The sequence below is a fragment of the Streptomyces sp. NPDC087270 genome (assembly GCF_044744625.1).
Lineage (GTDB): Bacteria > Actinomycetota > Actinomycetes > Streptomycetales > Streptomycetaceae > Actinacidiphila.
In genome coordinates this window covers 1-55739 of the sequence record NZ_JBIUYR010000003.1, presented here as the reverse complement: position 1 = coordinate 55739, position 55739 = coordinate 1, and the positions used below count along the sequence as shown (strand labels likewise).

55 protein-coding genes and 2 pseudogenes (1 of these 57 running past the window's edge) are annotated in these 55739 nt (G+C 71.6%); 29 read left to right on the top strand and 28 right to left on the bottom strand.

Annotated features, from left to right (window positions below; translation table 11 throughout):
• On the bottom strand, positions 1–225 hold the beginning of the coding sequence (locus tag ACIPAE_RS07005; RefSeq protein ID WP_329373475.1) for a 2-phosphosulfolactate phosphatase. 483 nt of this gene lie to the left of the window's left edge; only the first 225 of its 708 coding nucleotides appear in the window; it begins with the start codon at positions 223–225; its stop codon lies beyond the left edge, outside the window.
• 338 nt (positions 226–563) lie between these two features.
• Between ACIPAE_RS07005 and ACIPAE_RS07000 the strand changes: the two genes are divergently transcribed.
• On the top strand, positions 564–917 hold the full coding sequence (locus tag ACIPAE_RS07000) for a hypothetical protein (protein WP_402443414.1): 354 nt from the start codon (positions 564–566) through the stop codon (positions 915–917).
• A 168-nt stretch (positions 918–1085) separates the two neighbouring features.
• On the opposite strand, the gene ACIPAE_RS06995 is transcribed toward ACIPAE_RS07000, so the two are convergent.
• Positions 1086–2114: an aminoglycoside phosphotransferase family protein gene (locus ACIPAE_RS06995; protein ID WP_402443412.1), complete on the bottom strand. Its 1029-nt coding sequence runs from the start codon at positions 2112–2114 to the stop codon at positions 1086–1088.
• Positions 2115–2398: 284 nt separating this feature from the next.
• Positions 2399–2809: pseudogene (locus ACIPAE_RS06990) on the bottom strand (transposase family protein); the annotation flags it as partial.
• Positions 2810–2940: 131 nt separating this feature from the next.
• On the opposite strand from ACIPAE_RS06990, the gene ACIPAE_RS06985 reads away from it, so the two are divergent.
• Complete coding sequence (locus ACIPAE_RS06985) at positions 2941–3375, top strand: MATE family efflux transporter (RefSeq protein ID WP_402443410.1); 435 nt, start codon at positions 2941–2943, stop codon at positions 3373–3375.
• On the opposite strand, the gene ACIPAE_RS06980 is transcribed toward ACIPAE_RS06985, so the two are convergent.
• A complete protein-coding gene (locus tag ACIPAE_RS06980; protein ID WP_402443408.1) occupies positions 3357–3920 on the bottom strand; it encodes a dihydrofolate reductase family protein in 564 nt (187 codons plus the stop codon). The genes ACIPAE_RS06985 and ACIPAE_RS06980 overlap by 19 nt on opposite strands.
• Positions 3921–4055: 135 nt before the next feature.
• Between ACIPAE_RS06980 and ACIPAE_RS06975 the strand changes: the two genes are divergently transcribed.
• Entirely contained in the window at positions 4056–5510 is a 1455-nt protein-coding gene (locus ACIPAE_RS06975; RefSeq protein WP_402443406.1) for an FG-GAP and VCBS repeat-containing protein, read from the top strand.
• A gap of 130 nt (positions 5511–5640) precedes the next feature.
• Here ACIPAE_RS06975 and ACIPAE_RS06970 read toward each other — a convergent pair whose 3' ends face one another.
• Positions 5641–6393 (bottom strand): hypothetical protein, encoded by a 753-nt coding sequence (locus tag ACIPAE_RS06970; protein ID WP_402443404.1) that lies wholly within the window; start codon positions 6391–6393, stop codon positions 5641–5643.
• Between the two features lie 332 nt (positions 6394–6725).
• Between ACIPAE_RS06970 and ACIPAE_RS06965 the strand changes: the two genes are divergently transcribed.
• The gene (locus ACIPAE_RS06965; protein WP_402443403.1) at positions 6726–7727 is read left to right on the top strand and encodes a LysR family transcriptional regulator; all 1002 of its coding nucleotides are present in this window, start codon (positions 6726–6728) and stop codon (positions 7725–7727) included.
• Here ACIPAE_RS06965 and ACIPAE_RS06960 read toward each other — a convergent pair.
• Entirely contained in the window at positions 7711–8130 is a 420-nt protein-coding gene (locus tag ACIPAE_RS06960; RefSeq protein ID WP_329373488.1) for a VOC family protein, read from the bottom strand. The genes ACIPAE_RS06965 and ACIPAE_RS06960 overlap by 17 nt on opposite strands.
• A 58-nt stretch (positions 8131–8188) precedes the next feature.
• Between ACIPAE_RS06960 and ACIPAE_RS06955 the strand changes: the two genes are divergently transcribed.
• On the top strand, positions 8189–8788 hold the full coding sequence (locus ACIPAE_RS06955; protein WP_402443400.1) for a TetR/AcrR family transcriptional regulator: 600 nt from the start codon (positions 8189–8191) through the stop codon (positions 8786–8788).
• 129 nt (positions 8789–8917) lie between these two features.
• On the opposite strand, the gene ACIPAE_RS06950 is transcribed toward ACIPAE_RS06955, so the two are convergent.
• Both ACIPAE_RS06950 and ACIPAE_RS06945 read right to left on the bottom strand, forming a co-directional pair.
• The gene (locus tag ACIPAE_RS06950) at positions 8918–10066 is read right to left on the bottom strand and encodes an aminoglycoside phosphotransferase (RefSeq protein WP_402443399.1); all 1149 of its coding nucleotides are present in this window, start codon (positions 10064–10066) and stop codon (positions 8918–8920) included.
• Between the two features lie 278 nt (positions 10067–10344).
• Positions 10345–11160 (bottom strand): N-acetylglucosamine-6-phosphate deacetylase, encoded by an 816-nt coding sequence (locus ACIPAE_RS06945; protein WP_402443397.1) that lies wholly within the window; start codon positions 11158–11160, stop codon positions 10345–10347.
• A 65-nt stretch (positions 11161–11225) separates the two neighbouring features.
• On the opposite strand from ACIPAE_RS06945, the gene ACIPAE_RS06940 reads away from it, so the two are divergent.
• The gene (locus ACIPAE_RS06940) at positions 11226–12125 is read left to right on the top strand and encodes a hypothetical protein (protein WP_402443396.1); all 900 of its coding nucleotides are present in this window, start codon (positions 11226–11228) and stop codon (positions 12123–12125) included.
• Here ACIPAE_RS06940 and ACIPAE_RS06935 read toward each other — a convergent pair.
• Positions 12109–12633, bottom strand: a complete 525-nt coding sequence (locus ACIPAE_RS06935) for a hypothetical protein (RefSeq protein WP_402443394.1) — start codon at positions 12631–12633, stop codon at positions 12109–12111. The two genes, ACIPAE_RS06940 and ACIPAE_RS06935, sit on opposite strands and share 17 nt — an antisense overlap.
• A gap of 264 nt (positions 12634–12897) precedes the next feature.
• On the opposite strand from ACIPAE_RS06935, the gene ACIPAE_RS06930 reads away from it, so the two are divergent.
• Entirely contained in the window at positions 12898–13338 is a 441-nt protein-coding gene (locus tag ACIPAE_RS06930; protein WP_402443392.1) for a hypothetical protein, read from the top strand.
• Between the two features lie 61 nt (positions 13339–13399).
• Here the strand turns inward: ACIPAE_RS06930 and ACIPAE_RS06925 are convergent, their stop codons facing one another.
• Entirely contained in the window at positions 13400–14857 is a 1458-nt protein-coding gene (locus tag ACIPAE_RS06925; protein ID WP_329373518.1) for a short-chain fatty acyl-CoA regulator family protein, read from the bottom strand.
• 309 nt (positions 14858–15166) lie between these two features.
• On the opposite strand from ACIPAE_RS06925, the gene ACIPAE_RS06920 reads away from it, so the two are divergent.
• The 5 genes from ACIPAE_RS06920 to ACIPAE_RS06900 all read left to right on the top strand — a co-directional run bounded on the left by ACIPAE_RS06920 (position 15167) and on the right by ACIPAE_RS06900 (position 22457).
• Positions 15167–16777: an MmgE/PrpD family protein gene (locus ACIPAE_RS06920; RefSeq protein ID WP_402443390.1), complete on the top strand. Its 1611-nt coding sequence runs from the start codon at positions 15167–15169 to the stop codon at positions 16775–16777.
• Positions 16777–17682 (top strand): methylisocitrate lyase, encoded by a 906-nt coding sequence (prpB, locus tag ACIPAE_RS06915; protein WP_402443388.1) that lies wholly within the window; start codon positions 16777–16779, stop codon positions 17680–17682. Before ACIPAE_RS06920 ends, prpB begins: the two co-directional genes overlap by 1 nt.
• Before the next feature lie 33 nt (positions 17683–17715).
• Entirely contained in the window at positions 17716–18900 is a 1185-nt protein-coding gene (locus tag ACIPAE_RS06910; protein WP_402443386.1) for a bifunctional 2-methylcitrate synthase/citrate synthase, read from the top strand.
• 411 nt (positions 18901–19311) lie between these two features.
• A complete protein-coding gene (locus ACIPAE_RS06905) occupies positions 19312–21888 on the top strand; it encodes a DNA/RNA non-specific endonuclease (RefSeq protein ID WP_402443384.1) in 2577 nt (858 codons plus the stop codon).
• Positions 21889–21902: 14 nt separating this feature from the next.
• Positions 21903–22457 carry a hypothetical protein gene (locus ACIPAE_RS06900; protein ID WP_402443382.1) on the top strand — a complete coding sequence of 185 codons (555 nt, stop codon included), beginning with the start codon at positions 21903–21905 and terminating at the stop codon, positions 22455–22457.
• A gap of 41 nt (positions 22458–22498) precedes the next feature.
• On the opposite strand, the gene ACIPAE_RS06895 is transcribed toward ACIPAE_RS06900, so the two are convergent.
• On the bottom strand, positions 22499–22828 hold the full coding sequence (locus ACIPAE_RS06895; protein WP_402443381.1) for a peptidase inhibitor family I36 protein: 330 nt from the start codon (positions 22826–22828) through the stop codon (positions 22499–22501).
• A gap of 290 nt (positions 22829–23118) precedes the next feature.
• Between ACIPAE_RS06895 and ACIPAE_RS06890 the strand changes: the two genes are divergently transcribed.
• Positions 23119–23400, top strand: a complete 282-nt coding sequence (locus tag ACIPAE_RS06890; protein WP_329373530.1) for a DUF2087 domain-containing protein — start codon at positions 23119–23121, stop codon at positions 23398–23400.
• Positions 23401–23646: 246 nt separating this feature from the next.
• Here ACIPAE_RS06890 and ACIPAE_RS06885 read toward each other — a convergent pair whose 3' ends face one another.
• The 5 genes from ACIPAE_RS06885 to ACIPAE_RS06865 form a co-directional block, all read right to left on the bottom strand.
• Positions 23647–24399 carry a hypothetical protein gene (locus ACIPAE_RS06885; protein WP_402443379.1) on the bottom strand — a complete coding sequence of 251 codons (753 nt, stop codon included), beginning with the start codon at positions 24397–24399 and terminating at the stop codon, positions 23647–23649.
• Between the two features lie 152 nt (positions 24400–24551).
• Complete coding sequence (locus tag ACIPAE_RS06880; protein WP_329373531.1) at positions 24552–24827, bottom strand: hypothetical protein; 276 nt, start codon at positions 24825–24827, stop codon at positions 24552–24554.
• 287 nt (positions 24828–25114) lie between these two features.
• Entirely contained in the window at positions 25115–26038 is a 924-nt protein-coding gene (locus tag ACIPAE_RS06875; protein WP_402443377.1) for a CDP-diacylglycerol diphosphatase, read from the bottom strand.
• 297 nt (positions 26039–26335) lie between these two features.
• A complete protein-coding gene (locus ACIPAE_RS06870; RefSeq protein WP_402443375.1) occupies positions 26336–26542 on the bottom strand; it encodes a hypothetical protein in 207 nt (68 codons plus the stop codon).
• A 268-nt stretch (positions 26543–26810) separates the two neighbouring features.
• Positions 26811–27509, bottom strand: a complete 699-nt coding sequence (locus ACIPAE_RS06865) for an HAD family hydrolase (RefSeq protein ID WP_402443373.1) — start codon at positions 27507–27509, stop codon at positions 26811–26813.
• Between the two features lie 557 nt (positions 27510–28066).
• Here ACIPAE_RS06865 and ACIPAE_RS06860 point away from each other — a divergent pair.
• Positions 28067–28267, top strand: a complete 201-nt coding sequence (locus tag ACIPAE_RS06860; RefSeq protein ID WP_402443937.1) for a hypothetical protein — start codon at positions 28067–28069, stop codon at positions 28265–28267.
• A 784-nt stretch (positions 28268–29051) separates the two neighbouring features.
• Positions 29052–29234, top strand: coding sequence for a hypothetical protein (locus tag ACIPAE_RS06855; protein WP_329373537.1), 183 nt, complete (start codon positions 29052–29054; stop codon positions 29232–29234).
• 24 nt (positions 29235–29258) lie between these two features.
• On the opposite strand, the gene ACIPAE_RS06850 is transcribed toward ACIPAE_RS06855, so the two are convergent.
• The 5 genes from ACIPAE_RS06850 to ACIPAE_RS06830 all read right to left on the bottom strand — a co-directional run bounded on the left by ACIPAE_RS06850 (position 29259) and on the right by ACIPAE_RS06830 (position 33746).
• Positions 29259–29702 carry a prolyl oligopeptidase family serine peptidase gene (locus tag ACIPAE_RS06850; RefSeq protein WP_402443371.1) on the bottom strand — a complete coding sequence of 148 codons (444 nt, stop codon included), beginning with the start codon at positions 29700–29702 and terminating at the stop codon, positions 29259–29261.
• Between the two features lie 127 nt (positions 29703–29829).
• On the bottom strand, positions 29830–30564 hold the full coding sequence (locus ACIPAE_RS06845) for a Type 1 glutamine amidotransferase-like domain-containing protein (protein ID WP_402443369.1): 735 nt from the start codon (positions 30562–30564) through the stop codon (positions 29830–29832).
• Between the two features lie 496 nt (positions 30565–31060).
• The gene (locus ACIPAE_RS06840) at positions 31061–31921 is read right to left on the bottom strand and encodes an RNA polymerase sigma-70 factor (RefSeq protein WP_402443367.1); all 861 of its coding nucleotides are present in this window, start codon (positions 31919–31921) and stop codon (positions 31061–31063) included.
• Entirely contained in the window at positions 31918–32499 is a 582-nt protein-coding gene (locus ACIPAE_RS06835) for a carboxymuconolactone decarboxylase family protein (RefSeq protein ID WP_402443365.1), read from the bottom strand. The genes ACIPAE_RS06840 and ACIPAE_RS06835 overlap by 4 nt, the downstream gene beginning before the upstream one ends.
• Positions 32500–32888: 389 nt before the next feature.
• Complete coding sequence (locus ACIPAE_RS06830; protein ID WP_402443363.1) at positions 32889–33746, bottom strand: LysR family substrate-binding domain-containing protein; 858 nt, start codon at positions 33744–33746, stop codon at positions 32889–32891.
• Positions 33747–33805: 59 nt separating this feature from the next.
• Between ACIPAE_RS06830 and ACIPAE_RS06825 the strand changes: the two genes are divergently transcribed.
• Complete coding sequence (locus ACIPAE_RS06825; protein ID WP_329373551.1) at positions 33806–34198, top strand: DUF5997 family protein; 393 nt, start codon at positions 33806–33808, stop codon at positions 34196–34198.
• A 550-nt stretch (positions 34199–34748) separates the two neighbouring features.
• On the opposite strand, the gene ACIPAE_RS06820 is transcribed toward ACIPAE_RS06825, so the two are convergent.
• Positions 34749–35720 (bottom strand): LacI family DNA-binding transcriptional regulator, encoded by a 972-nt coding sequence (locus tag ACIPAE_RS06820; protein WP_328459384.1) that lies wholly within the window; start codon positions 35718–35720, stop codon positions 34749–34751.
• Positions 35721–35779: 59 nt separating this feature from the next.
• On the opposite strand from ACIPAE_RS06820, the gene ACIPAE_RS06815 reads away from it, so the two are divergent.
• The 5 genes from ACIPAE_RS06815 to ACIPAE_RS06795 all read left to right on the top strand — a co-directional run bounded on the left by ACIPAE_RS06815 (position 35780) and on the right by ACIPAE_RS06795 (position 43103).
• A complete protein-coding gene (locus ACIPAE_RS06815) occupies positions 35780–36805 on the top strand; it encodes a PfkB family carbohydrate kinase (protein ID WP_402443360.1) in 1026 nt (341 codons plus the stop codon).
• 41 nt (positions 36806–36846) lie between these two features.
• Positions 36847–38430 (top strand): purine-cytosine permease family protein, encoded by a 1584-nt coding sequence (locus ACIPAE_RS06810; RefSeq protein ID WP_402443359.1) that lies wholly within the window; start codon positions 36847–36849, stop codon positions 38428–38430.
• A gap of 57 nt (positions 38431–38487) precedes the next feature.
• Positions 38488–41235, top strand: coding sequence for a hypothetical protein (locus ACIPAE_RS06805; RefSeq protein ID WP_402443357.1), 2748 nt, complete (start codon positions 38488–38490; stop codon positions 41233–41235).
• A gap of 47 nt (positions 41236–41282) precedes the next feature.
• Entirely contained in the window at positions 41283–41726 is a 444-nt protein-coding gene (locus tag ACIPAE_RS06800; RefSeq protein ID WP_328459378.1) for an RbsD/FucU domain-containing protein, read from the top strand.
• 891 nt (positions 41727–42617) lie between these two features.
• Positions 42618–43103, top strand: a complete 486-nt coding sequence (locus tag ACIPAE_RS06795) for a DoxX family protein (protein WP_402443355.1) — start codon at positions 42618–42620, stop codon at positions 43101–43103.
• Between the two features lie 187 nt (positions 43104–43290).
• Here the strand turns inward: ACIPAE_RS06795 and ACIPAE_RS06790 are convergent, their stop codons facing one another.
• The 4 genes from ACIPAE_RS06790 to ACIPAE_RS06775 all read right to left on the bottom strand — a co-directional run bounded on the left by ACIPAE_RS06790 (position 43291) and on the right by ACIPAE_RS06775 (position 45707).
• Positions 43291–43671 (bottom strand): hypothetical protein, encoded by a 381-nt coding sequence (locus tag ACIPAE_RS06790; RefSeq protein ID WP_329373562.1) that lies wholly within the window; start codon positions 43669–43671, stop codon positions 43291–43293.
• 143 nt (positions 43672–43814) lie between these two features.
• On the bottom strand, positions 43815–44204 hold the full coding sequence (locus tag ACIPAE_RS06785) for a hypothetical protein (protein ID WP_329373564.1): 390 nt from the start codon (positions 44202–44204) through the stop codon (positions 43815–43817).
• A 501-nt stretch (positions 44205–44705) separates the two neighbouring features.
• Entirely contained in the window at positions 44706–45167 is a 462-nt protein-coding gene (locus ACIPAE_RS06780) for a Ku protein (RefSeq protein WP_402443352.1), read from the bottom strand.
• 36 nt (positions 45168–45203) lie between these two features.
• Entirely contained in the window at positions 45204–45707 is a 504-nt protein-coding gene (locus ACIPAE_RS06775; protein ID WP_329373568.1) for an N-acetyltransferase, read from the bottom strand.
• A 225-nt stretch (positions 45708–45932) separates the two neighbouring features.
• On the opposite strand from ACIPAE_RS06775, the pseudogene ACIPAE_RS06770 reads away from it, so the two are divergent.
• The 5 genes and pseudogenes from ACIPAE_RS06770 to ACIPAE_RS06750 all read left to right on the top strand — a co-directional run.
• Positions 45933–46082: pseudogene (locus tag ACIPAE_RS06770) on the top strand (IS3 family transposase); the annotation flags it as partial.
• Entirely contained in the window at positions 46062–46253 is a 192-nt protein-coding gene (locus ACIPAE_RS06765; protein WP_402443935.1) for a copper homeostasis protein CutC, read from the top strand. The pseudogene ACIPAE_RS06770 and the gene ACIPAE_RS06765, both read left to right, overlap by 21 nt.
• A 52-nt stretch (positions 46254–46305) precedes the next feature.
• Positions 46306–47067, top strand: a complete 762-nt coding sequence (locus ACIPAE_RS06760; protein WP_402443351.1) for a maleylpyruvate isomerase family mycothiol-dependent enzyme — start codon at positions 46306–46308, stop codon at positions 47065–47067.
• Positions 47068–47389: 322 nt separating this feature from the next.
• Complete coding sequence (locus tag ACIPAE_RS06755; protein ID WP_402443349.1) at positions 47390–47779, top strand: hypothetical protein; 390 nt, start codon at positions 47390–47392, stop codon at positions 47777–47779.
• Positions 47780–48027: 248 nt separating this feature from the next.
• A complete protein-coding gene (locus tag ACIPAE_RS06750) occupies positions 48028–49020 on the top strand; it encodes an aldo/keto reductase (protein WP_402443347.1) in 993 nt (330 codons plus the stop codon).
• Positions 49021–49085: 65 nt separating this feature from the next.
• Here ACIPAE_RS06750 and ACIPAE_RS06745 read toward each other — a convergent pair whose 3' ends face one another.
• On the bottom strand, positions 49086–49232 hold the full coding sequence (locus ACIPAE_RS06745) for a hypothetical protein (RefSeq protein WP_366413951.1): 147 nt from the start codon (positions 49230–49232) through the stop codon (positions 49086–49088).
• A gap of 247 nt (positions 49233–49479) precedes the next feature.
• On the opposite strand from ACIPAE_RS06745, the gene ACIPAE_RS06740 reads away from it, so the two are divergent.
• Positions 49480–50547 carry a hypothetical protein gene (locus ACIPAE_RS06740; RefSeq protein ID WP_366413965.1) on the top strand — a complete coding sequence of 356 codons (1068 nt, stop codon included), beginning with the start codon at positions 49480–49482 and terminating at the stop codon, positions 50545–50547.
• A 432-nt stretch (positions 50548–50979) separates the two neighbouring features.
• On the opposite strand, the gene ACIPAE_RS06735 is transcribed toward ACIPAE_RS06740, so the two are convergent.
• On the bottom strand, positions 50980–52932 hold the full coding sequence (locus ACIPAE_RS06735; RefSeq protein ID WP_402443345.1) for a heavy metal translocating P-type ATPase: 1953 nt from the start codon (positions 52930–52932) through the stop codon (positions 50980–50982).
• A 98-nt stretch (positions 52933–53030) separates the two neighbouring features.
• Between ACIPAE_RS06735 and ACIPAE_RS06730 the strand changes: the two genes are divergently transcribed.
• A complete protein-coding gene (locus ACIPAE_RS06730; protein ID WP_402443344.1) occupies positions 53031–53435 on the top strand; it encodes an ArsR/SmtB family transcription factor in 405 nt (134 codons plus the stop codon).
• A 560-nt stretch (positions 53436–53995) separates the two neighbouring features.
• Entirely contained in the window at positions 53996–55330 is a 1335-nt protein-coding gene (locus ACIPAE_RS06725; RefSeq protein ID WP_402443342.1) for a cytochrome P450, read from the top strand.
• Positions 55331–55739 lie beyond the last annotated feature (409 nt).

The window sequence follows — 55739 nt, the reverse complement described above, 5'->3', positions numbered from 1 at the left end:
GACCAGGTCGAAGCCGGGCGCGGGCGGACCGTCCTTGAGCGCCGCCCAGTCCGGGTGGCGGGCCTTGAGCGCCCGGGCCTCGTCCAGCGACCCGGCGAGAACGATCTTCTCCGCCCCCCGGGCGAAGGCCCACGCGGCCACCGTGAACGCGCGCATGACGTCGACCACGACCGCCACGGACGGGACTTCGACCAGATCGGGGATACCGAGGAAACTCGCCTTCATCCGGTCATGATCGCGCATGCCCGACCCGAAGCACCCGCACGGTGCCGCACGTCACATCGACGGCCTCGGCTTCGGCTTCGGCCCCGGCCCCGCGCCAGGGCAGGGCGGCCACGTCGGGCGGCCCCGTATACGTATCCTGAGGGCTGGTTCTCGCTCGGCGCCGTATCGGCGATCGCAACGGGGGAAGGGCGCGGATGATGCGTACGACCGAGGGGTGGCGTCGACATGCGTTCACCCTTGGCGCCGCGGGAGTGGCCCTGGCTTCGGTGTCGGGCTGCGGCGGTTCGGGTTCCTCCTCCGACGGCGGGTCACCGCATCCGGCAACGGCGCCGCGCACCGTGGCCGCCACGACGCGACCTGCCGCCACGCCGGTGGTGCTGCACGGCTGCGGCGGGCAACCGGTCACCTCGCCCACGACGTTCACCCTCGCGTGCGGCGACGGCAAGATCAGCCTGGGCAGCCTGGTCTGGTCGGACTGGGGTCGGCCGACCGCCAGCGCCACGGGGAAGTACCTGGCCGTGGGCTGCGTACCGGACTGCGCGAGCGGCACCGAAGTCCCCTACGCGGCCACGGTGACCGTCAGCGGCCTGCTCGACGGCGGCTACACGGTGATGCACATCAGCGCGCCCCACGCCCCGAGCCGCACCGCCGACTACCGGCTCGACTACCAGGGACCGGTCGAGGCCCGCTGACCCGGGAGCACGGCCGTTGACGCGCTGCGGGCAAGGTGCCACCGGACAAGGGGCCACCGGGCAAGGTGCCGGGTGACGCGTCAGGCGAGACATCGAGCGACGCCCGTCCGCGCTGCCGCGTGTGTCGAACCCTTTGCGGCTGACTGCCGCCGGCTACGGGCCCGGTTCCTACGGGCGGCGGGTCGGGATCGGAGCGAGGGCGGGCCAGCGGGCGAGCATGCGGCGGCGCATCTCCGTGCTGAGCCTGCTCAGCCTGCTGAGGTCGGCGCGCTCGGCGGTCAGCGCGCCGACGACACCGAGCCGGTGGACGAGCCGTTGCCGGGCGGTCGCGGTGCCCCACGTCCAGTCCTGGTCCGGGATCAGGGCCAGGTGGTCGGCGGCGCCGCGGCGGGCCCGCTCGACCAGCGCGTCGCCCCGTAGCAGCCAGCCGGCGCACGCGTCGGTGAGGTCGCCGTCCGGTTCCGTGCCGGTCGCGGTGCGCCACGCCGTACGGTAGGCGAGCTCGGCCCGCTCCAGCAGCTCGGCGGACGCCGCGGTGACACACCAGCACGTCGGGAAGCCGATGCGCAGGTAGGCGAGTTCCACCACTCCGCTGCCCGTCGACGCCTGTTCGAAGTCGACGAACCTGATCCCGTCGGCGGTGTGCAGGTCGTTGCCGGGACACGGGTCCCCGTGGAGGAGGGCGTGCCCCGAGGCCCGGCCGAGCCGCCGCACGAGGTCGTCGAGCTCGCCGGACAGCCCCGGCGGGACGGCCGCTTCCAGCGCCTCGGCCAGCCCGAGGAAGGAGGCGACGTCGGCCGCGCCCGGGCCCGACCAGCGGGGGAGCACCCCGGCGTCCTCGGGGCCGGCGGCGGCGTGCAGCCGGGCCAGGGCCGCCGCGTAGCCGACGATCCAGTCGCCGGACGGGTGCCGGTGGTCCAGATGTTCCAGAACCAGCACCCGCTTGCCGGGATCGATGCCCAGCAGCGCGGGCACCACGGGCGGCTCGGCCCGGGCGGCGAGCCGCAGCGCGGCCACCTCGCGGGCGTACCGCTCCTCGGCGTCGGCACCGCCGACGATCTGCTTCACCACCGCGGTCGCCCCGGGCAGCTCCACCCGCCACACACGCGAGCGTGGACTGCTGCCCAGCCGCCGTACTCTCCCGGGCGAGCCCAGCGAAGCCCGCAACTCGTCCCCGAACGGCATCCGCGACCTCATGACCCGCCATCCTTCCACCCGAGCGGGCGACTCCCCGGCCGCTGCCGACAACTGGCGGCCGTTCACGTCACGGTCGCCGGCGGACGCGGTGACGGCCACCCCTCTTCGGCGCGCGGTCCGGCAACAACGGCTCGATCCGCGCCCACCGCGTATCGGGCAACGGCACACCCGGACCAACGACCCGGTCGCCGGGGGGAAAACGGACCTGCCGCCCACGACGCGAGGCCAAGCCGGGAAGCACCACCGTGATCTGCCTCGGCGCGGGCCACTTCGGCGTCGTACTCGTCGGCGTCGATGACCACCCGGTGCTTGGTTGAGCAGCGGTGATGCTTCGACTGTTCCGCTGCCTGATGGTCGCGGGCCGGCACCGGCGTCCCGTCCACGATGGGCACAGTGCCGTGACGGGCCGCTGGTTCGGTGCCAGGAGCGGCCCCGTGTGGTCCACGATCCGATCCGCCGGCGACTTCAACACCCCGAACAGCGGGGCGAGTTGTCGCAGAGTCCGGTGGGTGCGCCAGTATGCGGCGACGAGCAGCACCCGGCCCTCCAGCGGCCGGGACCAGGGCCTGTCCGGTCGTGCCGCGTCGGGCCCCCTCGCGTCCCAGCTCGGCGAGCAGCTTCCCGAAAGCTCGCGGGCTCAGCCCGGTGAACGGGGCTGACCAGGACGGCTCCGGCGCCGAGATCCCCCGAGGCACTGCAAGATCATGGCCCCCACCATCAGCAGCTCTGGACGTTCACCGCCACGGCGTTCCTGGACCTGTGGTCCGCACCGACGACGTTCGTCGCGCAACCGGGCCGCGGGCCTGCACGCCCGGGTGCGCGAGGGTTGCGCTGCTCGCTGCTCGCTGCTCGCTGCTCGCTGCTCGCCGCGCTGGGCGCCACCTTCGCGCTCCCGCTCGCGGTGGTCGCCGCCGCCGGCCCGATCGCCGAGGCGTTCACCCAGGACCCGGCCACCCGGGAGGTCATCACCCGGTACGTCCATCTCACCTGTCCCTTCTTCCTCCTCTACACGGTCATGGTCGTTCTGCACGGATGTCCCACCGGCCGTGGACGCACCGTGATGCCGATCAGGTGGCTGGCCGGTGCCGTCCACTCCGGCGTCATCACCTGGCTCCACGCAGGCCCGGACAGCCGTACGGGGCCGGTACTCCGCCGGCCAGGACGACAACGGCAGCCGCGCCCGGACACGGGGGAGCCGCGCCTGGACACGGGGGAGCCGCGCCCGGACACGCGGCAGCGCCCTCAGCGCGGAACGCGGTAGCGGAAGCAGACGACGCGCGAGCCGAACGTGCGGGTCTCCAGGAGTTCGAGGTCCACCCGGTGCTCGTGCCGGGAGAAGTAGGGAGTGCCGCCGCCGATCAGCACCGGGTGCACCCGGGGCCGGTACTCGTCGATCAGACCCGCCGCGGCCGCCTGCGCCGCGAGGGCCGCACCGCCGATCGCGATCTCGCCTTCCCCCGGCTCGGCCCGCAGCCTCGCGATCTCCTCGGCCACGCTTCCGGAGGCCAGGCGGGCGTTGCCCTGCACCTCCGACAGCGTGGTGGAGAACACCACCTTCGGGAGCGGCTTCCAGAGCCGGGCCCACTCCAGCATGGAGTCGTCGAGCGACGGGTCCTGGTCGGCGGTCTCCCAGTACAGCATCGTCTCGTACAGCCGCCGCCCCATCAGGTGGACGCCGATACCCCGCAACTCGTCGGTGACGAAGCGGAAGAGCTCCCCGTCGGGCGCCCCCCAGTCGAGGTCGCCGTCCTGCCCCACGATGTAGCCGTCGAGCGAGACGCCCATCGAATAGGTCACCTTGCGCATCGGGGTTCCTCCTAGGTAGCGGGTTCGACAGTACGACTGCCGCACGCCGCGGAACTCATCGCGACGCGCGGGTAGCGACCAGGCTGATCCGGGCCGCCCGCACAACCCTTCGGGGCCGGCCCGGGTCCAACCCGCATGCGGAAGCGACTTCTCGCCGTCCTGGCCCTGACCGCGGCAGCGGCCTGCGGCGCTCCCGGTGGCGGGCCCGGCTCCGCCGCCCCACCCAGCGAGTCCCCGACCGACACGGCCACCACGGCCACCACGGCCGTTACGGCCCCGCCCTCCGCCACGGCCACGGCCACCACCGGACTCCACCCCGACTTCGACGGCGACGGCCACGCCGACCTCGTCCTCACCGACACCGCCGCCACGGTCAACGGCAAGTACGCCGCCGGCTACGTGGCCGTGGTGTACGGCTCGGCGGCCGGCCCCGACGTCCGGCGCCACCAGGTGATCACGCAGGACAGCCTCGGCCTGGGCAAGGCGGGCACCGGCGGCGGGTTCGGCAGAGACACGGTCACGGCCGACCTCGACGGCGACGGCCGCAGCGACCTCATCACGCAGGCCGGCGGCAGTACGGTCTTCGTGGTCTGGGGCGGAAGGAAGGAACTCTCCGGAGCGGTCGAGCTGACCGGCGCCGCACCGCTCGTCGGCGACTTCGACGGCGACGGCCACGCGGACCTCGTCACGACCGGTGGCACCACCGGCGGCACGGACCGCCAGGTGACGATCCGCTTCGGCCCGTTCACCCGCGCGGGCAAACCCGCCCGCACCACGACACTCGACCTCACCCCCGACAACCCGTCGTACTACACCGCCCGGCCCACCGCGATCGGCGACGTGAACGGCGACGGCAAGGACGATGTGGTGGTCACCTGGTCGCACGTGTTCGCGGACGAGGCCCCGACCCCCCGCGCCACCGTCGTGTACCTAGGGGCGGCCGACGGCGTGTTGAAGAAGGGCCCGCGCCTCAAGGACGCGAACGGCAAGGACCTGTACGGCGCGTCCACCCTCACGTCCGACGTGAACCACGACGGCTACGCCGATGTGATCGTCGGCCTCACCTGCGAGAGCATCGGCGAGGAGACCACGCCTGAGGGCGGCAGCCGGCTGATGGTCGCGTACGGCGGACAGAGCGGACAGAGCACCGGCCTGAAGCCCACCGTGATCAGCGCGAAGACACCAGGGCTGCCCGGTGCACCGGACCCCTCAGGCTGCGACTTCGGGTACGCGCCGGCGACGGGTGACGTGAACGGCGACGGCTACGCCGACGTCGCGCTCGCCGTCCCGGCCAAGGACGGCACGATGGTGGCACTGGTGCTGCGCGGCGGACCGAAGGGTCTGACCGTCGAGAACGCGATGAGCGTGCCCGGCCTCTCGACGCGGCCCACGCTGGCGATCCAGGACCTGAACGGCGACGGCGCGGCCGAACTCGCGATCGGCACGTCGTACGCGAGCGCGGCCGACGACGCGGTGCGGGTGCTGCGCGGCGGCCCCGCCGGCCTCAGCACCGCAGCGCCGACGCGCATCGGGCCCGCGGATCTGGGACTGAAGCCGGCGCCGGGGGACAGCCTCGCCTTCGGCCACTGACACAGACGGACACGGGTAGCCACGGACACGGGTGGCCACGGACACGGGCGGCCCCTGACAACTGGCGGGCGCCGATTGGTCGTCGGCGGCACTCCTGGCCGGCCGGCTCGATCACCGCGCACCCGCCGGGTCAGGGCCGGGGTTTCTCCACGGCCGCGCGGATGGCGCGCATGACGGGGGCGACGTCGGCCGCGGTGAAGCCGATCTTGGTGTTGGTGCCGTCCCCCTTGATGACGAGGGTGACGGCGGCGGCCGTGGTCGGGGTGAACCAGGAGCACGTGGTGGCCGCGGTGGCGAGCATCGCGTTCTCGATCATGTAGGTGTTGCAGATCGCGCGCCCGCCGTGCGGTCCGGGGTCGGCGTCGGCGGCGCTGGTGGTGACCCGGTCGCCCGCGCCGTCCTCCTTGACGGCCGGGGGCCGGTCGAGGGCGTCGTGGAGATGGCCGGGGTCGAAGCCGGTGCCGTTGACGCCGCTGTAGAAGATCCACGCGCCGTCCGCGCGGTCGTCGTAGTAAGCGTGGACCGCCGTGCCGGACACGTCGAGTTGCTTGGCGGACTGCTGGAGGTCGCTGTTCACCCGCTTGATGACGTCGGCCGACGGTTGCCCCTGCGGGTAGCCGGCCGCGGTCCGCGGGGCGGTGAGCACGTACGAGGTGCCGCCGGCGCTGGTGTCGGCGCCGGGCTTGCTACCGGCGCTGCCACCGCCTGAGCCGTCCGCGCCGGTCGAGCCCCCCGCGCTGGCGGCGGCGCTGGGCCGGGCCGTGGAGCCGGCGGGGGCGGCGGCCGCGTGGTGGGCCGGGCCGCAGGCCGACAACGGCGCGCACGCCACGGCCAGTACGACAGCGGCCGATGTCCGTCGGCGCGGCGGAAAGGTACGTGCCATGTGCGGCCTCCTCAGGGCGGGACCCGTTTCCGGGCGGGCGGAACCAGGGCGGTTGCCGGCCGGAGCCCTGGGGTCGCCGGCAAGTCTGGCACCGGTACGCCCGCGGGGCAGCTCCCTCGTACAGCGACGCTTTCCACCCCCCGCCAGCGGAACTGGTGCCGGGCGCGACCCCATGGCACGATGTCGCCGGAGTTGGAGCCGGACTCGGGCTCGGGCTTGGGCCCGGACCCGGACCCGGACCCGGACCCGGGCTTGGAGCTGGAGCTGGAGTTGGAGCTGGAGTTGGAGCCGGGTCGGAGGAACGCGACCGGGCCGGAGGAGGGCGCACGCGGATGGACCTCGATCCGAGGCGCCTGCTGGTCCTGCACGCGATCGCGCACCACGGCGGGCTCGCCCCCGCGGCGCGGGCCCTCGGGCACACCCGGTCGGCCGTCTCGCAGCAACTGGCCAGCCTGGAACGGGAGGTCGGCCTCGCCCTGGTGGATCGCTCCGGCCCGCGGCTGGAACTCACCGCGGCCGGACGGCTGCTGGCCGCGGCCGGTGAGCGCATCGCCCACGAACTCACCTCCGCCGCACAGCAGTTGGGTACGGCGAACCGCGGGCTCGTGCAGGGCCCGGTGGAGATCGGCGCCCCCTCGGGAGTGCTCGCCCGGATCGCGGTGCCCGCGCTGCGGCTGCTCGAACGGTGGTTCCCGCAGGTCGAGCCGAGGTTCACCGAGACCTCCCCGCCGGAGGGCCTGCGGCGGCTGCGGCTGGGCGAGTTGGACGTCCTGGTCGTCGTGGACGACCGGGACACGGCGCTGCCCCTGCCGCCGGCGGTGCGCGCGCAGGTACTGAGCGAGGACGAGTACCGGGTGGTCGTCCCGGCCGCCTGGGGCATGCCCACCGCCGCCGAGCTCTCCGGCCGCCCCTGGATCAGCGCCCCGGCCCACTCCGCGCGCGGCCGCGCCTTCGCCCGCTTCGCCGCCGCCCACGCGGTCACACCCTCGGTCGAGCATCTCGCCGACCACGTGATCGCCGTCAAGGCGTTGCTGGCGGGGCAGGTCGGAGCGGCGGTGCTGCCCGCGTATCTCGCCGCGCGGCTCGACCAGGTCACGGTGACCGGACTGCCCGTCACCGGCAGCCAGATCACGCGGACGCTCTACCGCACCGGCCACGGCGACGGCGCCACCGCGGCCAAAGCGGCGGTCGACGCGCTCCAGCAGGCGGCCCGCGACCACGCCGAGGCCCTCACCCTGGCCGACCAGGGCAGCGGCGACATCATCATCCGCCCCCTGCGCGACCCGGCCGACCCGCCCCCGACGGCCCCGCGCGGCCTTACCGGACCTCGATGAGTTCGAGCAGGTTGTCCTCCGGGTCGTGGACGTAGGCGTAGCGCATGCCCGCGGTGGCGCCCGGCGCCGGGGGAGAGACGGTCCGCGCCCCGCAGTCCCCGGTGAGGTGGGCGAACGCCGCGTCGAGGTCGGGGACTTGGAGCGCGAGATGGCCGAAGGTCCGATCGGCCGCGGCGGCCATCGGATCGGGGTGGGACACCGGCCGGGACCCGCTGCGCTCGATCAGTTCCACGCGCAGGCCGCGGCCGTCGGACAGGACGGCGGTACGCACCCCGGCGGAGGGCAGGTCGACGCGCTCCTCGACCTGGTCGAGGCCGAACGCGGCGCCGTACCAGCGCTCCTGGGCGGGCAGGTCGGCCACCGAGAGGCTGACGTGATGGAAGCGGGCGGCGGGGGACGGCATGGCGGGCACCTCCGAGGTTAATCCTCTTTACCTGGTGAATGCTGTTAACCTTACCGCCATGGCTCCCCCTGGCAAGCGGCCCACCGGCCGGCACCACGGTGACCTTCGGCGCGCTCTGGAAGAGGCCGCGCTGGTCCTGGTCGCCGAGCGCGGTCCCCACGGCTTCACTCTGGCCGAGGCCAGCCGCCGCGCCGGGGTCAGCGCCGCCGCCCCCTACAAGCACTTCGCCGACCGCGACGCCCTGCTCGCCGTGCTGGCGGAGCGCGGCTACCGCGAACAGCGCGAGCGCTTCACCCGGGTGATGGCCCGCACCGACGACCCGGTCGAGCAGATGGCGGCCTTCGCGGCCGCCTACGTCCGCTTCGCGGCGGAGGACCGCGCCCTGTTCGACGTCACCTTCTCCACCGGGCTGGACAAGGCGGAGCACCCGGAACTCGCCGCCGCGGGGGAGGACCTGCTGGCCGCGCTGATGCCGGCCGCCGCACGACTCGCCCCCGATGACGACGCGGCCTACGACCTGCTGCTGCGCGTCGCCGCCGCGGCCCACGGCATCGCGGTCTTCCTGCGCCAGGGGTTGTTCGGCGTCTCGGCGGAGGCCCTGGACCTGACCGCGCAGCGCGCGGCCCGCACCGCGCGGGACATCTGCGCACCCGACTGACGAGGGCGGACGAACGCCGGCCGGGTGCCGTCGGGTCGGCCGGTCATCGCGCCCGGAGCGTCGTGGCGGGCGCCGAAGCGGCCCGCGGCGGGCCGTGCACGGCGGAGGGGCGGGGGAGCGAGCGGGGCCTCAACTGCCCGCAGTCTCCGCCCACTCGGCGATCAGGGTGAGCAGCGGCGTCAGGCGCGCGGCCGACTCCGCGGCCGACCCGTCGCTGTTGTAGGAGGACGTGCCGAGGTCGTCGCGGACGGCCCGGCCGAGTACGGCGGGGCCGAGCCAGCTGTACTTCGCCGCGCCGCACGCCGCGACGGCGCCGCGCAGATCGGCGTCCGAACCCGACCAGCCGCCGTCGCGCAGCCCTTCGAGGTAGCCGTCGGTGGCGGTCTGCGCGACCTCGGGCAGCAGGCCGATGTCCATCAGCCCGTCGCTGAAGGAGTCCACGACCAGGTTCGCCAGGTCCTCACCGACCGCGCCCTCCCCGGTGAACGACCAGTCCAGCAGAGTCGATCGGCCGGCGTCGTCGATGAGGTTGGCCGGCCACAGGTCGAGGTGGCACAGGGTGCGCGGCGCCGACCGCGCCGCCGCGAGCACCCGCTCCCGCCCGGTCCACAACCGCCGTAGCCCCGCCCGCAGCCGATCCGGCCACACCCGCACGCTCGGGTGGTCCCAGTCGGCGTCCCGCACGTCCACGGACAGCGCCGGGCCCTCGGCCAGGTACTGCGCCAGGAATCCCCGCGACAGCCAGGCGGTCTCGGGGACCCGGCCGGCCCACCGGGCCTGGCCCGCGCCCAACTCACGGGCGAAGCGCGCGATCCGGGGCACCGACCACGCGAAACCCTCGCTGCCCTCGACGTTCGCGAGCCACACCTCGACGAGGCCGTCCGCACGGGCGTGGATCTTCAGCGGCTCCGGTGCCACGATGCCGGCGTCGCGGTAGGCCGTGGCGGCCAGGCCCGACTCGTAGGCCGACACCTCGCGCCGCCAGTAGTTCCAGTGCGCGGGGTCGCCGCTGGTGGGCCAGTACCTGCTCGTCTCGACGCCGGGCGGGCGGGCGACCTTGACCACCGCCGATCGTCGCGGACCGCGCACCCGCCAGATGCCGAAGACGGCGGCGTTCACCTTGTTGTGCCGCAGCGACTCCACGCTCACGGGGCCGTCGCCGAGGACGGAGGGCGGGGGCGAGGTGACCACGGTCCTGCCGTCACCGGCGTCCAGGACCGCTCCCGCGCCCTCCTCGCCCGATGCGGGATCGGTCCTGCGGTGGTCGGCGCTGTGCACGATGCCCCTCTTCCCAGGTGTGCGGAGGTCGTCAGGCGTGCTGCGGCCCTGCGCCCCGCGGTGGCCATCCTGCCAGGTGCGCGGCGCCGGATGTCGCTGATCGCGCCGCCGAACGCGGAGGGACAGCAGGGCAGTTGGGCGTCGGGAGCCGGAACGCGGCACGCGGCAGCGGGCGGTGACCCCGGCGAGCGGCCCGGCGGCGGTGACGTGCGGCCGGCGATGGTGGCGTGGCGCGCCGGGCGGCGCGGCCGGTGCCGCGGAGATGCACGCGGCGGACCTCAGGCGGCCGAGTAGCGCACGACGCCGCCGGCGACGGTGGTGCGGACCGCGCCGGGCCGGCCGTCGCCGTCGCGCTCGAACTGGACGAGGTCGGCGCGCGCACCGACCGCCAGGCGGCCCCGGTCGGCCAGGCCGAGCAGGTCCGCCGGGTGCCGGGTGGCCATGGCGACGGCATCGGCGGTCGGCAGGCCCGCGCCGACGCAGGCCCACCTGACGCACTGGGCCAACGAGGCGCCGCTGCCGGCGAGGTAGGGCGTTCCCCGCAGCGAGACCCGGCCGCTGTCCTCGACCGTGACGTTCCCGCCGACCGCGGTCCGGTAGTCGCCGGGCGGGCAGCCGGCGACCGTGACGGCGTCGCTGACCAGGACGCTGCGACCGGGCCCCTTCGCGCGCAGGAGCGCGGTGAGCACCGGAGCCGGCAGGTGGTGGCCGTCGGCGATGAAGGTCGCCCACAGTCCGGACGCCGCCAACTGCGGCCAGAGCACGTTGTCGTGGCGCTCGACGGTCGCCGGGAGCCCGTTCCCGAGATGGGTCGAGAGCCGGCCGCCGGCCCGGCAGAAGGACTCGACGTCCGCCGCGGAGGCGGCCGAGTGCCCGATGGACGCGGTCACCCCGCGCCGCGTCACGTACCGGGTGAACTCCTCGGCCCCCGCGCGTTCGGGAGCCAGGGTGACGATCCTGATCAGGCCGTCCGCGGCCCGCTGCCAGTCCGTGAACTCGGCGATGTCCGGGTCTCGCAGGACATCGGGGTCGTGGGCGCCCCGGTAGCCGTCGTGCGCGGAGAGGTAAGGACCCTCCAGGTGGATGCCGGGCACGCAGGCGGCGAAGTCGGCGTCGGCCGCACGTGCCTCGGTGACGCGGGAGGGCCACGCTGCGCGGCTTGGTCGCGGAGTTCGTCGACCTGCTGCCTGCCGCCGAGGCGGCCGGGTTGCAGGCCTGGATCGCCGCCCAGGTCCGGTTCCCCAGCGGCGTCGTGGACCGGATCGTGCCGGCCACGACCGAGGCCGACCGGGAGCGGGTGGCCGCGCTGCTGGGGGTGGAGGACGCCGGTGTCGTGGTCACCGAACCGTTCCGCCAATGGGTGATCGAGGACGACTTCGCCGGCCCGCGCCCGGCTTGGGAGGCGGTCGGCGCGCAACTGACCGCGGACGTCCACCCCTACGAGCAGGTCAAGCTCCGCATGCTCAACGGCGCCCACTCGGCGCTGGCCTATCTGGGTGCGCTGGCCGGCGACACGAGTGTCGCGGCGGCCGTGGCCGACGGCGGCTTCGCCGGCCTGGTCGAGCGGATGCTGGCCGAGGAGGTGATCCCGACCCTCGACGCGCCGGCCGGTATGGACCTGCGGGAGTACGCGGACGGGGTGCTGCGGCGCTTCGCCAACCCCGCGCTGCGGCACCGCACGGCGCAGGTGGCGATGGACGGTTCGCAGAAGCTCCCGCAGCGGCTGCTCGCCACGATCCGTGCCTGCCGGGCCGCCGGTGTCGAGCCGCGCCGCACCGCGTTCGCCGTGGCGGCCTGGATGCGCTGGGTGTGGACCGACCGCACCGACACCGGCGCCCCGCGCGACCTGGACGACCCGCTCGCCCCCGAGCTGCGCACCGCCGTCCAGGGCTGCACCTCGGCCGGCCAGGTCGTCGGCCGGCTCCTCGCGGTCACCGAGGTCTTCGGCCCGGACCTGATCGCCGATCCGGTGGTCGTGGCCCTGCTGACCGAGGCACTGACCCTGCTGACCGCGGACGGCGCCCGAGCCGCTGCCCGCGGCGTCAGTGCTCGGTGGTGACGTGCCGGGCGGCGGGGCTTCGGGTGTTGAGCCGGCACAGCGGGTCGCCGTGGGCGGACAGGTGGAGCCAGTGCGCGGTGAACCGCTGTCCGCCGCTGCCGTACGTCCCGTGCTCCGTGCGCTCCTCGATGCGGAGGTCCGGCCAGGCGCACAGGGCGTGGTGGCCGGACCTGGTGACCACGAGGCCGTGGTCGAAGATGTGCAGCCGTGTGTCGCGGTGGTGGAGCCGGCCTTCGGCCCGGATGCCGATGACGGGGATCGCCACCGCGCAGACGAGCAGCACGGCCGCGATCGTACGGGCCGTCGTGGGGTAGGGGCCGAGGAGCAAGCCGATACCCACCACCGTCAGGGGGACCGCCAGAGCCGTCGAGGCGCATCCGAGTCCACCGGCACGACTGCCGAGTTGCTCCGTCAGGACGTGGCCGCCCAGGCGGTGCTCTTCGGCCGCCCGCCGTGCGCGCGCCAGTGCCTCGCGGTCGGCCTCGTCCGCACGCGTTCCCCGAGTCATCGTCTCCCCTTCCCCCGGCACGCCGGCGCTGCCGTGCGTACGAGACCAGTGTCCCCCTCCACGGCCTGTCAGGGTTGATTCCTGGGCATGCGGACACGGCCCCGGGTGAGACGCGCGGGCTACGCTGGTACGCAGTGGTGTCGACTCGCCGGAGGGGGAGGGGCCATGAGGATGCCGAGGTGGTTGCGGCCTCGCGCGCAGCAGGCGGTACCGGATGACCCCGTGGTGCAGCAGCCGCGGTATCGGCCCGCGCAACACGTCGTGGTGCGCGTCGTGTTGGCGCTGGAGACACCCGCGTCGGCCGACGCGATCGCGGCGGCGATCGACGTCGAGCGGGGCCTGGCCGCGGACGCCCCGGCTGCCGGGAGGACATCCGCCGACGCCGTCCGCGAGGTGCTGCGACGGATGGCCTCGGACGGACGCGTCACCGCGATGCGCCCGTTCCAGTGGCACGACCATCGCGTCCGCGTGCCGGGGCGTTGGGACAACACCGACTGGTGGTGGCCGACACACAAGTGGGACGAGCTGCGCAATGCCCGCAGCCGGCGCCGGAGTTCGGGGCCGACGTTCGGGGCGCCGGCGAGCGACCGGCGTCGGCAGCCCCCGGAGAAGAGCGACGTGGCCAAGGCCGTCGACCGGGTCATCGCCGCGAACGACGCTCACTACCAGGCCCACAAGAGCGACTTCGGCTCCAGCGGTTACTGAGGGCTCCCCACCCGGGACGTATCGCCGAGGACCGCGAAGCGGAGATCGTCCCCCTGCGGTGTCAGGTGGCGCTGTCGGAGCTTTCCACGGGGTAGGGGACGTAGGTGCGGCGGTCGGGGTCGACCGCGAGCCGGCCGCCGGCCGGCGGCCTGGCGCGTTGGGCGCAGTCGCGGCGTTCGCAGATCCGGCAGCCGAGTCCGATGGGGGTCGCGGCACGCGGATCGTCCAGCGCGATGCCTTCGGCGTAGACCAGCCGGTGGGCGTGGCGTAGCTCGCATCCCAGGGCGACGGCGAATTCGGCGCGGGGCGCGTGGTGTCCCGCGCCGCCTCGGGAGACGGTGCGGGCGACCCAGAAGTAGCGTTTGCCGTCAGGCATTTCGGCGACCTGGGTGAGGATGCGGCCGGGGGAGGAGAACGCCGCGTAGACCGTCCACAGCGGGCAGGTGCCGCCGAAGCGGGAGAAGTGGAAGTCGGTGGCGGACTGGCGTTTGGAGACGTTCCCGGCCCGGTCGACGCGGAGGAAGGAGAACGGCACTCCGCGGGCGCGGTTTCCTGAGCGTTGCAGGGTGCTGAGCCGGTGGCAGACGGTCTCGAAGCCGACGCCGAAGCGTGCCTGGAGCAGTTCGATGTCGTACCGCACCTCCTCGGCGGCCGCGCGGAACGCCGTGTACGGCATCAGCAGCGCACCGGCGAAGTAGTTGGCCAGTCCGATCAGGGCCAGGTCCTCGGATTGAGGGGAGGTGAGGTCGGCGGAGTCGATGAGGGTGTCGAGCAGCGGGCGGTGTTCGAGCAGCGCGATCTGCGTGGCGAGTTGGAACGCCTGCCTGCCGTCGGTCAGCCACGGCGAGAGGATCAGCAGGCCGCGGGCCGCGTCGAAGTGCCGCACGTCCGCCGACCGCCGGCGGGTCGCCTGCACGACCGTGACGTGATGGCGCTCGGCCAGACGCCGGCGCAGGACGTCCGCCGCCGTACGCGCCGAGTCCAGCCCCCAGGATCGGGCGGCGCGTTCGGCCGCACTGTCGAGTTGCCCGAAGTGGTTGTGGTGCGCGTAGAAGAAGTCCCGGACCTCGTCGTGGGGTTCGGCCGGCGGCAGGGTGCTGATCCATGAGGCGGGGGCGTCGGCGGAGGCGAGGGCGGCGACCTGTTCCGCGGCGTCCCGGTAGCGGCGGTGCAGGGCCACCAGGGCGCGGGCCACCTCCGGATGGTCGCGCACGACCTCGGCGACCTCCTCGGCGGGGACGGACACATCGGTGGCCTCGTCGCCGAGCGCGGTCCGCAGGTCGGTGCCGAGCCGCTCCTCGGCGGCTTCGGAGAAGAACTCCGGCTCCACGCCCAGGACTTCGGCGATCCGCAGCAGCACAGGGGCGGTCAGGGGCCGCTGGCTGTGCTCGATCTGGTTGAGGTAGCTGGTCGAGATGCCCAGCGCGCGGGCCAGTTCGACCTGGTTCATGCCGCGCTCGGCACGCAGCCGCCGCAGCTTGGCGTGCGCGTAGATCTTCCGTCCGGCCGTTCGCGCCATGTGCCCTCCGCCCGCTTCTCCGCCGCGGCGGACGCGTGCCGGGTGCCGCTGCGCCGTCCCTGTCGTCCCCGTCGTCCCCGTCGTCCCCGTCGTCCCCGTCGTCCCCGTCGTCCTTGTGAAGATACCATCCGCACATTTCGCAGAATTCGCAGATCCGCAAGGTGCGGCTGTACGGATTCAGCAATGTGGAGCGCTCGCCCGGACCGCGGGCCGGGTGAATGCTCGGCGGTGGAGGCCGACGGGACCGCGCCGGACGAGCGAGTTCCCGGGCGTCGCCGGTCCCGTCCGACGAACACCGTGAGGAGTCCCGTGATCGACCATCAGGTACGTGTCCATCCCAGCGCCGACCGGTTGCCGCGCGAGGAGCAGCTCGCCTGGAAGCTGGCCTCCGTCGCGACCGGCACCCAGGAGACCGCCGACCTGGACCCGGCAGCCGCGGCCATGGCCGTCAACCGGGTGATCGACAACGCGTCGGTCGCGGTCGCGTCCCTGCGCCGCCGCCCGGTTGCGGTGGCCAGGTCCCAGGCGGCCGCGCACCCAGTGGCCGGAACGGGGGCGGCAGCGGGTGCGGCGGCCGGAACCGGGGTGGCGGCGCGTTCGGTGGCCGGAACGGGGGCGGCAGCGCGTTCGGCGGCGCCCGGCGCCTGCGTCTTCGGCACCGACCCGGGCCGGCGGGTGTCACCCGAGTGGGCGGCGTGGGCGAACAGCACCGCGGTGCGCGAGCTGGACTTCCACGACACCTACCTCGCCGCCGAGTACTCCCACCCCGGCGACAACATCCCGCCGCTGCTCGCGGTCGCCCAGCACACCGGACGCTCCGGCGCCGACCTGCTGCGCGGGATCATCGTCGCCTACGAGATCCACGTCGCCCTGGTGAAGGGCATCTGCCTGCACGCCCACCGCATCGACCACGTGGCGCACCTCAGCGCCGCCACCGCCTGCGGCCTCGGCGCGATGCTGCGGCTGCCGACCGGCGTCGTGTCCCAGGCGGTCGGGCAGGCGGTGCACACCACGACCGCGACCCGGCAGTCCCGCAAGGGCGAGATCTCCAGCTGGAAGGCGTTCGCGCCGGCCTTCGCCGGCAAGGCCGCGATCGAGGCGGTGGACCGGGCGATGCGCGGCGAGGGCGCCCCTTCCCCGATCTACGAGGGCGAGGACGGCTTCCTCGCCTGGATGCTCGACGGGCCCAAGGCGTCGTACACGGTGTCCCTGCCGGAGCCCGGCGAGGCGCGCCGGGCGATCCTCGACACCTACACCAAGGAGCACTCGGCCGAGTACCAGGCCCAGGCGGTCATCGACCTCGCCCGCCGGCTGCGGGAGCGGATCGGCTCGACGAGGGACGTGGCCCGCGTCGTGCTGCACACCAGCCACCACACCCACCAGGTGATCGGCTCCGGTTCCGGCGACCCGCAGAAGTACGACCCGCACGCCAGCCGCGAGACCCTCGACCACTCCGTGCCGTACATCTTCGCGGTCGCCCTGGAGGACGGCACCTGGCACCACGAGCGCTCGTACGCGCCCGAGCGCGCCCGGCGGCCGGAGACGGTCGAGCTGTGGCAGAAGGTCTCCACGGTGGAGGACCCGGCCTGGACCCGCCGCTACCACGACCCCGACCCGCAGCGCCGGGCGTTCGGCGGGCGGGTGGTGATCACGCTCACCGACGGCACGGTGATCGAGGACGAACTCGCCGTCGCCGACGCCCACCCCGCCGGCGCCCGCCCCTTCGACCGGGCCGGCTACACGGGCAAGTTCCGCGCCCTCACCGAGGGCGTGGCCACGCCGGGCGCGCAGGAGGCGTTCCTGGACGCCGCCGGCCGGCTCGCAGATCTGGACAGCGCCGGGCTGACCGGCCTGTTCCCGGCGGTCGACACGGACGCGGTCGCCGCCTACGACGCGCAGCTCCCGAAGGGCCTGTTCTGATGCTGCACACCCGCACCACACCCGCCCAGCGCCGCCGCGCGCTGCGGCAGCACCTCGCCTCCGGCCGGCTGCTGCGGATGCCGGGCGCGATCAACCCCTACTCGGCGAAGCTGATCGAGGAACACGGCTTCGAAGCGGTCTACCTCTCCGGCGCTGTGCTGGCCGCCGAACTGTGCCTGCCCGACATCGGCCTGACCGCCTCGACCGAAGTCGCCGCCCGCGCCCAGCAGGTCACCCGCGTCACCGACCTGCCGGTGCTGATCGACGCCGACACCGGATTCGGCGCGCCGGTCAACGCCGCCCGCACCATCCAGCTCTTCGAGGACGCGGGCCTGGCCGGAATGCACCTGGAGGACCAGATCAGCGTCAAGCGCTGCGGCCACCTCGACGGCAAGACACTGGTGACGCGCGAGGAGATGGTGCAGCGGGTACGGGCCGCCGCCGACGCCCGGCGGGACGGCGACTTCCTGCTGATGGCCCGTACCGACGCCCGTGGCGTCGAGGGCCTCCAGGCGGCGATCGACCGGGCGAAGGCGTACGTCGACGCCGGCGCCGACGCGATCTTCCCCGAAGCCCTCGCCGGCGAGGCGGAGTTCGCCGCGTTCCGCGAAGCCCTCGACGTGCCGCTGCTCGCCAACATGACCGAGTTCGGCAAGGGCCCGCTGCTGACCGCGGCCACTTTGGAGAACCTCGGCTACAACATCGCCCTCTACCCGGTCACCCTCTTCCGCCTCGCGAGCGGCGCCATCGAGGACGGCCTGCGCACGCTGGCCGCCGAGGGCACCCAGGAGTCCCTGCTGCCCCGCATGCAGACCCGCTCCCGGCTCTACGAAGTCCTCGGCTACGAGGACTACACGGCCTTCGACTCGGCCGTCTTCGACTTCACCCTCCCGCCCGGCACCTGAACCCCGCCCGGCCGCACCCTCGTTGGAGGCCCCATGCCCCGCACCGCACCGCCCGCGACACCGCCCGCGACACCGCCCGCGACCTCGTCCGCGGTCCCGGACATCCACCGCGGTCTCGCCGGTGTCGTCGTCGACACCACCGAGATCTCCACGGTCATCCAGGAGACGAACTCCCTGACCTACCGCGGCTATCCGGTCCAGGACCTTGCCGCGAACCGCTCCTTCGAAGAGGTCGCCCACCTGCTCTGGTACGGCGATCTGCCCGACAGCGCGCAACTGCGCGAGTTCCGGGCCCGCGAGCGTGCCCTGCGCCCGCTGGACCGCACCACCGCCGAACTCCTGCTCCGGCTGCCCGAGACCTGCCATCCCATGGACGTCCTGCGCACCGCCGTCAGCTTCTTCGGTGCCGAGGACCCCACCGAGGACGACGGCAGCCCGGCCGCCAACCGCGCCAAGTCCCTGGCCCTGCTGGCGAAACTGCCGACCGTGGTCGCCGCCGACCACCGCAGGCGCCGCGGCCTCGACCCGATCCAGCCCGACCCGGCTCTCGACTACGCCGAGAACTTCTTCCACATGTGCTTCGGCCGGGTACCGGAGCCGGAAGTGGTCCGATGCTTCGAGATCTCCCTCATCCTCTACGCCGAACACAGCTTCAACGCCTCGACGTTCACCGCCCGCGTCGTCACCTCCACGCTCTCCGACCTCTACAGCGCGGTCACCGCGGCCATCGGCGCCCTCAAGGGGCCGCTGCACGGCGGCGCCAACGAAGCGGTGATGCACATGCTCAACGAGATCGGCGACCCGCAGCGCGCGGGGGCCTGGCTCGACGACGCCCTGGCATCGAAGCGCAAGATCATGGGCTTCGGCCACCGCGTCTACAAGCGCGGCGACTCGCGCGTCCCGATCATGCAGGAGGCCACCGACCGCCTCGTCGCCCGCACCACCGACCCCGAAGCCGCGCGCCTGGCCGCCCTGCACGCCGCGCTGCGGCAGGCCATGGCCGACCGCAAGGGCATCCACCCCAACCTGGACTACCCGGCCGGACTCGCCTACCACCTCATGGACTTCGACATCCCGGCCTTCACCCCGATCTTCGTGATGAGCCGCATCACCGGCTGGACCGCCCACATCACCGAACAGCTCGCCCACAACGCCCTGATCCGCCCCCTCGCCTCCTACGACGGCCGCCCCCAGCGCCCCGTCCCGAGCGCCTCCTGACCCGGCACGACGACGGGGGCAGCCCCCGCCGGATCGGCACGCGAGTCGTCACTCAAGTCGTCAACTGAAACATAAGGAAGTTCATCCCCAGGGGTGCTTCCGTCGGTAACGTGGAGTACCCGGATTCCAGGGTCGGCGGAAGCAACTGGGGGTGTCGCTGTGACGGATGACCATGGGCAGCAGCCGGAGTCCGGTGCGCGGGACGAGACCGGTGCGCCGCCCCCACCTCCGCCGCCCTTTCCCTCCCAGCCGCCCGCCGCTGCTCCGCCGCCACCCCGGCCGCCCCACCCGCCGCAGCCGCCGTCGGCCACCACGCCGCCCTGGCCGTCGCTTCCGCCGCAGCCACCCGCGATACCTCCACCGCCGGCCCGACCGCCCACGGCGGGCGCGCCGACCGGGCCCCCGCGCGCGGTGGCCGGGTGGTTACGGCAGTCGCGCGCCCGGTCCCTCACGGCCACGGGCGTCGCGCTGGCCGTACTGGCGAGCCTGCTCTACGTGCTGTGGCCGAGCGGGTCCAACGGATCGGGCGGGTCCGGGGACGCCAAGCACGAGGCATCGGCTCCCCACGTGTCACCGGCCCGGCAGGGCGCGTCTGCGGCACGGGAGTTGAGCGCCCTGCCCGCGGTGAACCTGTCGATGGTCTACGCCCCGGCCGAGCACCGGTCCATGACCCGGGCGAACCTCACGGTCAACAGCACAGGACAGGCGTCGGGAACCCTCAGCGAACCGGTTGCCGGGAAATCCACCCTCGCGTGGTCCGGCGACCAGCTCTACCTGAAGGGCGACTCGGCGTTCTGGGCACAGCAGGAACCCCTGTTCGGCACGGACCTGACCAGCACCGGCCACTGGGTGGCACCGCAGAAGCGCTCCGGCTACTACATGCTCGACGGCTTCGGGGTGGACGCCGGCTCGCTGACGCCGGCCTCGCTCGCCGCGCTGGTCCGCCAGGTCACCTCCGACCCCGAGGCGGTGCGGGAGGACGGCGCGACGTTCGAGGGCCGCAACGCGGTCTCGTACACCTCCCAGGGCTGGACGGTCGTCCTCGCCAGTGCGGCCCCCTACTCCGTCCTCGCCATCGGCGGCGACCCCGGCGGCGACAGCCCCGTCAAGTCCGCCACCTGGCACTCCGCCCGGCGCACCGGGGACGCGGCGGTGCCGGCGGGCCCCCGTACGGACGCCGTGCCGGCCGACGACAGCGACTACAGCAGCTACCTCCTGCTGGAGCCGAAGCCGGCCACCACCGAGCAGGCCGGCTCGGTCCCCGCCACCACCGCCTCGGCCGTGGCGACCGCCGTCCCGCCCGCCACGTCGGCCGAGGCGACGTCCAAGACGATGGGGCCCGACTTCACGATCACCAGCAACTCGCCGTCCCTGTGCACGACCGACCCGTGCGCGTACTCCTTCACGGTCACCAACAGCGGTGACCAGGCGGGCGCGGCCACGCTCTACCTGACCCTTCCGCAGGTGCCCGACCAGCCCCACCCGCTGGGCACCTTGCAGCCCAAGCAGTCCAAGACGGTCAGCGGCTCCCGCCCCAACATCGCCCCGCCCGGCAAGACGGTGACCCACACCGACTACGCCTGGGTGTACTCGGCCGCCGAGTACGGCTCCGACCCGAAGGTCGGCAGCCGGCTGCACGCACGCAACCTCCAGCCGGACGACGTCTCGGTCGGCACGCCCCTGAAGCCCACCGTGGCGAAACTGCTGGACCAGATGACGAAGGACCGGCCGACGAGCGACACCGAGGCGGGCAGCAAGTCGATCGACGCGCTCGAAGGGGCCGACGACCAGGGCGAGTTGCCCGACCTGGGGGAGATCGTCGACTCCGGCCGGCTGGACAACCCGCAGGACCTGCGGACGATCCTCCCCACCACCGACAAGGTCGAGAACCAGCGCGTGCTGGAGCAGATCGCGGCTCTGCTCCTGGCCGACCCGCAGGCACACGTCACCTGGAGCGTGCCGTCCACGACCGCAGGAGCGGCACCCCCGGCGGACTACCTCTACACGACCACCGAGCAGGGCCGGCCGGCCAAACGCGCCGTGAAGACGGAAACGGTCCGCAGCCCGGCCGAACTCGGATCGCAGGCACGCATCGGCGCCGCGCAACTCAACGGCGAGCAGCCGGACTCCTCGGCCGGCGGGGGCCAGCGGGTACGGTCCGGATACGAACGGGTGCTGCGCCTCGACCTCGAACCGTTCGTGGGCCCGCTGCTGGACCTGGCCACCACACAGGACCTGGAGCATCTCCTGTCGACAGGACAGCAGTTCCAGCAGCTGCGGGACAGCCTCTGCGAGGCGAACGGCGGCGGCCCCCGCGTCGACCGCCTCGTCATCGTCAACGGCGCCGGCACCCACCAGTGGACCGACCCGAGCCAGGTCGGCGCCCGCTGCGGCTCCGGCGGGACCTCGCCGTCGCCCTCCCCGTCGACCAGCACCACGCCGGACAGCAAGCCGACCTGCCTGACGCAGCGTCCGCCGGCCGGCGTCGCCGAGTCCAGCGGGGCGGGCTGGATCTACTACGCCCCCACCGGATCGCACCAGCGGGCCACCGCGGCCACCGCGTGCCTGAAGAATCCGCTGGGCACGGGCACCGCCTCCAACTCCAACAGCCCCGGCATGACCACGGCCCGCAACCGCGCGAAGGCACTGCTCCCGGGAGTGCCGGGGGTCCTGGTCAACAGCTGCCACCTGATACCCAAGGAGTTCGGCGGCCGCGGCATCCAACGCAACCTCACGCCGTGCTGGGCCACGCCCGTGAACGTCGGTGAGATGACGGACATCCAGACGGCGGTCCGCGCCTTCCTCAACAAGCGGGGAACCGTGCGGATGACGGTGACCGCCCAGTACAAGGACACCGCGGCGGTGATCCCGTACGCGTTCACCTTCCAGATCACCGCCTGGGACTCCCGCGGGAATCCGTACCCGCTCGCGGTGCCCGGCGGCGGCACGGTCCAGAATGTGAAGGGCGGAAAGAACCTCAGTCCCTGACAGGTGGTGGTCCGGTGGTGCGGGACGACATCGCCGCGTTCGCGCGGATCACCGGGGCCGCGCCCGGGACGGCCGGGCCGGCGCTGCCCTGGGCCGACACCCGGGCCGCGTACGGCCTCGACCTGCCCGCCGACTACCGGGCGTTCGTCGACGCCTACGGGCCCGGGACGGTGGGCAGCCGGCTCACCCCCCTGATCCCGCTGCCCCCGTGCGGCACCGGGACCGGGATCGCCGCCCTGGGACCCGTGCTGGACGCGGCCGCCGAGATCGGCGCCCTGCTGCGCGGCCTACGGGAGAGGTACCCGGACGCGTTCCCGTACCCCTTCCACCCCGAGCCCGGCGGCCTGCTCGCCTGGGGCGGCGGCGTCGGCGGCGAGCAGTGCTTCTGGCTGACCCAGCCCGCGGACCCGGACACCTGGCCGGTCGTGGTCTGGGACAAGGCGGACTGGCACCGCTACGACATGGGCATGGTCGCCCTGCTGAACCGCGCCCTCAGCGGGCATGACGCGTTCCTCGACGAACTGGTCGGCCCCAGGCCCGGTCACCCCCTGTGGAACCCCGACCCCTGATCCGCCCCGGGTCCCCCCTCCGGGAACCGTTCGGCAACCGGTCAGCAGTTCCACTTCGATGAGCCGGGGCTGTAGTTGTCGGCGAGGTAGACAACCTTCCCCCGGGGAACGCAACTCCCGATGCGACTGCTGTAGTTGTGGTTCCGATACAGGGTGACACCCGCGCCCGAGGTGCCGTTGTTGAAGACGGCGTACGTGAACTTCCCGTCCTGCACCCAGGAGCAGTTGTCCCAGTCGGGGGCGTCGTCCTCCCACTTGCACGGATGGGTGTCACCACTGGATTGATAGGCGCAGAAGTACTTGCTGGGACAGGCGCCCGTGCTGATGCCGGACGGCGCGGCCGAAGCCGGAGCGACGGTCGCGGCGGTCACTGCCCCGACGGTGACAGCGGCAGCCGCGGCACACCGCGCCGCGCGTGATCGAATGCGCATTTCTTTCCTTCCGATCGACTCACCAGCCGATTCTGAGCGCCCCCACCTCAATCCTCATTCGCCGACAGCGCACACCTCTTGGCCCCCAGCGCAACGAGCGTGCGGCTACCGACCCCGAGCTCTGCCCATGCGGCTGCGGCGGATGAGCGGCGTGTGTGCGTTCGGACGCGGTTCGTGAGCCGGCTCGGAAATGCGTTGCCGACGGCGGCGGGTGGCAGCAGGGTGGCCTGGTGAGTACCGACGACGAAGTCCGCCAAGCGGCCCACGGCGTGGCCGACCTGTTCGCGCACGGGCGGCTGACCGCCATCCCGCGTCGCCCCGTCCGACGCGAGCAACTGCTCGACTACCTCACCGCCCGCCTGTTCACGGCCGGCCGTGACTACACCGAGCAAGAGGTGAACGAGGCCATCGCCACCGTGCACGACGACACCTCCGCGCTGCGCCGCTACCTGATCGAGGCGGGCTTCCTCGGGCGCACCAAAGACGGCGCGGTCTACCATCGCCTGCGCTGAGCAAACCCCGCCGGCAGCAGCCGGCCGCCGCAGCAGTAGCCGGAGGGCCCTCCTTGGTGGGACAGGCGGCGCTGCCGGAGCGCGGGAGACCTGCGGGAACCGGCCTGCCGGCTGCACGTGCCCCTCCCGGTTGTCGATCCGCAGTGGAAGGAGCCGGCGGAAATCCAGGGTGGCCGTGCTGGCACCAGTAGTGATTCCGTGTTGTGGGCGTTGGCGGGAGCGCTGGGGACGCGGTGTGACGGGCGCTCATTCCCCGGGAGCACTGCTGCCGGTAGGCGCGTCGTCTGAGGCGGCCGTGGTGGTTGGGCGCGGCATGCGCGTCTCGGATGCGATTCCCGTCATGAAGCGGCCCAGCAAAACCCACACCGCGGCGCAACTCTCGACGTACTCCATGGCGGAGATCCCCGAGATGTCGACCGAGTGGGCAGCGCGATTCCTGAGCGTGACGAGGTCGTGGATCAGATCGGCGACGTCGGTGTCCAATCCGCAGGCGACAAGGCTCTCAGTCCAACGGCGGGGAGTGATCGGGAAGACGCGGGAGCCGTGTTCCGGTGCGGGATGATGCCCACCCACAAGGCTTTGCGCTTCCACCAGTTGCAACTCCACAAGTCGCCAAGCCGCCAGAATCGCCGCCTCCGCAGCCGTCTCAGCCACGTCTCGCAGCGCCTCGAACGCGCCGAGGCTGGTGCTCTCGGAGGGAGCCACGGACGGGCTGTCAGGTCCGCTGCGCCGGCGGACGATCACGTCGTTGGCCGCGGCTTCGACGGCGGCGCTGTGGAGTTGATTGACGTCGGCGGCGAACTCCAAACCCCCTGCTGGGGTGCTGATCGTCTGTATCCGTTCCACGAGGCCGCCGAGGTGGTCGCGAAGCAAGAAGATCAGGACAAGGGCCACGGCGGGCCATGCCAGTGCCTTGAGGTACTCCAGCACGATCGCGGCAACCGTCACGCCCCCATGCTGTACAACCTCGGAGATCACTACACCCGTCGTGACGTACATCGATGTGACGGTGGGGCGGGCTCAGCTACCGTTCCGCCAGGGTGTGGCGACGGCACCTTCAGGAGGCCGTGGCCGTCAACGCCGCGCCGTCGGTTGTCTTTGACATTGGCCGGTGACGAGGGCTTCCTGGTGGGGGCGTTGCGGGTGTGGGCTCACCAAGCGTCGGCTGTCTTGCCGGAATGTATCGCTTCAGTGCGGTTTTGTAGTTCTGGTAGGAACTGGGTGATGGCGGTGGTGTCGGGGTGCCCTGAGGTGCGGTCCATGAGCTCGGTCCGGCTGATGATCGCGCCGTAGTGGGTTCCTTCGCAGGGGCATACCGCGATGTGTTCGGTGCCGTCGTCGTCGGTGACGATGTAGAGGCCGGGGTCTTCGCCGGGGTCGGCCCGTATGAGGCGCTGTACGTCGTCCGCGGTGATGTGCAGGGCCATGCGCGCACGGTAGGCGACCCTGGTTTCCCTTGTCGAGATGATCGGCGTGCTGGGGCACCTGCGTTTGCGTGCGCGCGTCCGTACGTGGGGAAGCTGTCGGTCCTGCCGTGAGCGTCGAACCGTACAACTCGTAGGGCCGCGGGCGGGTCGGCCGAGCGTACGGTGGACCGACCGACGCCGACCCGCCCGCCTCACCACCGCGACATACGCGTCATCGTCACACGTCCGTACGGACCCGAGAGCCACGGCCCGGCGCTGCCCGGCCGCAGGCCGTTGCCGAAGCGGCGTCAGCGGTACACGAGCAGGTGGTCGCACGTGGTCGTGCCGTCGTGGAGCGAGTCGTCGCTGCTGAGGACGTAGAAGGACCCGGCGAACCCGGCGGCGGTCATCTTCGGCACCACGATCAGTGTCTGCCTCGCCATGTCCAGCCCAGCCGGGTTCACCACGTACCGGTACAGCAGCGTGAAGAGGTTCTGCCCGAGGTCGGGCAGTTTGAGCACCCGGTACGTGCGGTCTCCGGAGCCCTCGGCCCCGGTGATGGCAGCTTGGTACTGCGGGGAACCCCAGTGTGAGGGTTGAGTGGCGATACGGGACATCTTTTCCAGGTCCTGCAGCCGCGCCTGCGTACTCGGCCGGATGCCGGCCATGTGGATGTGCAACTGCTGGAGTTGGCGGGAGAGCGCCGAATTGATCCCCAATCCGATATTCGGGTACTGCACCGGAACGCTCCCGCCGCTCCGGGCGTTCTGCCACGCGTCGTCCCAGTAGTTCGCCGCGCCGGAGGTCTCGAGAAACGGGCATTCGATACCGGTGATCCGGCACGTGGGGACCAGGAGATAGTTGTGCCGGGTTTCGGGAATGCCGTGCAGGATGATGTAATCCGCGCTCATCTTCAGGCAGTTGGGCTTGAGTTGCGGCGGGGGCGGAACGGTCCCGTGCACGCAGAACTGCACGTCGTTCCACAGCGGGTCCTTGTCGGTGGGCTTACCGCAGAGGGGCTGGAACTGGACCGGAGGGCAGGGGCTCGGACCTGCCCCGGGAGGGGAAGTGGGGCAGGAGTCGGCCGGCGACTCCGCGTGCGCCGGGTCGGCCGCCGAGGCGGCGCCCCCGAGCGGCCCCGCACCGGCCAGGAAAGCCGCCGCACCGACGGCCCCGGAGAGCGCGACGAATTGACGGCGCGGCACCTCGCGCGCGTTGCCGGAGTCGTTCATGCGCGATCTCCCTTGGTGGTGGCCGATGATTTCGGTCGTGGCGGTAAGCGAAACGGAACAGCCGGCCGGAACCTGCCCTGCACTGATTCGCTCACAGGATATGCGGCCGGGAGAAATCTGCCCATCGACTGAATGGGTGGGCTTCACGTGACGCGATCGAACTGTCGGCCCGTCAGGGCGGCCGACACGCTGGGCGGTTCGCCGAGAGAAACTCTTTCGGACCGAGTTCGGGAGCCGTGATCGACGTGGAAGCAGCGCCGTACGTTCTCGTGCTTCTTGGGATTGGAAGCCAGGTAGTCAGTGACGGTTTCTCAGCGACGATCGGGCGTGGAACGGCTCGACGTCGGAGACCCACAGCGGGGTGCCGTCCGGAGCGGCCAGGAACCGCACGTTGTCACCGAATGCCTCGTGCTTCTGGCTGGACCACAGGTCATTGCCGTGGTCGCGGACCCCAGCGAGGCGGTCTGACTCGATCAGGGTGCCGTCGAGGACCACGTGGGCCATGCCCTGGCGTCGGCAGCGCTCCAGGACTGCCGCGCGGAGTGCCGATTCGCCGCCGGTTCGCTGCCAGCAGGCGGGACAGGTACTCCACGACGTGGCGCGGAACGTCGAGCGTGGCACCATAGTTGACCAACGCGAAGCCTCTGGTGATTGCGGACATGATCTTGTGGTGAGACCTGCCCTACCAGGGGCTTCACGCCTGATCGCAACCGGACCCGCGGCAGCCGATCCGCGATGGGTCGCTCGATGCCATGCCACGGGCAACGCCCCGTCAACGCACGGGAAGGCCGCAGGCTGCGAGGACGAGGTGCAGCCGCTCCTCGGTGACGTGCGTCAAGGGCGGGACCAGGAGCGTCGCGATTCCGGCTTCGACGGCCGCGCCGTCATGGCTGGAGCGATCGCCGACCATCAGTGCCTCGTCGGGTCGCACCCCAAGCTGGTCAAGGGCTACTCGGAAGACAGCGGGGTCGGGTTTGCACACGCCTTGCTCGAAGGAGAGGACGAAACTGTCGACGTACTCCTCCAGGCCGGCCTTCATGAAGCCGGGGCGGATGTCGAAGTGGATGTCGCTGACAATCGCCACCTTCAGTCCGGCCGCCTTCAGCGCCGCGAGGGTCGGCTCGGCATCGACCGCAAAGGGGTTGTCGGTGGCGTCGGACAGCGCCGCGTACATCTGGTCGGCCAGGTCCGAGTCGATACCCGCGGCGTCCACCCACCGCAGGTAGCTCTCGCAGTGTGCCGCGGCTGAAAGGTCCGCTCCGGCCCAGCCTAGCTCGACCTCCGACAGCTGGCCCGCCACACTCAGGGCTTCGCTGATCCGCTGCACCTCCGACTCGGATACATCGCGCTGAAGGTGCCGCAATGACCGCTCGATCCACTGGGCGCCCCTGGGCCGTATCTGGCCCGGACCCCACTTCGGGACGATGAGAGTTCCGACCCAGTCGAGGAGGACGGCTTTGAAGCAGGGCATGGTCTCCCCCTGACCAGACGGTTTGCGATCGCTGGCAGGCTGCCACCCGCACCCCAACGAGTCAATCCCGGGACGTCTCCCGACGCGCTCATCCTCAACGGCCGGCGGACGTGATCTCCGTTGAGAAAACCTCAGTGAGCCCAGTGGCCCACGCCGCCGGCCGCAGAGCCTTTATCAGCGTCGCCTATCCAGGGTGAGAACGGCTTCGGCGACGACGACGGCCGAAGCCTGCTGCGGACGACGCTTCTTGGCCGGCGGGGGACCGGCCGGACAGCGAGGACGCGACGGTCGGACGGTCGAGTCCTTTCGGTACGCCGTGGTCGGCCACGGCCCCAACCGGGGGCGAGCCCGCCCGACGCGGGAGAACGTGAACTTCCACGAGCAGGTGAACGAACTCCACAACCTCGCTCACCCGCTCCGGACCTGCTCGGCGGAACGGCTGGGATCGGATAGGGCCCGCTCCGCGCGATCGACCCGAACGGCGTGTCAGCCAGTCTCCTGGCCGGTCTGAGACGATGGACGGGACCATGCGGATGACCGCAACAGAGGGGGAGATCGTGGTCGGTCTGGTGCTGCTCGGAGTTCTGGTGCTTGCCGTTGGCGGGTGCGTATGTGTGGTGTGGGCGGAGCGCGGTGGGCCCCGCTGGGTCCGCGGTGTGGCGACCGTGACGCTTGCTGCGGGCGATCTGGTGCGTCGTTCGGATTCGGAGAGGAAGCGGCGCCGGAGCCTGAAGGGGACCACTGGCGGCGGTGACTAGGAACGGGAAGCGCTCTGAACCGGGCGGAAGGCCGGGCAGCGGACGTGCAGAGCCCCGAGACCAGGACGCGGTCTACCCGCCCGGCCGCAGCCGCACGCTGTCGGCGACGAGCCCGCGAGGATCGGGTACCGCGGGCTGTTCCGTCGATCTGACGCGACGAAGCTCGTGGAAGAGAGATCGGCACGTGTCCGCCAACGGCTTCCCGTCCGCAGGTCGTTGGCGGTGATAGAGGGCGACGACAAGCGCGCGCTCGATGATGTCCGTCTCGTCCCAGGCAAGGAGGACGTCGCCCGGGAGTGGAACGACGGTCACATTTCCCGAATCCGCTGCCGCCACCACGCTGCCGCATGCCATGAACTCAGGGATGCGGCCCTTGGATCGGGCAGTGTGCGACGCAGGAACTCCGCATCGAGTCGGGCGACGATACCGCCCAGCCCTCCCCGCGCTGCGGGCGGGAGCCGACGGAGCGCTTCTTCGAGGGTGTCCCGAGCGTCCAACGGGTCGCAACAAGGGCAATCGTGCCAGGGCAGATACAGGTGCCGGCCGGGCCTGCGGAGAAAACTCTCGTACTGGTGCAGGGCGTCAGCAACAACACCGTGCCCCAGATAGCGGGCTTCGATCTGCTTGATGGCTGTCTGAGTCCGGCGGGGAATGCCCGGAATCTGACGGACGGGACGAATGCTGGTGCGGGCCGGCCACCGCTGAGCGCGGACGGCGCCGGGCGGCCTACGCGCCATCGGCCTCTCGGGTCAGCGTCATGGCACCCATCATGCCAGGGCTCACGGTGACAGTCAGCGGATGCCCGGCAGGGAATGACAGCACCAGCCCGGCTACCCGCAACCAGAAGACCCTGACCACCGGTCAACGGTCAGCTCCCAGCCACCTCGACAACGGACTGGTCGACGTCGCCACCCGCACCATCGCTGCCGTGGTGGTGCGGCCGTCCACCAAGTCGGTGGACGCCTGAAGGTTGTTCCGTATGGCCGCGCGGTCAGCTCTCACCAGCCCGGTCGGTGCGGTGATGGGCGAGGAGCCAGTCGTAGAGATCGGGGTCGTCGCAGGTCCGGGTCCAGGAGTCGTGCCCGACCCCCGGGTACCGGGTGAAGCGGACGTCCGAGCCGAGGGCCTCAAGCCCTGCCACGATCTCCTCGGTGAACCTGATCGGGACGGTCGTGTCCTCCTCGCCGTGAAAGGTCCAGACCGGTAGGTGACGAATGCGGTCGACGCCTTGGTCCCGCAGGCCTCCGCAGATCGGGACGATGGCGGCGAAGCGCTCGGGATGGCGGACGGCCAGGCTCCAGGTGCCGAAGCCGCCCATGCTCAGGCCGGTGACGTAGATGCGGGAGGGATCGATGCGGTAGTCGGCGGCGACGGTCGTCCAGGAGCCCGCCCAGCGTGTCCACCTCGGCGACCCATTGGCTGGATTCGGGAGCACTGCGGGGTGGCGATCACGAAGGGGAACCCGTGGCCGGCCTCCGCCAGTTTCGGGATGCCGTGGCTACGAGTCGGGGACACGCTGGACCGATCATGATGCGGGCACGACCTCGAATGAGACACGCCGGCTATGGCTGAAACAGCTTCCACTGCCCCTCGGAGACGACCTCGACGGTGCCGTCGACCACCTTGACGGCGCTCTCATCGTCGATCGCGTACGTCGGGGCGGGAATGTGTGCCGCCCACTTCTCGGCGTTGGCCAGGGAGGCGTCGGGATGGCGCGGGTTCTCCAGGTGCGGGATCATCGCGAAGTCGACGAGCCCCGCTCCACGGCCCGTGACGAGGAGCCGGTCGACGTCCCCGTCGGGCGTGGCGAAGACGACCTTCTCCGAACTCACCGGCCCTTCGTTCCCGCGGGGCGGCTCGTCGTAGGTCTCGACGAAAGTGGTGGTGGCGGCGATGCTCCCGGCACTCACCCCCACGTACACCGCCTCGGGGCGCAGCGACGGCAGCAGGTCGGTCAATCCGGAGCGGCGCATCCAGCCGGCCAGGAACAATGGGTCGCCGCCCCACACCAGCAGCGCGTCGGCGTCCCGCACCGTCGGTACCCAGGCGGCCTCCTCGATGCTCGGCAGCACCGACAGCTCCAGGACCCCCAGGGACTTCCAGCCCAGATCAGCCAGCAGCGACGAACCCTGGCCGCTGAGCGCTCGCCAGGCCATCCCGGGGCCACCGGGGAAGGGATAGACGGCGGTGGGGATGAACAGGGCGTTGGATTCGGCGATCGGTTTGCCCAGCAGATCCTCCAGCGCGCCGCGGATGCTGCGGTTCTGGATACCGGATGACGTGAGGAGAGCTTTCATGGCCTTGCCTTCCTGGGGTGCCCTGATGAGATGCCCGACGCGCCCACCAGGGGTGCCGGCCGGGTCTCGGACCCTAGTACTCGGCACTGACATTCAGCATCGGCCCGAGGGCGATCTGCGGCCGCACCGGTGGCATCGACGGCCGCTGCTGGAGCTGCGGCGTTGTGTCCGGTAGCGGGATCGGCGACGGATCGGATACCCGGTCCCGGAGCATCCGCTCGCTCCAATGTGGCGCAGCCGATCGGATGGCCAGGCCGTCTGTACGGAAGAGCGCCGGGTTGGGGACCATCACGGGACACGTGGCCGTGGTGCGGAGAGGGCGAGTTGGGGCCGCCGGCTTCATCCACGAGCTGCGGCGTCGGCCGTACGCGGGTTGGGGAGGCGCCCGGTGCCACAGTCGGGTGGTATTCACGCGTTCTGACGTCACCGCAGGGCTTGCCACGGCGCTGTGGGCGGGGTTCCGGGCGTGTCGTGCCCGGAACACCCGCGTCACGATCTACCTCGTGAGATCAGTGGGTTCGTCGATTCGTGTCAGCTTCTGCGGATTGGATGTCGCGTAGATCCGGGTGATGCGTCCCTTCTCGATCACGAGGCTGACCGCGGCCCGTCCGCTGTCGGATGCGATCTGGATCGCAGGGCTGCCGTTGAGCCACGTCGTCGTGGTCTCGGTCTTGGACCGGTCGGTGCCGGCGAGCATGGTCGCCACGAGCTCGGCCCCGTGGATGGGGGCCAGCGCGGCGGCCGTGAGTCCTCCGCCGTCGGCGATGAAGACCACATCCGGCGCCATGATCTCCAGAAGGTCCTGGACGCGCCCGGTGTGCAGAGCGGCGATGAACCGGTCCACCACGGCCTGGTGCTCCGACCGGCTCACGCTGACGCGTGGTTGCCGGGCGGCGACGTGGTTCCGGGCCCGGCGGGCGATCTGCCGAACGGCGGCGGCAGTCTTGCCCACGGCCTCGGCGACCTCGTCGTACGGCATGTCGAAGACCTCGCGGAGGACGAACACCGCGCGTTCCACCGGTCCGAGCGTCTCCAGGACGGTCAGCATCGCGATGGAGACCGTCTCCGCGAGTTCGACGTCGTCGGCGACATCGGGATGGGTCAGCAAGGGTTCGGGCAGCCACTCGCCGACATAGTCCTCGCGGCGACGGGAGAGCGTGCGTATGCGGTTGAGCGCCTGCCGGGTGACGGCCCGGACGAGGTACGCCCGCGGATCGTGGACCTGCGACCGGTCGACGTCGGCCCACCGCAGCCAGGTCTCCTGCAGCACGTCCTCCGCATCGGCCGCGGAGCCGAGCATCTCGTAGGCGACGGTGAACAGCAGGCTGCGGTGGGCGACGAACGGGTCCTCGGTCATTGCGAGGACCCTACGCGGGACGTCGTCGCCGGGCGGTTGGCCAGCGGGATCTCGCAGGCGTCGGAGAATCCCTGGGAGGTGACCCCGTTCGCCACGTTGGCCCTGGTCGCCAGGTTGACGTAGGCGATGAACGCGGTGAGCTCCACCATCGCCGACGCCCCGAGCCGCTCGAGAAGGCCGGCGTACTGCTCGTCGGTGACCGTCGGCGGTGTGTTCGTCATCGCCTCGGAGTACCCCATGACGTCGCGCTCCAGCGGCGTGAACACGTCCGCTTCATGCCAGCGCGGCACCTGGCTCGCCTTGGCCAGGTCCAGGTTCTCGTTCCGCGCCTGGAAATAGCCGACGTCCAGGCACCAACTGCAACCGACCTGCGACGCGACGGCCATGTGCGCGAACGACTTCAGGCCCGGGTCGACCGCGTCCCACGCCCCCACCTTGGCGCCGAACTCCAGATTGTCCTGGGCCATCCGAGGGCTGTGCCACAGCACTTCGACGTTCTCGGGCACGGCGCCCAGTTGCTTGATCATGCTCTCCTCGAGCTCGGCGGGGAGCTCGGCCTTCGGCAGTCGCAGTGTCATGGTGTCTCTCCTTGCATGCGTCCCTGTGGGGCTGTTCGGCATGAAGACACCGCCCGGTCCGCGCATGTGACAACCACCGCCGCCCCGATGCGCGCCCACGGCCTGTTCGAAACTGCTGCTGTTCCTCGCGGATCTCCACGGGCCCCCGGGCCGGCCCCGATTTCGTCAGCTGCACGTACGCGAGGCCCTCGGCAACTGCACGACGTAGCTCCTGGTGCGGCCGGTCATGCTCCGGAGAGCCCGGGAGAGCCGGTGACCTGCCACGCCCCTGATTGCCGTCCCGCAAATCGACATCGAGGCAGAGCCCCGTCCGTCTGGGAAGAGGGGAGGGCGGTCCGGTACGTGTCGTCGCCGACGTACGGGGGACGGGGGCCGGGCACCTGGACGGGCTACGGACGGCGGCGGGGTTTACCGCGCCTGGCGCCGCCCGTACTGCCGCTCTTGCCGGTGGGCTTCGCTCCGGAACCGGACCCGGACCCGGAACCGGAACCCGACCCGCCGCGCGCGGGCTTGCGGCGCCCTTCCGCCGCCTTGTCGGGGCGCTTGCCCTTGCCCTTGTCCGTGCCCTTGTCCGTGCCCTGCGTGCCCTGCCTGCCCTGTGCGTTCCGGGCCGGAAGCGGGCGACCGCGGGTGCTGTTGACGGTGCGCCCCCGCACGATGCCGATGAGGTGTTCCACCAGGTCGGTGGTCTCCTCCTGCGGCCAGGACAGGGCGACTCGGGACTCGGGGGCGTCCAGGACCGGCCGGTAGGTGAGGTCCCTGCGGTGGTGCAACCGGGCCAGGGACTGGGGGACGACCAGCAGGCCCACGCCTGCCGCGACCAGTTCCACGGCGTCCACGGTGGTGGCGGGGCGCTCCTTCGCGGGCTGTCCCGGCAGGGTCTCCCAGGCAAGGGTGGAGTCCAGAGGGTTCAGTACGACCTCGTCGGCGAGGTCGTCCAAGGTCACCTCGTCGACCGCCGCCACGAGGTGGTCCTTGGGGACGACGACCACCGTTGTCTCCGTGTAGAGGGGGATCGCGCTGAGGTCCGGCCCGTCGACCGGCAGCCGTACGAATCCGGCGTCCGCGCCGGACTCGCCGCCGTCCCGCAGCACGCCGAACGCCTCCGCGGCGCTCACCGGCACCAAGGTGAGCGGGATCTCCGGCAGGCGCTCGTTCCAGATCCGCGTCCACTTGGTCGGCGTCACGCCCGGAACGTAGGCGAGCCGGAACGAAAACGAAGGAGGGGGCACTTCCGAACCTGTCACCACAGAAGGTTATCCGTTGGTGGTCGGAGGCGGCACGCGCGCTCGTTACCCTTGACGGCATGACGTCGCAGCAGACCACCCAGACCATGAAGCCCGCGACAGCGGCGAAGAAACTGGGTGTGTACCTCCAGGCCACACCCCCCGAGTTCCAGGAGGGTGTCGTCTCCCGCACCGAGCTGAGCGCACTCCAGGCCGAGCCCCCCGAGTGGCTGGTGGAACTACGGCGCAACGGACCGCACCCTCGGCCGGTGGTCGCGTCGAAGCTCGGCGTGTCCATCACGGGCCTCGCGCGTGGCGGCGTCACCGAGGCACTCACCACCGAGGAGATCGAGGCGCTGAAGCAGGACCAGCCGGAGTGGCTGGTCCAGGAGCGCGCCGTGCAGGCCGAGTTCCGCAAGGAAGCGGTGCGGATCAAGGAGAAGAACGCGGAGCGCGCCGCCCGTACCCGCTGAACCGGCACCGCCCTCGCCACCCCAGCCGGCCAGTTCCGGCACCCACCTGTTGTCCGCGCGGGCGCTGGTCGTAGCGCTCGTCCGGCAGCGGGTCCGCCCCTGCGTCTGACGGGGAACGGCGGCGACGTCGTCCTCGACTCCCGCGGCGCCGGCCGGGTGGGGATGGCGCAGGACCGCGACCGGCGCGCCGCCCGCCGCCAGGTGACCGGCCGGGCACGGGCCCCCACCCGGGTGCGGGCCCGCACCCGGGCCCACGCGAGCTGTCGCCGGCCGTGACCCGTACCGCGGGCACCGGGCTCGGGCCGCCCGCACGGCATCTAGTTCGGCCTCCGGCGCCTCGTGGCGGCCCGCCAGCGCTCGCCTCACACGGTGAGGCCACGCTCTGCCGGTCGATGCCGTGCTGACGCCCGGGCCCCAGGTGCGCCGGCCCCGCTGCGACGCGAGTTCCGTCGCCGTCCTGGACCTGCCCTGCGCACAGGGTCTCGGCGGATGTTTCGAGGGCCCCGACGCCCGGCTGCGGAGCGCCATCGCGCTCTCAGCGGCTCGCGGCTCAGCCGCTCGAGCCGCGTATCACGAGTTCCGGCGTCAACACGACGTCGCCCCCGCCGCCTTCGAGGAGCGTGAGGGATGCCTCGACCATGCCTTCGGCGACGGAGCCGAGCGTGGTCAACCCCGGTGCGGCCGTCGCGGAGACGAAGGTTCCGTCGAAGGTCGCGATCGCGTAGTCGTCAGGCACGCGCTTGCCCGCGTGCTGGAGCGCTGTGAGCAGTCCGAGCGCGACCACGTCGGCCGTGCAGATGATCGCGTCGGGCTCATGGGGGTCCGCGAGCAGACGCTTGGCCGCCTCGATGCCGCTCGCGACCGTGAAACTCGGCATCTCCAGCACCCGGTCTCCCGGTCCCGCCAGTGCGCGGAACGCCGAGGTGCGCTCGATGCTGGAGGACGAGTCCTCCTGGGCGTCGACCATCAGAATGCGGTGGCGCCCACGCGAGCGCAGATGGTCGACGAGTATGCGCACCCCCGCGGTGTTGTCGAGCCGCACCGACGGCGCCTCGACGCCGCGCGCACGGCGGTCGACCTGCACGACCCGGCCGGAGCGGGAGAGTTCGGCTATCGCCGCGCCGCTGCGCTCGTAGGCCGCGGGCACGATGAGCACCGCGTCGACGAGCACGCGGTCCATGCCGGCGAGCTGGCGCTGTTCGATCTCCGGGCTCTCGTCGGTGTCGATGGTCACCAGACGCTTGCCCAGGTGGCCGAGACGGCGTGAGTAGGCCGAGACCAGCTCGGCGAAGTACGCGTTCGCGACGGCCGGCACCACCAGGGCGATGGCATCCATGGACTGGACCCGCAGCGCCCGGGCCGCCGCGTTGACCTTGTAGCCCAGCACCTCGCACGCGACGCGCACGCGTTCGGCGAGCTCCGGGTCGACGTTGCGCTGTACGCCCGAGAGCACCCGGCTCGCGGTCGTGACCGACACCTCAGCGCGGGCAGCCACGTCCTTCAAGCTCACCCGTGCGCCCATTCCTGATCCCTCCGGTTCCGGCTGGTCGATGCTAGCAGGGAGGTCACAGCCAGTGACTGTTGACGGGGGAGAGCGCTCCGTGTTTACCTTTGGAAATGCATTTCCCAGAGGAGAATCTACCGCATACCCCACCAGAGCGCCGGGCGGATGGCCGCTCGGCGGGCAGTGGGGAAGTGCTGGTCGTCGGTTCCGTCAACCTCGACCTCGGCTACCGGCTCGAGCGCCTGCCGCGCGAGGGCGAGACGGTCCGCGCGAGCGGGAGTTTCCAGGCCGGAGGCGGGAAGGGCGCGAACCAGGCGCTCGCCGCCCGCCGTCTCGGCGCGCAGGTGGCCCTGCTCGCGAGCGTCGGGCGCGACGCCGGTCCCGCCCTGGCCGACCTCGCCGCCGCGGGCGTCGATCTCGCTCCGGTCCTCCGGCACGAGGAGACCGTGACGGGGGCCGCGGTCCTGCTGGTCGGCCCGAACGACAACTGCATCGTCGTCGACGCGGGTGCCAACGACCTGCTGCGAGCCGAGCACGTCCGCGCTCTCGCGACGAGCACGAAGCCGCCGGCCGTGGTGGTGACCAACCACGAAGTGCCCGCCCCGGTGGTCGAGGCCACCGTTCGCGCCTATGCCGGCCGGGCGCGTGTGCTGCTCAATCCGTCGCCTGCGCGCGTGCTCGACCGCGAGCTGCTGGCGCTCGTCGACGTCCTCGTGCTCAACGCCGGGGAACTCACCGACCTGCTTGGCCTCGGCCCGACCCCGCCCACCCCCGAAGCGGTCGCCGCTATCCTCGACCGCGGCGCCCTCGGCGACTGCGTCGTCACACTCGGCCGCGGCGGCGCCGTCGTCTCCGAGCGGGGCGCCATCACCCACGTGCCCGCGTTCCGCGTCGACGCCATCGACACGGTCGGCGCCGGTGACGCATTCCTCGGCGCGCTCGCCGCCGGTCTCGCCGCAGGTCAGGACCTCGGCGCGGCGGCCGAGCGCGCATGTGCCGCGGCCGCGCTCGCCGTGACCGCACCCGGCGCCCGCGGGGCCGCGTTGAGCGCGGAGAGCGTCGACGCGCTCATGGCCGGCGAACCGGCGATGTCCCGAAACTGATCCACCCCTGCGCCCGCGCAGCTCCACCGAAAGGCACGTCCATGAGCAATGTCGCTCAGCAGGGACGACGAGGTACCACCGTCGAGGCGAACGGCGTCAACCCCGTCCCCGACTCCGAACGCCGCGGGAAGCCCCGCGGCCTGTTCCCCGTGTGGTTCGCCTGGAACATATCGATCCTCGGCGTCAGCTACGGAATCTTCGTCTTCGGCCTCGGCCTGAACGTCTGGCAGACGATCGTCGCGGGAACCATCGGGTATCTCGTCTCGGCCGCCCTCGTCGGCATCCTCGCGGTCGGCGGGCCCCGCACGGGACTGCCCACGCTCACGCAGACACGCTTCGCCTTCGGCATCAAGGGCAACAGGATTCCCGCGTTCTTCGCCTACCTGTCCAATATGGGCTGGAAGGTGACGATCATCACCCTCGCGTCCGACACCGGCGCTCATCTGTTCGCGAAGCTGTGGCCGTCGGCGTTCGCGAAGTCCGACGGTTCGAGCACCACCCCCGCACTGGCGCTGTGGTTCGTGATCGTGCTCGCGGTGACCATGACGGTCGCCGTGCTCGGACACCAGCTGATCATGAAGCTCGAAGTGTGGATCTCGTGGGTGACCGGTGTCATGACCCTCGCGTTCCTCGGGTTCGTGCTGCCCGAGATCGAGTGGTCGCACCTCGGCGAGGCCCACGCGGGCGGCGCGCTGGAGTTCGTCGGCGGCATCATCATGGCGATGACGCTCGTCGGCCTGGGCTTCCTGAACTACGGCGGCGACTTCGCCCGCTATCTTCCGCGCAAGAGCAGGGCACGCGGGGTGATCGGATGGACGGTCGCCGGACTGGCCACGCCGGTTGTCATCATGCTCGTCGTCGGGGCGCTGCTGGTCGGCGGGGACCCGAAACTCGGCAACGCCGCCGCCGCCGATCCCATCGGGGCCCTGACCGCGCTGCTGCCGATGTGGTTCTTCGTCCCGTTCTCCATCGTGATCGTCATCTCGCTGGTCTCGGCGGCCATCACCGGCATGTACAGCTCGGGTCTCGCGCTGATGTCGGTCGGCGTTCCGCTGCGCCGCTCCGCCACCACCGCGATCAACGCGACGATCATCGCGGCCGGCGCGTTCTACCTGGAGTTCGTCTCCACCTCGTTCCTCGCGACCTTCCAGTCGTTCCTGTCGCTCATCGCCGTGATGATGGGAAGCATGGGCGCGATCCAACTCGTCGACTTCGTCCGGCAGCGCCGGCTGGGCTGGAACACCGCCATGGCCAACCCGCGTGGCCATGGCGGGCGCAACGGGCGATGGACGGCGATCGCCAGCCTGGTCGTCGCCACCTTCCTGGGCCTGGGCCTGGTCACCAGTTCCGATCCGAACTTCGCGAAGATCACCGGATTCCTGCTCACACAGAGTGCGCGTGACGGCGTGTTCGGCGCGAGCGGGCTCGGGATCGTCATCGCCATGGTGATCGGCGCGGGGCTCTACGCGTTGCTGACCTTCGGGCTCCACCTGGACCCGAAGCCCGATCACTCGCTCGCGACCGACACCGACTCCGACTCCGGAGCCGCGCGCGGCACCGCCGGGCCGGCGGTGCCCTCCCGCGACATCGTCGGCCATGGCGCGGCCGACCTGACCGAACACTGACCGACCCGGTGGCGGCGGGCCCACAGCGCCCCGCCGCCACCCGAGGAGCTGACATCCGTGTCCGCACGCCAGACCGCACTGGAGCGGTTCCAGAAGCCCGACCCGTGGCACTCTCCCGCCACCTACTGGTTCTGGCACCACCTGCCCGACAAGGACACGATCCGCGCCCAGGTGCGGCAGATGCACGACGCCGGAATCCTCAGCTTCCAGGTGCAGGCACGCCTGTCGTACCCGATCGCGGGCTACCTGGACGAGGACTACCTCGCCGCCTGCCGGTGCGCCGTCGAGACAGCCGCGGAACTCGGCATGATCGTGGGCATCTACGACGACTACAACTGGCAGACCGGCCACGCCGCGGGCCGCGCGGTGGACGGCCATGACGAGCTGCGCGAGCGGCACCTGTTCTGGATGCGGATCGGCGCGGGAAAGAGCGGGGGGACACTCGGGAAGATCCGGTCGGCGACCGAGAACCTGGGCCCGGCCGCGATGCGGTGGCACTACGAGGGCGGTGCGGTCGCCTGGGCCGACTGGCGGACCGAGTACGTGCTCGTCACGGCATCGCCGCGGGGCGAGGTCTCCGAACGGCCGGATCTCGTCGACCGTACGGAGGGCGCTGCCGACGGGTGCCGCGTCCACCTCACCGGACCCGTGCCGGACGGAGCCGAGGTGATCGTGTTCGTCTCGGCCCGGTGCGCCACCTCCCGGCTGGTCAACCCGGTCGATCCGGTCGCCGTCGACCGCTTCATCGAGGCCGGCTACCAGCCGTTCGCCGACGCTCTGGGCGAGTTCTTCGGCAGCACCGTCGCCTACATGTTCTTCGACCAGCCGCATGCCGTGTACTACGACTGGGAGGCGCGCACCGGCGATCTGCGCTCGGCAATGCCGTTCCACGCACGTCTGGCCACCTCGATCCGGGAACGGTGGGGCGAGCGCACGCCTCAGGTGCTCGCCGCGGTACTCGAAGGCGACGATCCGGAGCGGCTGGCCCTTCGCGCCCAGTTCTACGAGCACTTCAGCACCTACGCGATGGAGACCTTCCTCGGCCGGCTCCGTGCCTGGAGCCACGCCCACGGTCTGCGCCAGTCCGGACACGAGGTGCTCGGGCACGTCGGCGGGTGGCGGCTGGACACCGCGTTCACCGACTGGGACCTGCGCGTGAACTTCGGGCTCGACCACTTCGGCGTGGACGGATACCGGGACCTGACGGCGGTGGACGCCCAGGACGCCCTCACGCAACTCAGCCCGGTGTTCGGCGACTCGGTCGCCCGCCACCACGGCCGCAGCGGCACGATGGTCGAGCAGTACTTCCTGACCCCGCCCCAAGGCGGCGCACCGTGGTCGGGCCACTGGGGGCTGAGCCTGCAGGAACTGCGCACCACCGCGATCAACCACCATCTGCAAGGCATGCGGCAGATGATCTTCCACGGGTTCTACCAGACCCACGGTCACGGCGCGGACCACGAATCGCTGAGCAATCCCCGCTTCGACTTCCCACCAGGGATCAACTTCGAGCCCTGGTTCGCCGATCACCATCCGCGGTTCGCGCTCGAAAGCGCCCGTCTGAGCGAGTTCCTGGAACCGGTGACCCCCAGGGCCGACGCAGCGCTCCTCTATCCGTTGCGCACGGTGTGGACGGCGGGGCAGCTCGGCATGCAGGCCTCCGCGACGGGCGAATGGGCGCGGGCGCTCACCGAAGCCGGCGTCGGCTTCCACCTCATCGACGAACGCGACCTCGAAGCCGCCGTCGTGGAAGAGGGCGCGGTCCGCTTCGGCGAGAGGCGGTACCGGGCACTCGTGCTGCCCGCCGTGACCACGCTGCGCTCCGCCGCGGTGCTGCGCCAGGTCCGCCGCATCGCCGAAGCGGGGATACGGGTGCTCGCCAGCGGCACGACGCCCACCGTCTACCAGCACGGACCGCAGACCGCCGCGGCGGACTGGGCGGAACTCGCCCCGGCCGTGGAGGTGTTCGCCGCGGTCCCCGGCAGCGAGGTGCTGCACGGACTCGCCCCGTACGACGGGAGCGTGCCCGAGGTGCGCACACCGGACAGGTCGGCGGTGCGCCGGCGCGGCGGGCAGGAGTCACCCGGCGTGTTCAGGTTCGCGTGCTTCGTCGAACCCGGGGCCGAAGCCGAGGCGACCATGGAACTCGTGCTGCCCGAAGGGACCTGGCAACTCGAGGAGTGGATGCCCGCTGACGGGACGGTGCGCGGCCTCGGGTCCGCCGAGGGCACCGTCGTATGGCGGCTGGAGCCGAATGCCCTGCGCCTGCTGCGCGTGCGCTCCGACGCGGAACCCTGGTGCGGCCCGACGCCGGCCGTCGACGAGCCGGGACACCAGGGCCGTGCTGAGTGGTCGGGGCCGCAGGTGCTCGGGGCCGAATGGCTCCTGGAGATCCCGGACGACGCCCACGAGCAGGCCGGCACGCGCCGCGAGATCGCGGTCACCCGCGGCTGGGAACGCCAGGGCCTTTCGACGTTCGCGGGCGCCGCCGACTACGTACGGCAGTTCACGCTCGACACGCCGACCGAGGTGGAACTGACGCTCCCGGCCGTCGCCGGAGGGGCCGCCCTGTCCGTGAACGGAACGAGGGTCGCTGAACGCGCCTGGTCGCCCTACCGCTTCACGATCCCCGCCGGCCACCTGCGAGCAGGCTCGAACGAACTGCGTATCCGGCTCACCCCGTCGGCAGCCAACCGCTACTACGCCGGCACCGGCCTACGCGCCGCACCCGAGCCGTGCGGACTGCTCGCTCCGCCCGTGCTGCGCCACCGGGCCGCGCCGCCGCTTCCCGACACCGAACACTGACCCGAACACTGACCACCGACCGGTACCACGACAGAAGGCTGCCCATCATGCTCAAGGGGCTCGACCCGCTCCTCACCCCGGAGTTGCTCTTCGCGCTCGCCCGCATGGGCCACGGGGACACGATCGCGCTCGTCGACCGGAACTTCCCCGCTCACTCCGTGAACGACCGCGTGATCCGTCTCGACGGTGCCGACGTCGTCTCAGCGGGCCGGGCCGTACTCGGGCTCCTGCCGCTCGACACGTTCGTCGCCGAACCCATCGCGCGGATGCGGGTGGTCGGAGACGCCGACAGCCGGCCGGCGGTGCAAACACAGTTCCTCGCCGTCGCCGACGAGGCGGCGGGCCGGGCCGTCGCGGTCGAAGCACTCGAGCGCCAGGCGTTCTACGAACGGGCCCGCGCCGCATTCGCCGTCGTCATCACCGGTGAAGACAGGCCGTACGGCTGCTTCGTACTCGCCAAGGGCGTCCTTCCCGAGTTCACACCGGAGTGACCCGTGACCTCCGGGCGGCCGCTCGCCCGTCGGGAGCCGGAGACCACCGACGCCCCCTGGGCGGGGGCTGCCTCACGACTGGTGACGCGACCGGGGCCGGTACGTCCCTGTGCACCACGACCCGGCGTCCGGCTTCGTCCGGGCGGAGGTCCGGCAGGAGCGGTCGGCGTTCGCCGGGCCCTTGCCGAACGGGCTCTGCCGCAGAAGCACCCAGCGCCGGGGGGAGAGGCCGGAGCGACCCCAGAAGTGACCCCAACCCCGGAAACGACCCCAGGAGTGACCCCAGAAGTATCCCCGGGCGGGGCTGCGCAACGGCCCGCGGGGTGGGGCGTTGTCGCGTTGTCGCGCTCGGGGATGGCGCGGGCCCGGTCGGTGGTGGCGGGCGGGTGAGGCCGGGGATGGCGTGGCGGTCGCGGCGGTGCACGATGCGGGCTGGACCGCGCTCGGGGCCGAAGCGGACCGGCTCTTCGATCGTTCCGGTGGGGCCCGATCGGACCCGTCCGTGCGGTGCCGGCCGACCCCGGCCGGCCCGGAGAGCTGCCTCTTCATCCGGCACCGCCTCACGCGTGGCGGACACCGGACCGGCCCGCGCGGATGACCTGCCGGGTCCCAGCGGCGCGGCCGAACCCGGCCGGTGCGGCGGTGTCGCCGTGTTCCCTTGGACATGGCCGCTCTTCCGACCGACGGTTCCCGGTCGCGACCGCCCGGTCCTCGGCGCAGCGCCGGGGGACAAGCACACCGCGGTTTCTGGCCGATTAGGGGGCCGGGCGCGCGAAAACTGGCCGGAAACGCGTTCTTGCGCGGGTGCGGTCGCTCACCGGTAACTTCCGGCGTCCTCTGCAACCCCCCACTCCCGTCCCCCAACGGGGGATGCCTTACATGAGGAGCCACATGAAACCGCTGGATCTGGAACGGGTGCGTCCCGTGGTCATCGGTTTATTCAGGATGGTCGTCGGGATGCTGTTCGCCTGCCACGGAGTAGCGACACTGTTCGGTGTGCTCGGCGGGCCGGAGGGCGGCGGCCCCGGCCCTGCCGCTTTCGCGTGGCCGGGCTGGTGGGCCTCCGCCATCGAACTGGTCGGCGGCGTCCTGGTGGTGCTCGGCCTCGGCACCAGGATTGCCGCGCTGGCGTGCTCCGGCTCGATGGCGTACGCGTACTTCGACGTTCACCAGCGCAACGCTCTGCTGCCCATCCAGAACCACGGCGAGCCCGCGGCCATGTTCTGCTGGGCTTTCCTGCTCATCGCCGTCCTCGGCGCGGGCGCCTTCTCGCTGGAGAACCTGCTCGGCCGCTTCACCTCCGGCACCCGTCCGATAGCCGGCCTTCCGCAGGAGAAGGGCGCCGGTGAGCCGGTACCCGTGAGCGCCGACAACTGATCAGCTGAACTCGATCATATGACGGGAAATACGCCAGGGGGCGGGCGGGACCTTTGCCCATCCCGTCCCCTGGCGCCGCGTTCGGCAGCGCGGGCGGCCCATCCGGCCCACCGCGTGCGGTGCCCAACCCACCTCGCCGGCCACGTCCTTGTTCGATGCCCGCCGGAGATCAGCAGGGGCCGACCCCTCAGCAGACTTGATACTCCACGTAGCCGTCCCCGTTGTCGTCGTAGCCCTGGATCTGGAGATCGTCGGCGGAGAACCAGCCCATGGCGTTGATTCCGTTCACGCGGCCGTACCACCACTCGTTTCCGACCGTGTTGTCGTAGTAGCACCAGAGCCAGAACACGACGTGATCCACCGACAAGGCGTTGGTGCAGTCACCGTATGGACCCAGTTTCAGATTGCGGTTCGCATTCATCAGGGCCTTCCCCTCCCCATTGGCGGTGGGGGACCACGATCCCTTGCAGTTCGTGGCGCTGGCCGTGGGCGCGATTGCCAACGTCGTTCCCCCGGCGACCATCAGCAAGCCGACGATCGTTGCCAGTGCACGCTTACGGACCCTCATGTCTCGTCTCCCTCTGATCGGTTCGTTTTCGTTCCCATGCGGTCGGTTCGCCTTCTGATGCGGCTCGCTACGGAAGCGGCCCGGGCCGCGGGCGGCGTAGCCCTGACGGGGGACCGGGCGCCCGCCCCGCTGGGCGTCGGCGGTCAGCAGGCATGTACGGGGTTCGTCTCGCTGGAGATGTTCCGGTCGTCGGCGTAGCCCCAGGCCTCGTTGCTGTTGTCGCCCAGGGTCCAGAGCCAGCGGTTGGGGTGGGGACTGCCTTCTCCGTTGGAGGGCCCGTAGTCGATGCGGCACGCGAACCACGACGTCGTGGTGGTGAGGTGGCCGACGACCGCCGTGAACTCGCTGTTCCACAGCGGCGTGTTCGCCTTGTTGTTGCAGTAGTACGCCTCGTATCCGCTGTTCCTGAAACCGGCGTCCCAGCAGCCCGACGCGGCGTGAGCCGGCGAGGTGAACAGGCCGAGGGACACCGGTAGGGCGAGAGCGGTGACGGCGATCGCCGCGCGCGAGCGCCTGAGGCCGAGCAGTGACATGTGGGTCTCCGCTGGTAGTAGGGATGCCCGCGGACAACGGCCGGCCGGCCGCCTGGGGTCGGGCGCAGCCTTCGCCAGGACACGCCGGCCGGCCGTCACCTCCGCGTCCGAGGGACGCGGCAACTGCCGGAGGTTCCGCGAGCACCGGTCACTCTGGTTGCTGGTGAACAAGTCGGACAAGAGACTTTCCCGGTGCGGAAAATCCCCGCCGCCCGCCGCCGAAGAGAGCCGAAGAGACCGGCCGGCGCACCCGGTCCCGCGGACCAGAAGACCGCCGCCCGCGAGGCCCAAGCCGCCCTCGATCGAGGTGGGTTGGTGTTCCCCGGGGCGGGGCCGGCGGCGGACGGCCCGTGCTCGGTGGGGGCACCTCACCCGAACGGACCCGGCGACTACGTTCGTTGCCACAGGTCGCCTCGACGGCCTGCATCAGGTCGACGTCCCGGCTACGGCTCGGGCGGCGCCGTGGTCATGGTGAAGCTCGGTGATGTCGACGTTGGCCAGCTACTCGACCAGCGCCTCGGCCAGGCCGAGTTCCCGGTCGGTGACGGGGGCGGGGGAGGCGATGTCGGCAGGGTCGCGGATCTCCTGTGACCACCGCAGCGCCTGTATGACCAGGACACCGCGCCGCGGCCGCGGCACGGCCAGGCGCTCGCGGGTGCGCACCGCCGGCTTGGCCGCGCCGAAGGCGCCGGCGCGTGCGAGGGCTTCGCCCAGCAGGGCGTACGGCCGTATGGCGGCCGGGCCGTCGGGGGCGGCGTAGCAGCCGTACAGCAGCAGGTCCACATCGCCGGCGTCGACGAAGCCGACGATGTCGATGACCTTGCGAGCGGGCAGCGGGACGCGGGACGCGGGGCTCGGCGAAGGCGAGTAGACGCCGGGCAAGGCCGTCGCCGCGCCGACGACCGCGACCGCGACCGCCGACGCGCCTACCGGAGGCGGCGGCAGGTGGGCGGCGCGATCCAACGCCAGGCCCTAGCTGGAGTATGACGACAAAGCTACTTACGCGTCGGGGTGCTCCGGCAGGGCGAGCCAGTCCGACCAGGGGATCTCTCGGCCGAGGAAGCGCGGCTGCTCGAACGGCCAGTCAGCGGCGATCCACTGCGGCACCAACTCGTCGAGGGCCTGCTCGACCTTGCTGCCCACCAGCTCGTCCACCACCCACCAGGAGATCTCGCCGTCCGCGCCGACCCTCTCCGGTGGGTCGATGTAGACGCAGCCGAGCAGAGCTGTCTCCGCCGCGTCGAGCAGCGCGTAGTTGAAGGACTGGTGTGCGGCGATCTCCTTCTCGTGCCGCAACAGGTCGGCCTGGTCGGCCTCATAGGTCATGGTCGCCGCGGGCCAGCCCCAGGCTGGGCCGAAGATGGTCCACAGCCGCTCGCGCGAACCCATCACAGCCGGATAGTCGAGCGGGGTGTCCGCCTCCCGGATCGGCCGCAGGTGATGACCGCTGCCCGGCAGCGGTACCAGGACGGGATGGACGAAGTCATCGGGGAGCCAGCTCATAGCGCCCGACCGTAGCAGCGCGCGGCCGTCCGCTCCCCTGGATTTCCCCGTATACCGCCAGGCCCCGCTCTCAAGCCGGGCAGCGCCCGCGATCACCGGATCGAGCCCCCCGATCGATCGACAGCCTCCTTGATCGGTATGGCAACGGCCGCTGAGGCTGCCCCTGGTCACGGGGAACCTGGAGTGACCGCAGCGTGGCAGCGCCAGGAAGGCGGACCGCCCGCGCACGACGATCGCGGATCGCCATTTCGTTCCCGTAAGTTCGTCCGGGCGCTGGACCGGCACCGGATCGTCGGCTCGACAGTGCGGGTCGGGGCGGCAGGCGACAACGCTGCCATGGAGTCCTTCTTCAACCTGCTGCAGAAGAACGTCCTCGCCGGCGCCGCCCGGATCGCCTGTAAGGCGGGGACGGACCGGGTGGAGCTGTGCTCGGCGCTGGAACTGGGCGGAGTGACCCCGTATCGCCGTATCGTGCGCCGCGGACCCGCAGACCCGGGGGAGGACCGACGGGAACGGGGTGTTCCTGCTCGCAACTCCCGCAGTTGACGGCATGGAAAATGGGGTGTGGCCGGCTGATCTGGGTTGATAGGTATGCGATGTGACAGAGAGTCTTGAGTATTCCGCCCTGCTGCAACTGATCGACGAGCGGTCGGCCGCGTTCCGGAGTGCGGTTGCCGCCGCGCCCAGCCTTGACGCGCCGGTGCCGTCCTGCCCCGAGTGGACGTTGTTCGATCTGGTGCAGCACCTGGGTACGGGCCAGCGCTGGTGGGCCGCGATCGTCGCCGCGGGCCCGGCCGATGCTCCGCCGGCCAAGGACGCCCCGGAGGCGCCGCGCGAGCTTGATGCGCTGCTGGCCTGGTACGCCGAGTCGAACGAGCTGCTGCTGAGTGCGCTGCGCGAGGCCGGCCCGAAGCGCGAGTGCTGGGCGTGGTGGAGCGCCGGCGTGTCACCGGCGAATGCCTGGGGCGTTGCCCGGCGCCGGGTGCACGAGGTGCTGGTGCACACCTACGACGCCCAACTCGCCGCAGGTGCCGTGCAGCCGATGCCGGCGGACGTCGCGATCGACGGCGTGGCGGAGTTTCTCGACACCTGCAACTCCACCCCGGCGGCCTGGCCGCACCAGGCCGCCACCGTCCACTACCACGCCACCGAGGGCCGCTCCTGGCTCCTCGCTCTGGACGGAACCGGCGCCTGGCCCGCACCCCTCACGGACGACGCCGCACCCGCGTCCGCTTCGGCCACGGGCACGGCCGAGCAGCTGCTCCTCTTCGTCTGGGGCCGCCTCACGCTGAGCGACCTGAAGATCGACGGCGACCAGCAGGTGTTCGAGCGGCTGATCGCCTGGGAGCCCGAGGAGTAGCCAGTCGATACCGCGAGTCGTGCCGCGGCGTCCACGGCGCGTTCCCCGGCCAGGGCCGAGGGGATCTCCCCGCGGGCGATGGGGTCGACACTCCTGGGCCTGGAGCAGCGCGGCCTGGCGGAGGGCCACCCCGCCCCTGAACGCTGGCACCGGTCGCTGGTCGGTGCTCGCCGGTCGAAGCGCGATCTCCAAGCCGCCCAACGGGGCACCCTCCAGAGGATGTTCACCTCAAGAGCCAACCAGCTTCCGGCAGGCTCGCCCGGCCCCGACACGGAAGCGCAACTGAGAGGCCGGGCACTCAGGACACCACCAGGAGGAACCAGTGTCGTACCCGGAACCGCTCACCCCCGAGGAGAAGCTCGCCGACGCGAAGAAGCTGTTGAGCATCCCGCGTATCGTCGCGATCTGCGGCTCCACCCGCTTCATGACCGAGATGAACGAGGCCGACCTGCGGGAGACCAAATCCGGAAAGATCGTCGTCAAACCGGGCTGTGACTTGAAGTCGCCGCACGAACTCTGGTCCGATCCTGTCGAGGCCGAGGCGCTGAAGGCTCGACTCGACGAGCTGCACCGGGCGAAGATCCGGCTCGCTGACGAGGTGCTCGTCGTCGGCGCCTACATCGGAGACAGCACCCGAGCCGAAATCGCCTACGCCCGCTCGCTGGGTAAGCCCGTGCGGTTCACGCACCCCGAAGTCGACCCTGACGCCTGACCGCCCGCCGCCACCTCGACAACCAGGGCCGCCGGCCCGCCGCCTGACCGTCTCGCGGTGGCTTCGCCCGCCGCCCGCCCCCCACCCTCCGCAGGCATCCCACGGACCTGATCATCCAGGGGACCTGACCCGCCGGCGGGAGCCGCTCCTCCGGCTTGACTTCGAGCGCGCTCCAAGTCCTAGCGTCGGAAGCGTCCGTCAGCCCTCAAGGTACCGCCCGGTCCGCCGGGCAGGAGGAGTATCCGCGCATGATCACCCGAACCACGCTCGGCTCGCCCGGTCTCACCGTCAGCGCGATGGGCCTGGGGTGCATGGGGATGAGCGAGAGCTACGGCGCCGCCGACTGGGACGGCGGCCTGGCCACCATCGACCGGGCCCTGGAGCTGGGCATCACGTTCCTGGACACCGCCGACGCCTACGGCACCGGACACAACGAGGTGCTGGTGGGCCGGGCCATCCACGGCCGCCGGGACCAGGTGCAGCTCGCCACCAAGTTCGGCATCGACCGCAGCGCCGGCGACCGGGCTCGCCGCATCCGCGGTGCCCGGGACTACGTGCTGCGCGCCTGCGACGCCTCGCTGCTGCGGCTGGGCGTCGAGGTGATCGACCTGTACTACGCCCACCGCCCGCCCCAGGACGTGGAGATCGAGGAGACCGTCGGGGCGATGGCCGAGCTGGTCGAGGCGGGCAAGGTCCGCCATCTGGGCCTGTCCGAGGTCGACGGCGAGCTGCTGCGCCGGGCGCACGCGGTGCACCCGATCACCGCGGTGCAGAGCGAGTACTCGCTGTGGACCCGCGACGTCGAGGCGGTCACCCCGGTGATGGCCGAGCTGGGGGTCGGGCTGGTGCCGTACTCGCCGCTGGGGCGGGGGTTCCTCACCGGCGCCCTGGACCGCTCCGCGCTGGGCGAGAAGGACTTCAGGCGCACCAACCCCCGCTTCGCCGGCGAGGCGGGCGAGGCCAACGAGAAGATCGCGCAGACCGTGCGCGAGGTGGCCGACCGGCTGGGTGCCACACCCGCCCAGGTGGCGCTGGCGTGGGTGCACGCCCAGGCCGAGCGGCTCGGGGTGGCGGTGGCGACCATTCCGGGCACCCGCAGCCCGGCCCGGCTGGAGCAGAACGCGGCCGCGCTGGAACTCACCCTGGACGCCGAGGCGCTGGCCGCGCTGGACCCGCTGAGCGACCAGGTGATGGGCGAGCGCTACACCCCCGCACACACCGCTGAGGTCGCTCGGGGCTAGCCGGTGGGCTCGACGCGCACGACGTCCGGCTCGACGACGTCGTGGACGTCGCGCCACCGGTGACCTCACCGGTCACGACCAGCCGGGGTCGGGCAGGCGGGGTCGGGCAGGCGTTGCCCGTCGTGCTCGACAGCCAGGATCGCGCCCCGGTTGCCGGAGCCCGGGGCGATCCCGCCGTAGGAGACCAGCGCCCGGTACCCGTCCGCGCCCAAGGGCCTTCCCGTTACACCGCCCCGAACTCTCCCGGCGACCTGACAGCCATCACCGCACGTCACTCCAAGCGGAGATCAATACGGGCTGGGCTTGAAAACAGGTTCCCACCTGTTCCTCAAAGTCCCGGAGACCCCGTAGGTTTGCCCGTTGTCACCGGGACGGGACTGTGAGCGTTGTAGCCAGTCGAACGCCGGCGCGGGTCGAGACGGCAGGGGACTGTCGGTGGCTGGTGACAAGATCAACGGCATGGTTTTCATACGTACTACTCCGCCACGGCCTGTGGATGTGAGCGCGGTCTTTCCTGAACTGGCTTCTCTGGCGCGGCCTGCGGTGCGGCTGCATCCGCGCCCGGGATCGCCTTCGGTCAGGGACAGCTCGGTCGGCGGGCCGTTGCTGTGGCCGGCCGAGGAGCCATGGCCTCACTGCGAGGACGCGCATCTGCACGTGGACACGGGATTCCGCAAGTCGCCGACCGAAGTGCGGCTCCAAAGACGCCTGCGACACCGGTGGCGCCCTGACGGCCCCGCTGCCACGCTGACGCCCGAGGAGGAGGCACTCAAAGAGCGCAATGCCGCGTGGCTCGCGGAACGCGCCGAGGCCGGACCTCCCGGGCCCGCCGAATGCCCGGTCCCGATGCTGCCGGTGGCTCAGCTCTTCCTGCGTGACATACCGCTGTTGCAGCCGCCCGGGCAGGCTGATCTGCTCCAGATTCTCTGGTGCCCGTACGAGCACGAACCGGACAACAAACCCTCGACCGCACTGTTCTGGCGATCGGCCGCAGAGGTCGGCGACATACTCGCCACACCACCGGAACCGTACGAGGCGGACTTTCCGGGGTACGTGCCGGAGCCATGCGTACTGGCACCGGAAAAGATCACCGAGTACCCCAACAGCCTGGACCTGAGCCCGGAGCTGCAGCTCATCCTGGATGACTGGAACAGGTGGCAGCCGGCCGACATCGACAGCTCCTACGCCGACGATCCGCGCGAGTTCTATTCCACCCACCTGGGCAACGCACCCGGCTGGAAGGTCGGCGGCTGGCCCCCGTGGGGCCGCACCGACCCGTACCGTTGCTACTGCGCTGTGTGCGAGGCGCAGATGGTCCCACTGCTGACGATCGCCTCCTGGGAGTGGGACGGCGACCAAGGCCCCAGCTGGGCGCCGCAGGAAGACCGGGCCGCCGCGGCTGCCTCTCACTACGCGGGCCAGGACCCCGCGCAGCCGACAGAGGTGGAAGTGGGCAGCGCGGACAACATGCAGATCTACGTCTGCCCGGCATCCCCCGAGCATCCGCACACTGACCTGATCCAGTGAACGGTCGGTCGGTCACACGCCCCTCCGTGGCCGGCCGACAGGGGCCGGTACGCGTTCTCCAGCTGAGCGATGCCCGCCGGAGAAGGCGTCCTGCCCGGCCCGGCTCGCGCTCACTGTGGACGTCTCGCCGTGGCCGCGTTCGGATGCTGCCTGGCTCGCCGGAGCGGCTGTTCTGCCTCGTTCACGGCCGCAACGGCCGCTCATCGGAGCATGCGGTGCCGGGCCGGACGTACTCGTTCGTCGCCGCGCTTCCCCCGGACCGCACCTCGTGGACGCAGGTTTTGGACGTCGTCCGGCTGGGGCCCGCCGACGACGCCGCGGCGGTCACGGCCGACCGACTGCGGGCCGTGGTCAAGCGCCTGGTCACGGCTGCCGGCGGCAGTGCGGGGACCCCGAACATTCGGCATGGTCGGCACGTCGACCAGAGACAGCTCAGGCGCGCTGCCAGGCGCGGTCGGCGAGCAGGCGCAGGCCGTTGAGGCCGACGATGACGGTGGAGCCCTCGTGGCCGGCGACACCCAGCGGGAGCGGCAGGTGGCCGGCCAGGTCCCAGACGACCAGGCCGGTGACGAACGCTGCGGCGATGACCAGGTTCTGCACGACCAGGCGGCGGGCGGCGCGTGACAGGCCCACGACGGTGGGGATGGTGCCCAGTTCGTCGCGGACGACGACGGCGTCGGCGGTCTCCAGGGCCAGGTCCGATCCGGCGCGTCCCATCGCGATGCCGGTGTGGGCGGTGGCGAGCGCCGGGGCGTCGTTGACACCGTCCCCGACCACCAGCACCTTCCGCCCTGCGTCGTGCAGTTCCCGAACGGCGCTGACCTTGTCCTGCGGCAGCAGTCCGGCGCGGACGTCGGTGATGCCGACGTCGGCGGCCAGGCGGGCGGCGGCGCGCGGGTTGTCGCCGGTGACCAGGATCGGGCTGCTCCCGGTCAGTGCGGTCAGCGCGGTGACGGTGGCGGCGGCCTCGGGGCGGAGCGTGTCGGCGATGCCCAGCACTCCGGCCGGGATGCCGTCGACGAACACCAGGACCGCGGTTCGGCCCTCGCTCTCCAACTCGGCGGCGGCTACCGCTGCGGGCTTGTTCTCCGCGGTGTCGAGCAGGCGGGCGGGACTGCCCACCGAAACCGTGCGGCCTTCGACGGTGGCGGTGACGCCGGTTCCGGGGGTGGAGGTGAAGCCGATGGCTACGGGGATGTCCAGGCCGCGGGTGCGGGTGGCGTCCACGACGGCGCGGGCCAGCGGGTGCTCGCTGGGGTGCTCCGCCGCTGCCGCCAGGCGCAGCACCGTGTCGCCGTCCAGGTCCGAACCGGGAAGTGGGCGGACCTCGGTGACGCGGGGGGCGCCCTCGGTCAGGGTGCCGGTCTTGTCCAGCGCAACGGCGTCGATCTGCCCGAGCTGCTCCATGACGACGGCGGACTTCACCAGCACGCCGTGGCGTCCGGCGTTGGCGATCGCGGACAGCAGCGGCGGCATCGTGGCCAGGACCACCGCGCACGGCGAGGCGACGATCATGAACGTCATCGCGCGCAGCAGCGTCGGCTGCAACGCGGCGCCCAGGGCCAGCGGCAGGGCGAACAGTGCGATGGTGGCGGCGACCATGCCCAGGCTGTAGCGCTGCTCGACCTTCTCGATGAACAACTGCGTGGGCGCCTTGGTCTCGGAGGCTTCCTCGACCATCTTCACGATCCGGGCGATCACCGAGTCCGACGGGTCGCGTTCGACCTTGACGCGCAGCGCACCGGTGCCGTTCAGGGTACCGGCGAAGACTTCGTCCCCGTACCTCTTGGCCACGGGCAGCGGTTCGCCGGTGATGGTGGCCTGGTCCACCTCGCTCGCTCCGTCCAGGACCCGGCCGTCGGCGCCGACCCGCTCCCCGGGCCGCACCAGGATGGTGTCGCCGACCGTGAGTCGGTCGGCGGCCACCGTCTCCTCATCTTCCCCATCGCTGATCCGCGTCGCGGTCGCCGGCGCGAGATCGAGCAGGCCGCGCACCGAGTCCGCTGTACGGGCGGCCGCCAGCGCCTCCAGTGCCCCGGAGGTGGCGAAGATGACGATCAGCAGTGCCCCGTCCAGCACCTGGCCGATCGCCGCGGCGCCGATCGCGGCCACCACCATCAGCAGATCCACGTCCAGCGTCCGCTCCCGCAGCGCCTTCAGCCCGGCCCAGCCAGGTTCCCAGCCGCCGGAGACATAGGCGGCGGCGAACAGCGGACCCCACGACCACACCGAGGCACCCAGCAGGTTCAGCGGCAGAGCACCCAGGAACAGCACCAGCGCCGCCAGCGCCCAGCGGGCCTCCGGCAGCGCCATCACCCGGGTACGCCGCCACGGCGGCATACCGGCGGAGGTAGCCGGCGCGGGCTTGGTCACGGTGGTGGACATGGCGAGGCAAGCCCTTCTCAGGAGAGTTGTCCGACGCCTTCACCGTACAGGAAAACATGAACAGTCATTCATTCGTTCATTTCCGTACAATGGTTCCCATGGGCCACGGAGCGAACACCCCGACCGACAGCGCTGTGCCGCAGGCCGCGCTCACCGCGCAGAACGCACCGAAAGTCGCCGCCACCCTCCAGGCCCTGGCCACGCCGTCGCGGCTGCTGATCCTCGCCCGCCTGCGCGAGGGCCCCCTGCCCGCCACCGAACTGGCGGCGGCGGTCGACATGGAGCAGTCCGCGTGCTCCCACCAGCTCCGGCTGCTGCGCAACCTCGGCCTGGTCACCGGCACCCGCCAGGGCCGCTCCATCGTCTACGCCCTCTACGACAACCACGTCGCCGAACTCCTCGACCAGGCCCTCTACCACGTCGAACACCTCCGCCTGGGCGTCAACGACACCCCCGCGCTCGCCGATGAACCGCGGACCACGCCGGCATCCACAGCGAGCTGACCCGGATCGGCCACCTCAACGGTTGTGGGAGACCGGGTGGGCGGACGCTGTCGTGAGGGCGTTATCTCATGGTGAGTGACGCCGTCTCAGATTCGAGAGTTCTCACCAGTCGCCGCAATGACCTGAGCCCGAAGCCCCTGCACGGGAATTCCCTGCCCCGGCTGCGATTCGAGTCTCCGCACCGCCGCATCGGATGCCTCGATCTGATGCGGAAGCGGTTCCATGTCCACCACCACTGCCCTGAGCCGCCCCATCCCGGGGCGAAGCGGAAACCCGCACATGCACCGGGTGCAGAACCTGGTTCCAGAGGCTAGCGCACATCAATATTTGACGCACGCACACCCCACCACCCAACCGGAGACTCTCACCACCGCGCCCTGAGCCACCACCGCGTGGTGACGGCGGCGCAACTGCCCCTACTGGCATGGTTATGCTCCGGTCGCAGCGATCCCGGTAGCGGCATCCCGTCGCCGCCGGAACCGACAGAAGAGGACCAGGCCGCCCCGGGAGACCGGGGACGGATGAGCCCCGGGCGACTCGAGCGGAAACGGAGCCTGACAGTGGGCAATGGCGGTACGGAATTCACGCGCGTGCCAGGAAAACGGCCGGTGGTCGGCCACCTCCTGCGGCTACGGCGGGACCCGCTGGGATTCTTGGAGTCGCTGCCGGCATACGGGGATCTGGCGCGGGTGCGACTCGGGCCGTGGCGGGCGTTCGTGGCCTGTCACCCGGACGTGGCTCACGAGGTGTTGACCGACTTCCGGCGGTTCGATCGCACCGGCCCCGTCTACGACAAAGTGCGCCAGGCCATGGGCGCGGGCCTCGCCACCGCTGGATACCACGACCACCGCCGGCAGCGACTGGTGATGCAACCCGCCTTCCGGCACGAACACTTGAGCGGCTATGTCGAGGTGATGCGCAAGCAGGTGACGGCGGCCACCGCCGACTGGCAGGACGGCCAGGAACTCGACCTCACCGAAGCCATGTTCGAACTGACCACTGGCGTAGCACTCACCGCCCTGTTCTCGTCCAGGCTGGGCGGACAGGAGACACGGGAGCTGCGGAGCGCCCTCGACGTCTTCCTCGGCGGCCTCACCTCCCGGGCGGCACTGCCCGGCATCGGCCGGCTGCCCACGCCGGGCAACCGCCGCTACGCACGGGCCCTCGACCACTGGCAGACCCAAGTCCGGCGGCTCATCGAGGGCTACAGCGAACTCGGTGCCGGGCAGGACGACCTGATGTCGCGATTGCTGGCTGCTCGCGACGAGGAAGGTCACGCGCTGTCGTACCAGGAGCTCTCCGACCAGGTTGCCGTGCTGCTGCTGGCCGGCGGAGAGACGACGTCATCGGCCGTGGTGTGGGCCGTCCACTTACTGTCGGGCCGGCCGGACGTCCTCGCCGCGGTGCGGGCGGAGGTGGACGCGGTGCTCGGCGGGCGGGCGGCGGGCGCCGCGGATCTGCCGCAGTTGGAGCTGACCGGCCGAGTCGTGAAAGAGACCCTGCGGCTATACCCGCCGGGCTGGCTGACGCTGCGGACCGCCACACACGACACCACACTGGGCGGCCACCGGCTCGAAGCGGGCAGTATGGTGCTGATCAGCCCCTATCTCCTGCACCGCCGGGAGGACTTTTACCACGATGCCGCCCGCTTCGAGCCGGACCGCTGGCTCGCGAGCCCGCCGGCCACGCGCGGCTCGTACCTGCCTTTCGGCGCGGGCGCCACCAAGTGCATCGGGGAAGAGTTCGGAGAGGCTGAAGCGACCGTGATCCTGGCATCCCTGCTGGGCCGGTGGGAGCTGACACCGATCGGCGGCCCCGTCACGTGCTCAGCCCGGCTTGTCCTCTCCCCGGCATCATTTCGAGTGTGGCTCAGTGCACGATCCACTACCAGTTGAGGGGCACAGCCCGCGCTCGCGGATACGCCCACTCCCGTTCCGGAGGAAGCGCTGGCACCGAAGGAAATCGAGGCGCCCACCGCCCCTTTTCTCGCCAGCTCGCCTGTTGCCCACCCCACACCGCTCGAGCCCCGACTGCGGCCGCAACTACTAGGGAGTGCACCGCCAGGCCCAAGCGGAGCGCGGGCCTACAGTCCGTCACCGGCCCTGCGGAGCAGGACCGGTGACGGACCATCAATCCTGAAGCGAAGCAGAGGGATTGACAGTCCGGCGGAGCCGGACAGACCGCGCGAAGCGCGGTCACGCTGAGCGAAGCGAGGCGTCAACCACCGCGCGTAGCGCGGTCATCCGCGCGTAGCGCGGTGGTTCGTTTGCACAGCGCGCAGCGCTGTGGTACCCGCTCCGCGGG

Coding starts and splice junctions, on each gene's coding strand:
- ACIPAE_RS06995 (WP_402443412.1), bottom strand. CDS start 2,114: ATGAGGTCGCGGATGCCGTTCGGGGACGAGTTGCGGGCTTCGCTGGGC.
- ACIPAE_RS06980 (WP_402443408.1), bottom strand. CDS start 3,920: ATGCGCAAGGTGACCTATTCGATGGGCGTCTCGCTCGACGGCTACATC.
- ACIPAE_RS06975 (WP_402443406.1), top strand. CDS start 4,056: ATGCGGAAGCGACTTCTCGCCGTCCTGGCCCTGACCGCGGCAGCGGCC.
- ACIPAE_RS06970 (WP_402443404.1), bottom strand. CDS start 6,393: ATGGCACGTACCTTTCCGCCGCGCCGACGGACATCGGCCGCTGTCGTA.
- ACIPAE_RS06965 (WP_402443403.1), top strand. CDS start 6,726: ATGGACCTCGATCCGAGGCGCCTGCTGGTCCTGCACGCGATCGCGCAC.
- ACIPAE_RS06960 (WP_329373488.1), bottom strand. CDS start 8,130: ATGCCGTCCCCCGCCGCCCGCTTCCATCACGTCAGCCTCTCGGTGGCC.
- ACIPAE_RS06955 (WP_402443400.1), top strand. CDS start 8,189: ATGGCTCCCCCTGGCAAGCGGCCCACCGGCCGGCACCACGGTGACCTT.
- ACIPAE_RS06935 (WP_402443394.1), bottom strand. CDS start 12,633: ATGACTCGGGGAACGCGTGCGGACGAGGCCGACCGCGAGGCACTGGCG.
- ACIPAE_RS06925 (WP_329373518.1), bottom strand. CDS start 14,857: ATGGCGCGAACGGCCGGACGGAAGATCTACGCGCACGCCAAGCTGCGG.
- prpB (WP_402443388.1), top strand. CDS start 16,777: ATGCTGCACACCCGCACCACACCCGCCCAGCGCCGCCGCGCGCTGCGG.
- ACIPAE_RS06910 (WP_402443386.1), top strand. CDS start 17,716: ATGCCCCGCACCGCACCGCCCGCGACACCGCCCGCGACACCGCCCGCG.
- ACIPAE_RS06885 (WP_402443379.1), bottom strand. CDS start 24,399: ATGTACGTCACGACGGGTGTAGTGATCTCCGAGGTTGTACAGCATGGG.
- ACIPAE_RS06880 (WP_329373531.1), bottom strand. CDS start 24,827: ATGGCCCTGCACATCACCGCGGACGACGTACAGCGCCTCATACGGGCC.
- ACIPAE_RS06875 (WP_402443377.1), bottom strand. CDS start 26,038: ATGAACGACTCCGGCAACGCGCGCGAGGTGCCGCGCCGTCAATTCGTC.
- ACIPAE_RS06870 (WP_402443375.1), bottom strand. CDS start 26,542: ATGGCCCACGTGGTCCTCGACGGCACCCTGATCGAGTCAGACCGCCTC.
- ACIPAE_RS06865 (WP_402443373.1), bottom strand. CDS start 27,509: ATGCCCTGCTTCAAAGCCGTCCTCCTCGACTGGGTCGGAACTCTCATC.
- ACIPAE_RS06845 (WP_402443369.1), bottom strand. CDS start 30,564: ATGAAAGCTCTCCTCACGTCATCCGGTATCCAGAACCGCAGCATCCGC.
- ACIPAE_RS06840 (WP_402443367.1), bottom strand. CDS start 31,921: ATGACCGAGGACCCGTTCGTCGCCCACCGCAGCCTGCTGTTCACCGTC.
- ACIPAE_RS06835 (WP_402443365.1), bottom strand. CDS start 32,499: ATGACACTGCGACTGCCGAAGGCCGAGCTCCCCGCCGAGCTCGAGGAG.
- ACIPAE_RS06825 (WP_329373551.1), top strand. CDS start 33,806: ATGACGTCGCAGCAGACCACCCAGACCATGAAGCCCGCGACAGCGGCG.
- ACIPAE_RS06820 (WP_328459384.1), bottom strand. CDS start 35,720: ATGGGCGCACGGGTGAGCTTGAAGGACGTGGCTGCCCGCGCTGAGGTG.
- ACIPAE_RS06810 (WP_402443359.1), top strand. CDS start 36,847: ATGAGCAATGTCGCTCAGCAGGGACGACGAGGTACCACCGTCGAGGCG.
- ACIPAE_RS06800 (WP_328459378.1), top strand. CDS start 41,283: ATGCTCAAGGGGCTCGACCCGCTCCTCACCCCGGAGTTGCTCTTCGCG.
- ACIPAE_RS06795 (WP_402443355.1), top strand. CDS start 42,618: ATGAAACCGCTGGATCTGGAACGGGTGCGTCCCGTGGTCATCGGTTTA.
- ACIPAE_RS06790 (WP_329373562.1), bottom strand. CDS start 43,671: ATGAGGGTCCGTAAGCGTGCACTGGCAACGATCGTCGGCTTGCTGATG.
- ACIPAE_RS06785 (WP_329373564.1), bottom strand. CDS start 44,204: ATGTCACTGCTCGGCCTCAGGCGCTCGCGCGCGGCGATCGCCGTCACC.
- ACIPAE_RS06775 (WP_329373568.1), bottom strand. CDS start 45,707: ATGAGCTGGCTCCCCGATGACTTCGTCCATCCCGTCCTGGTACCGCTG.
- ACIPAE_RS06750 (WP_402443347.1), top strand. CDS start 48,028: ATGATCACCCGAACCACGCTCGGCTCGCCCGGTCTCACCGTCAGCGCG.
- ACIPAE_RS06740 (WP_366413965.1), top strand. CDS start 49,480: ATGGTTTTCATACGTACTACTCCGCCACGGCCTGTGGATGTGAGCGCG.
- ACIPAE_RS06735 (WP_402443345.1), bottom strand. CDS start 52,932: ATGTCCACCACCGTGACCAAGCCCGCGCCGGCTACCTCCGCCGGTATG.
- ACIPAE_RS06730 (WP_402443344.1), top strand. CDS start 53,031: ATGGGCCACGGAGCGAACACCCCGACCGACAGCGCTGTGCCGCAGGCC.